Genomic DNA, 56,400 nt, shown 5'->3' on the forward strand with positions numbered 1-56,400 from the left:
AAGGTAGCGTCAGGCATGTCGAGGTCTTCCAGATGGATAGCGTGAGAACTTCCATCATCGGGAGACCTCGACGTCTATCGCCGGACCGACGCGCTCACTCGTTCTACACCCTCAACTGGGAAGAGCCGGGAAAGCTCTGAAGAAATCCCACCGGGTGCTGGTCGAGGACGGCCAGCCACATCCGGACCGGCGAGCGACCGTCGAGCCGATCGGCCAGCACGTGGCGGGCATCCTCGATGCCCGCGAAGACCCGCGGGAACCAACGCAGCACATGTGGTTCGTTGCGCCAGCTCACCAGAATCGGAAGATCGGACTCGACGAACGAACGAAACTGCCACATCGACGTCTCACTCGATGTCGTCGGCGGCCTCGTCCAGGGCCTCGCGTACCACCGCGAAGGCGACCGACGAGCTATAACCCTTACGCGCCAGAAGACCCGCGAGACGCCGCATCTGCACCGTCCGGTCAAGGCCCCGCAAGCTCGGCAATCGGCGCTCGACCAACTGGCGTGCCGCCTGGTGCTCACCGTCGGTATCGACCTCATCGTCCAGTACCGTTCGGGCGAGCTCGTCGTCGATACCCTGACGGCGCAGCTCGACAGCGAGGGCCGGCCGGGCGAGACCTTTGACCCGTTGACGCGATTCGACCCACGTCCGCGCGAAGCGCTCATCGTCGACGAGACCGACGGTCTCGAGCCGATCGAGCACCGCGGTGGCGACCTCCTCGGGAACCGCCTTCTTGGCCATCACTGTCGCCAAGTCCGCCCGGCTGCGGTCGCGATCGGTCAACCGATCGAGCGCGACCGTCCGGGCGAACTCCTCCAGTTCGGTGCCGGTCAGCCCCTCGGCCGTCCGGCGCGCCATCAGAAGTCTGCGGCCGACAGATCGCCGTCCTCGACGGGCTCGTCGACCTGAGCGCCGATGCCGAGGTTCTCCTTGATGCGCTTCTCCAGCTCATTGGCCAGGTCCGGGTTGTCGCGCAGGAAGTTACGCGAGTTCTCCTTGCCCTGCCCGAGCTGGTCGCCCTCATAGGTGTACCAGGCACCCGCCTTGCGCACGAAGCCCGCGTCGACGCCGAGGTCGATGAGGCTGCCCTCGCGGCTGATCCCCTGGCCGTACATGATGTCGAACTCGGCCTGCTTGAAGGGCGGCGCCATCTTGTTCTTGACGACCTTGACGCGCGTGCGGTTACCGACCATGTCAGTGCCGTCCTTGAGCGTCTCGATACGGCGCACGTCCATACGCACCGACGCGTAGAACTTGAGCGCCTTGCCGCCGGTGGTGGTCTCGGGTGAACCGAACATGACGCCGATCTTCTCGCGCAGCTGGTTGATGAAGATCGCCGTGGTACCCGAGCCGTTGATGGCACCCGTCATCTTGCGCAGCGCCTGGCTCATCAGCCGAGCCTGCAGACCCACGTGGCTGTCGCCCATCTCACCGTCGATCTCCGCTCGCGGTACGAGCGCGGCCACCGAGTCGATGACGATGATGTCCAGGGCGCCAGAGCGGATGAGCATATCGGCGATCTCGAGCGCCTGCTCCCCCGAGTCGGGCTGCGAGATCAGCAGGGCATCGGTGTCGACGCCGAGCTTACGGGCATAGTCCGGATCCAGCGCGTGCTCGGCATCGATGAACGCCGCGACACCGCCCGCTCGCTGAGCATTGGCGACAGCGTGTAGGGCGACCGTGGTCTTACCCGAGGACTCCGGGCCGTAGACCTCCACGATCCGGCCACGCGGCAGACCACCGATGCCGAGGGCGACGTCGAGCGCGACGGCACCGGTCGGGATCACCTCGATGGGTGCCTTGGTGCGGTCGCCCAGGCGCATGACCGCACCATTGCCGTACGAGCGAGAGATCTGGGCGATCGCGTTGTCGAGAGCCTTGTCCTTGTCGCCTTCGGCGCCGACGGGGGCCTTGGACGCGGTGTTCTTGGCCATGAGGCGGGTCCTGTTCTGTGTCGTGGGTGGCGGGCCATCTTCGACGGTAGAAGAACCCACTGACATTCGTGAGCCTCGTCGACTCGTCTGTGGATGACGGTTCTTCCTCGTCCAGCCTGTGGATCAAAGTCTAGGCGAACACGTGTTCGATCGCGCGCGACACGCCGTCAGGCCACGAAGACGCAGAAGGGATGCCCCTGGGGATCGGCGTAGACGCGCAGCGGCTCCTCGGGATCGTCACTCCGGTCGAGCAGAAGCTCGGCCCGCAAGGCGAGCAGACGATCGTGCTCGGCGTCGAGTTCAGCGACATCTTCGACCGTCAGGTCGAGGTGGATCTGCTGCGGAACCGTGCCATCCGGCCACGTGGCGCGCGTCAGCTGCTCAACCCGCTGGAAGGCGAGCCCGGGGCCGCCGTCCGGATGACGAAGGACCAGCCACTCGGGCCGTGGACCGGAGTCCGCGTCACCGGAGCGGTAACGCCAGCCGAGCACCTGGCGCCAGAACTCCGCGAGGCCCCGCGGGTCCATCGTGTCCAGGACCGTCTGTCGCAGTCGCAACGCGACTCACCGCTCCGAGGCCGGCAGCTCGAGGACGGCATGGACGGCGCGCCAGACGCGCTGCGGCGGCACCCCGGCATCGAGGGCCTCGTCGACGGTGCGGTCGCCCAACGCGGCGATCGACTGCTGTGAGGCCCAGGAGGCCGAGTACGCGCTGCCGAGGTGCTGGTCCATCCGCGCCCAGAACTCGCTGTGGCGCATCAGGCGGCCGAGACCTCGACCTTGCTCGGAGCGATGCTGGAGACCGTGGCCAGCTCGGCGGCCTCCTCGACCTCCATCAGGGAGCTGACGTCCAGCAGGACCTTGCTGAGCGGCACGTCCAGGGCGGTGGCCAAAGCGGCGAGCAGCTCCGAACTGGGCTCCTTCTGGCCGCGTTCGACCTCCGAGATATAGCCCAGACTCACCCGTGCTCGCGCCGAGACATCGCGCAGTGTGAGGCCCTGCGCCAGCCGGCGCGCGCGGAGCACTTCGCCGACGAGCTGTCGCATCGTGGTCATGGGCTCCTCCTGACGTGGTCTTCGCCTGTGGTCAACGCGGACCGGAACCCGCTTGTTCCCTCAGCCTAGCGCCCAGCAGTGACAGCGCCGCGTCCACCGCCCCGGAACGGACCTGTTTCCGATCGCCGGAGAGATGGAGCTCCTCGGCGATCGCGACATCATCGGGCCCCGCCACGGCTACGAAGACCGTGCCTTGTGCACGACCCTCGGAGGGCCCGGGACCTGCCACGCCGGTCGTGCTCACGCCCCAGTCGGCGTCGAACTCGCGACGGGCCCCCGCGGCGAGAGCGGTCGCGACCTCCGCGCACACCGTGCCGCGCTCCGCGATCAGCTCGGGGGGAACACCGAGCAGGGCGGACTTCATCTCCGGCTGATAGGCGACGATCCCTCCGCGGACGACCTCCGACGCGCCGGGAGGATCGACCAGCGCGGCGCACACCAGGCCACCGGTCAGGGACTCGGCAGTGGCGACGTGCTGGCCGGCGGCGGTCAGCGACGCGACGATCTCCTCGGCCTTCACCGTGCCGGCGTCCTGGAGAGCCGACGTGCCTCGACGACGTACTGCACACCGGTAACGACCGTGACGACCACCGTGGCGGCCATCACACCGTGCGTCACCCACCGGAGCAGATCCGAGACGAGGTTGTCCCAGAGCTCGAAGGGCAGCAGATATCCAGCGATGGCGAAGGCCTGCAGGACGGTCTTGAGCTTGCCGCCACGGCTCGCGGGCATCACCACGCCCCGTCGGACCATGAAGAACCTCATGACGGTGATACCCCACTCGCGCACGAGCATGAGGATTGTGACCGTCCAGAACAGCCAGTGGTCGAAGATGATCGCCAGCCCGACGAAGGCCATGCCGGTGAGGGCCTTGTCGGCGATCGGGTCGGCGATCTTGCCGAAATCGGTGATCAGACCGTGCTTGCGCGCCAGATCGCCGTCGATCTTGTCGGTCGCCATCAGCAGGACGAAGGCGACCCACGACCAGACGCGCAGCCACTCGTCCTGCCCGCCGTCGATGAGCAGCAGCCAGCCGAACAGCGGGACGCCGAGGATCCGGATCACCGTCAACACGTTCGCGATGTTGAGGTTGCTCGGAGCAGCGTCCTTCTCGGTCATGGTGTTCAGTATGGAGTACGCCGGAAGCCCTCAACCGGCCCGCCCTCGGACTCCCCCACCGATCTAGGGCACGGCGCGGTGGTTAGGCGTCCATTCCCCGCTGGCCGCGGTGGGACAGCGTCCATCTGATCCTCGGGGAAGGACGCTCACCCACCGCTCGCCGTCGAGGATGGACGCCTACTCACCGCCCAGGGGGCTCAGCCGGCCTGGATGCTGGCGAGCATGTCGGGGAGGTCATCGGGCTTGACGAGCACGTCACGGGCCTTCGAGCCCTCGCTCGGCCCGACCACACCGCGGCTCTCCAGGATGTCCATCAGACGACCCGCCTTGGCGAAGCCCACACGCAGCTTGCGCTGCAGCATCGAGGTGGAGCCGAACTGCGTGTTGACCACCAGCTCGACCGCCTGCAGCACGAGATCCATGTCGTCGCCGATGTCATCGTCGAGCTCCCGCTTGGCCTGCTGCGGAGCCGTGACATCCTCGCGATACGAGGGTTTCAGCTGTTCCTTGCAGTGCTCGACCAGCGTCTGGATCTCACTCTCGTTGATCCAGGCCCCCTGCATGCGCATCGCCTTGTTAGCGCCCATCGGCAGGAACAGGCCATCGCCCTGGCCGACGAGCTTCTCGGCTCCTGGCTGGTCGAGGATGACCCGGCTGTCGGCCAGCGAGCTCGTGGCGAATGCCAGCCGGCTCGGGACATTGGCCTTGATCAGGCCGGTCACGACGTCCACGCTGGGGCGCTGGGTGGCCAGCACGAGGTGGATGCCCGCGGCACGCGCCAGCTGGGTGATGCGCACGATCGCGTCCTCGACGTCGCGGGGGGCGACCATCATGAGGTCCGCGAGCTCGTCGACCACGACGAGGAGGTACGGGTAGGGCGCGAGCACCCGCTCACTGCCCGGCGGCGGCTGCAGCTTGCCCGATGAGACGGCCTTGTTGAAGTCGTCGATGTGCCGGTAGCCGAAGGCCGCGAGATCGTCGTATCGCAGATCCATCTCCCGGACGACCCATTGCAGGGCCTCGGCCGCCTTCTTCGGATTGGTGATGATCGGCGTGATGAGATGCGGGATGCCCTCATAGGCCGTCAGCTCGACGCGCTTGGGGTCGACGAGGATCATCCGGACCTCGTCGGGCGTCGCCCGCATCAGCAGCGAGCTGATCATCGAGTTGACGAAGCTCGACTTACCCGAGCCGGTGGCACCCGCGACCAGCATGTGGGGCATCTTGGCGAGATTCGCCAGCACGAAGCCGCCCTCGACGTCCTTGCCGAGACCGATGACCATCGGGTGGTGGTCGCCGCGTGCCTTGCTCGACCGGAGGACATCGCCGAGCGAGACCATCTCCTTGTCGACATTCGGGATCTCGATGCCGATCGCCGACTTGCCCGGGATGGGGCTGAGGATACGCACCTCATTGGAGGCCACGGCGTACGAGATGTTCTTGCTGAGGGCGGTGACCTTCTCGACTTTGACGGCCGGGCCGAGCTCGACCTCGTAGCGGGTGACCGTCGGTCCGCGCGTGTACCCGGTGACGGTGGCGTCGATCTTGAACTGCTCGAGCACCTCGGTGAGCCGGTCGACCACGGCATCGGACGCCGAGGTGCGCGCCTTGGGCGGCGTGCCCTCGCGGAGGGCACCCGGGTCGGGCAGGGTGTAGACGATGTCGCCCGAGAGCGCCAGCTGCTCGGCACGGACCGGGATCGGCTCGATCGGCTTGCTCGACGCCGGCGCGGGCGGTGCGGCGGGCTCCTCCTCCATCGCCGACAGCGGAGCGGGCTCGGGCACGTCGATATCGTGTCCGGCCGCGATATCGACCGCGTCAGGCTCCCCCGGCCCTTCGACGAGGGGATTGTCGAAGGGCTCGTCGGCGGCGTCGAAGGTCGTGCGGGGGTGGCGCTTGCGCGCCGGGGTGGTCGGCGCCGGCTCAGGATCGGCCTCGTCGGCGTCCCGATGGCGCCCCAGCAGACGGTCGCGTCCGGCCCGCAACCGCCCCGGTACCGCGTACAGCGGCGTGCCCGTCACCACGAGCACCCCGAAGATCGTCAGCAGCACCAGCAGCGGCGCGACCACGAAGGGACTCTTGAGCAGGTCGATGAGGATCGCCGAGAACAGGAAGCCGATGGCGCCACCGGCCTCCCCCATGCTGCCCGCGCCGTCGCCCGGGCGCGGGACGTCATGTGCGAGGTGCACGAGTCCGAGAACACCGCCGCAGATCGCGCTCCAGCCGATCACCTGCCGGCCGACGGGGCCGTTGCGGTCGGGGTGGCGCAACGTACGCCAGGCGATGACCACCAGGACGATGGGGATCGCCCAGGCGAGCAGGCCGACTGTGCCCGTAGCCGCCTGGCGGACTCCCCTGCCCACAGCGCCCGAGACATCCCACCACACCGCCGCGGCGGTCACGATCGCGATCGCGAGAATCGCGAATCCGACGCCGTCGCGGCGCTGCGCTGGGTCCAGCTCCTTGGCGCCCGTGCCGACGCTGCGCGCGACAGCCCCGGTGGCGCCGGAGATGCCGGACCAGACCGCCCGTACTCCACGCCCCACCGCCTGCACCGCGGTGCCCGCGGGGCTGGGGCCGGAACGCGCAGCGGACTTGGGCGCAGGCTTGCGCGCCTGCGGCTTCTTCGCCGCAGGCTTCTTACGGGCCTGGCCTCCGGACGGTCGCTTCTGCGACGGGGAAGACGTTCGGGTCGCCATGTTCCAAGGCTAAACCACGACTCGAGGGTTGCCCGGTTCCGACACTCCCCTCCCCCTGGCCCACGGCTCCGGATATGGCCGGTGATCCCACCGTGACCTGTCGTCGACGGTCCCCGGCCGCCGGCACGAGGCGTGCGCGGGCGAGCGGTGCCTGGGCGAGCGGTGCGTGGTCAACCATCGATATCCCCCGGACACGCCGAGGGGGCGCACGTGGAGGTTGATCGGTCACCGATATCGAGGGTGGGCGGATCCCGGTGCCTGGCCAACCACGGACCTCCGCCGGACACAGCAGGCGGCGCACGTGGTGGTCGACCACACACCGCCCACGAGCAGGGGTGGCATCAGCAGACCGCCCCTGACCGACGTGGGTCACCGGCCCATCGCGAGCGATGATCCGCGCGCGGTGGCACGGGCGAGCACGAGCGAGATCACCCCGGGCTCGCCGGCACCGGCGCTGAGAAGCGGTGCCGTCACCACATCGGCTCCCAACCGGCCGATGCGGCTCGTCGCCTGCGACATCGTCAACGCGTAGATCGAGACGACGACGCGCCGCTGATACGCCCGGGCGATGTCGATCGCCTCTGCCAGCTCCGGCCCGCTCATGTCACCGGCGACATGCACCCGACCGCCCCAGACCGCGCTGAGCAGTCGCGCTGCCTTCGCGATGTCGTGCCGGGCGCGCACCGAACCCGCGGGACCGGCCGCGAGCACGATCGAATCGCCCGGCCGCGCTCCCGCCTCGATCAGCCTCCGCACCCCGAGCTCGGCGAGCAACCAGTCCGGTCCGATCGGCGCCGCCACCGTGACACCCGGCAGCGCCGAGGCGAGATGCCGGAGCCGCGCCTCCACCTCGTCGTCATGCCAGAGCGTCAACGGCACCACGACCCGCCGGCCAGGAAGCTGCGCCACGACCTCGGCGACGTCCGGGTGCTGGGTGCCGACGAAGGCGTCGACGACATCGAACTCCCGCGTCTCGCGCCGAACACCCTGCACCACGGATGCAAGCGCGGCGCGCCCCGCATGCGTCTCGACGCCCTGCGCGCACACCACCAAGGTGGCCTTCGTCATCTCTCATCCCCGATCGGCGCGGCCCGGGTGGCCGCCTCCCGACCAGGGTGACGAGCGGCTGTTTCGCTGAGGTTAAGCGTGGTGACGGAACCGGTTACGAACCGAGAACCGCCGGCTCAGGCCTCGACGACGATCGGCACGATCATCGGTCGGCGACGGAGCGTGCGTCCGGCGTACGAGCCGAGGATCCGGCGCATGACCTGCTGCAATTGCCGCGAGTCGCGCGTACCGTCGCCGAGCGCCTCCTCGAGGGCCGCGACGAGTTTCGGGCGGACGCCGTCGAACACCGTGTCGTCCTCGGCCAGGCCGCGTGCGTGGATATCGGGGCCCGTGATGATCTTGCCGTTCGTGGAATCGATCACGACGACGGCCGAGACGAAGCCCTCCTCGCCGAGCACCCGGCGGTCCTTCAGCTCCGAATCGGTGAGGTCACCGACGGAGGAGCCGTCGACGTAGACGTAGCCGCAGTCCACGGCCCCGACGATCCGCGCGTGCCCGTCGATGAGATCGACCACGTAGCCATCCTCGGCGAGGATCACATTCGGCACGCCGGTGGCCTCGGCCAGCGCCGCATTGGCGTGCAGATGGCGGATCTCACCGTGTACCGGCATGACATTCTGCGGCCGGACGATGTTGTAGCAGTAGAGCAGCTCACCGGCCGAGGCGTGACCGGAGACGTGCACCAGCGCGTTGCCCTTGTGCACGACGTGCGCGCCGAGCTTGGTGAGGCCGTCGATCACGCGGTACACGGCATTCTCATTGCCGGGAATCAGCGACGAGGCCAGCAGCACCGTGTCGCCGGGCTCCAGGCTCACCTGCTGGTGGCTGCGATTGGCGATGCGGGACAACGCGGCCATCGGCTCCCCCTGCGAGCCGGTCGACATGAGCACCATCTTCTCCGGCGGTGCCGCGTCGACCTTGTCCACCACGACGCCGTCCGGGACGTGCAGATAGCCCAGCTCGCGCGCGATCTGCATGTTGCGCACCATCGACCGGCCGACATAGGCGACCTTGCGTCCATGCTTGGCTGCGGCATCGAGCACCTGCTGCACGCGGTGCACGTGGGACGCGAAGGACGCGACGATGATCCGCTTGGTGCTGCGGGCGAACACCGCGTCGATCGCCGGGGTGATCTGGCGCTCGGCGGTCGTGAAACCCGGGACGTCCGAGTTGGTCGAGTCGGTGAGGAAGAGGTCGACCCCCGACTCACCGAGCCGCGCGAAGGCCCGCAGGTCGGTGATGCGCCCGTCGAGCGGCAACTGGTCCATCTTGAAGTCGCCCGTATGCAGGGCCACGCCCGCCGGCGTCTTGATCGCCACGGCGAGGGCATCGGGGATGGAGTGGTTGACCGCGACGAACTCACACTCGAAAGGCCCGAAGGAGAGCACGTCTCCCTCCGAGACGATGTGCTTGGGCACCTGCTTGAGGCGGTGCTCCTTCAGCTTGGGCTCGAGGAGGGCCAGCGTGAGCTTCGAGCCGATCACCGGGATATCGCCGCGTTCGCGCAACAGATACGGGACCCCGCCGATATGGTCCTCGTGCCCGTGAGTCAGCACAATGCCGACGACATCGTCGAGACGGTCGCGGATGGGCCCGAAGTCGGGCAGGATCAGGTCGACCCCCGGATGCTGCTCCTCGGGGAAGAGCACACCGCAGTCGACGATCAGCAGCTTGCCGCCGAACTCGAAGACAGTCATGTTGCGCCCGATCTCGCCCAGGCCGCCGAGCGCGATGACGCGCAAGGCGTGCGGAGCGAGCGCCGGAGGCGGGCCAAGCTCGGTGTGCATGTGACTCATCGATTCACCTGCCCGAGGCCTCGGGGCACGTACAGTGCGCGGCTCGTCTCCATGTCCGTCATACGGTTCCTCACGTATCAGTCGAGCAGGCCCACGGCGGCCAGACCTTCGCGCACCATCGCGATCTCCGACTCCTCGATCGGCGGCAACGGGGGCCGCACCGCGAGAGAGTCGAGGACACCGCGCAGGTGCAGCGCGATCTTGGCCGTCATGGCGCCCTGCGTGTGGGTCATCATCGCCCGTACCAAGGGCACGAGCTCAAGGTTGAGGCGACGCGCCTCGGCAAGATCACCGGCATCGACGGCCTCGACCATCCGGCGATAGCGGCCGGCCGCCGCGTGACCGACGACGCTCACCACCCCCGCCGCGCCGATGCTGAGCCAGGCGAGGTTCAACGAGTCGTCGCCGGAGTAGAGGGCGAGACCGGTGTTGGCGAGCAGCCACGCACCGCGTTCGAGGTCCGCCACGGCGTCCTTGACGGCGACGACCTCGTCGAGGCGGTCGAGGGTCAGGTAAGTGTCCTCGGCGATCGTCATGCCGGTCCGGCCGGGGATGTCGTAGAGCATGATCGGCGTGCCGTCACCGGCCGCTGCCACCGCTTCGACGTGCAGCACGAAGCCGTGCTGCGGCGGCTTGGAGTAGTACGGCGTCACCAGCAGCAGCCCGTGGGCACCGGCGCGAGCCGCCTGCTCGGCGAGCTCGACCGAATGGCGGGTGTCGTTGGTTCCGACACCCGCGATGACGGTCGCCCGGTCACCGACGGCATCGAGGATGGCACGCAACAGCTCGCCATCCTCGGCCACGGTCGTGGTCGGCGACTCGCCTGTGGTGCCGGAGACCACGATCCCGTCGTTGCCGAGATCGACCAGATGCGAGGCCACCTTCTGTGCCGCGTCCAGGTCGAGCTTGCCGTCGGCCGAGAAGGGCGTGACCATGGCGGTCAGCACACGGCCGAACGGAGCGGACGACGAGGCGAGCGGCGAAGTCATGCTCCGAGGCTACCGCTTGGACCGCCGCCGGGTCTGTGCAGGATCACCCGAGCAGGATCGCCAGTTGGCGCGACTGCGCGACGAGGTTGCCATCGCTGTCCCACAGCTCGCAGTCCTCCTCGTGGTAGCCACCGCTCACGTGCCGGGTGAACAGCCGGGTCGCGATCCAGCCGGGAGCCGGGAGGCGTCGCAGATGCACCGTCAACTGCACGGTCATCGATCCGTTCTCGCCGATCTCCATGACGGCTGGGGCGAACGAGTCACACAGCAGCGCGAGGGCCGGGAAGTCGATCTCCCGTCCTCCCCGCAGTCGTTGCCACAGCGTCACCGTCGGGTCCCCCGAGGGCGCACCGGTGGCCCACCCCGGCGCCGTCGGGAGCCGGTACTCGACCTGGCCGAAGATGCCGTCGGGAGGCATCCCCTCGGCGATCGGGTCCAGGCACGAGTCCGGCTCGGGCAGGATCGGCGCCTCTGCGAAGTCCTCGCGCCGCGCCCCGTCCCCGTGCACGCCGAAGTTGACGACCGCCTGCGCAACCTGGGCGCCCTCCTGGTCGAGGCGTGCCGTCGCCGTCTGCACGCGCCGGCCCGAGCGCAACACCTCGGTGTCCAGCTCGGCCTCTCCCACCGCCGGCGATCGCAGATAGCTGATCTCGGCGACGAGCGGGTCACCCGCCTCGGGTACCTCATCGGCCACGCCGCGCAGCATGGCGGCGAGGAGGTACCCGCCGTTCGGCTTCCCCAGCGGCGTGTTCCATCGGTCGGTCAGCGTGAGCACCCGACGCCCGGCTCCGACCGGGCGCGACGTGGTGTCCTCGAGATACGTGTCGTCGTTCACGCCGTCATCATGCCCGATCGCTCTGACGCTACGCCGTGGTGCTTCTCGTCCGTTCCGATGCGCGCAGCGCGGTAGTGAGGACGATGGCCGCGACGATGCCCACAAGCGGCGGGATCGCGATCTCCCAATGATCGGAGGCCCAGGCCAGAGCGCTGGCGACGGCGTAGACACCGAGATTCCTGACGTCGAACCGCGGCAGCGCGGCACCCGGAGGCATCTGCGAGCGGCGCCAGCGCGCCAGATAATCGCCGATGATGACGCCGCCCAGCGGCGGGATGAAGATACCCAGCAGCACCAGGTACTGCACGAGGTGCTGGTGCATGCCACCGAGCGCGAGCAGCGTGCCGATGATCGATCCACCGATGATGAACGGGATCTTGCGGGGGCGCTCGAAGAGCTCGGCTCCCGCGACGCCGAAGGCGTAGGCAGTATCCGCATTCGACTTCCACAGGTTGCCGAAGAGCAGGAACAGTCCCCAGCCGACCAGGCCGAGCTGGTAGAGGACGAGGACGAAGTCACCCTCGCCGAAGGTGATCGCGCCGATCGCGCCGAAGAGGATCATCAGTCCGTTGCCGAGCAGGAAGGCGATGAGGCAAGCCCACATCGCCTGCGAGCCGCTGCGGGCGAAACGCGTCCAGTTCGGTGCCTGCGTGCCGGCCGAGACGAAGGTGCCGACCACGGTCGTGATCGCCACAGCGGCCGTCATCGAGGTGCTCGGCTCGATGCCGAGGAAGGCGTTCCAGCCGCCGACCTCGTCCAGTGATCGGAACACCACCCAGAACGCGAGGACGAGGATCAGCGGTGTTGCCACCAGCGAGACCCAGTACATGCCCCGGTAGCCGTAGCAGGCAGTGAGGCACATCAGCACGCTGGAGGCGATCATGACCGCGGCCTTCGCCGCGAAGGACTCCCAGTCCATCGCCTGTGCGGTGAGCTCGCCGACCGTCCCGATGATGACGCCGTACCAGCCGATCTGAGTGCCTCCGAGGAGGATCGAGGCGAGCTTGGATCCGCGGGTGCCCAGGCTGTAGCGCGCCATGACCACCGTGGTGAGGCCCGTCCTCGCGCCGATCCAGCCGAGCAGCACGACGTAGGTGCCGAGGATGACCGAGCCGAGGGCGATCATGAGCAAGAGGTCACCGAAGCTGAAGGCGATACCCAGCTCGGCGCCCGCCAGCATCGTCGGCGTGAACACGGTGAAGCCCAGGAGCACGACCGCCAGCGAGAAGAAGGTCTTGCGTGCGTGCCGGGGAACGGGGGTGACGGGGTAATCCGGGTCGACGGCCCCTCCGTCGACCGGCTCGGCGCTCTGGCTCATGACGCGACCTCCCCTGTCTGGACCGAGATGTGCTCCGTAGTCATCGACCGAGATCGGGCTCCGTTGACCAATCTGGAGCACATCTCGGTACTACGCGGGATCATGCTTCCTCCCCGATGTCCTCGGCCCACAGCTCCGGACGTTCGGCGAGCATCTTCTCCATCAGCGCCCGGCATCCCGGGTCGTCGGCGACGACGATCTCCTTGCCGAAGGAGCGCAACCAGTCCTCGCTGGCCTGGAAATTCCGGTTCTCGCCGATCACGATGCGAGGGATCTCGTACATGACGGCCGTCCCGGCGCACATGTAACAAGGCGACAAGGTCGTGTAGAGCACACTCTCGCGGTAGACGCGCGCGGGAAGCCGCCCGGCGTTCTCGATACAGTCGGTCTCGCCGTGGCGGATCGCACTGTCCATCTGGAAACGCCGGTTGCGGCCCACCGCGAGCACCTCGCCATCGCGGACCAGCACCGACCCGATCGGGACCCCTCCTTCGTCCCAGCCGATCTGGGCTTGCTCGATCGCCAGATCGAGGAAGCGACGGTCGTCATCGGTCAAGGTCATGGGAACGCTCCTTCAGAGGACAATGAGATCTAGCTCACTCCATCAGTCGCTTCCTCGACGGTCAAAGGACACTATGTCGGGTTCAAGGCCTACTCTGTTGGACATCACGTCCAGGAGGACCCATGTACGCTTCCCTCGCCGAGGTGCTGCGACTGCCCTCGTTCCGGGCTGCCGGAACGAGGGTGCTGACCGGCGACCCGGACGCCATCGACATCCGCTGGGTGCACTCATCCGAGGTCTACGAGATGAGCGGTCTGCTCGCCGGGGGCGAGCTTCTGCTGACGACCGGTCTGGGATTACACGGCGCCAATGCCGAGCAACTGGACGAGTACGTCACCTCGCTGGCCCGCGCGGGGTGCGCAGCACTCGCCCTCGAGCTCGGCCGTTCGTTCCTCGATCCGCCGGAGGCCATGGTCGACGCGGCCCGTCGCGCCGGGCTGGCGTTCCTGGTCTTCCCTCGGATCGTTCCATTCGTGCGGATGGTCGAGGATTTCCACGAGCTCGCCGTCCGCGCCCGGCTCGGTGCCGCCGAGGAGGACGCCGGGTGGGCGGGGCTGCTCGACCTCGTCGTCGAGGGTGCCGGCCCTCAGGCGGTGCTCGATCAACTGGCCCGGATCGCGGGGTGCGCCGCGGAGCTGCTCGATCCCGACGGCCATGTCGTGGAGCAGAGCCGCATCAGCACCGTGCGTCTGTACGACGGCGCGGGTGCCACCGCGCAGTTGCGGAGTCGCCACCGGATCCTCGGGACCGTGCGGTTGCTGTGCGGAACTCCTGACGCTCGCCTGAACCGGCTCGCCGACCGCGCGGCCACCGCACTCACCCTCGAGCTCGCCCGGCACCGCGAGGCCGGGTGGCGGCCGACTCTGTCCCAAGCCCTCGTCAGTGATCTGAACGCCGGGGCTCTCCTGTCCCACGACGAGATCGCCCGCCGCCTGGAGGACGCCGGCCTGGTCACGACGGGACGGCGCATCACGGCCATCGCCGCCGATCCTCACGGCGATCCCGGCGCCTGTCTCAGCCGAGTCGAGGCGGCGTGGCCGGCGCTCGTGGGACCGCTCGTGGCGGGCACCCTCGGCCATCTCGTCGTGGTCCTGCTCATCACCGGCCCCAGCACGACCCCACGGCGTCTGCGCGAGCTCCTCCGCGAAGGCCATCAGTCGCTCGGGACCAGCGGTGTCGACGTCACCATCGGAGCGGCCATGCCGTGCGACCGATTGACGGACCTTCCGGCGGCGCTCCACACGGCCCGCGATGTCGTGCGCCTCGCCGATGCCCGCGCGGGCGACACCCGGGTGCTGCTGGCACGCGATGTCGGGGTTCAGCGGCTCGTGGCCGGAGGACTGAGCGCCGATCGCATCGACGCCCTGGTGGCCGAGCAGCTCGGACCACTGCTCGCCTCAGACCGTCACAGCCAGGGATCGCTGGTGAGCACACTCGACGCGTATCTCGCGCTGGGGCGCTCCAAGACGCTCGCGGCACAGCGCCTCGGCATCCGCCGCCAGTCCCTCTACGCCCGACTGGAGAGGATCGAACGATCGCTGGGCATCTCCCTGGAGGACGCCGAGTCCGTGCTCGGCCTGCACGTGGCCCTGGTGGCGTGGCGGCTGCGCACCGGAATCGATCCGGCCGTGGGCGTCAGCCCCGGGGGCGCTCGTATGTGACGATCTCGTAGCCGTCGTACTGCTCACGCGCGACCGGCCGCCACGGGCCGTCGATCGGGGCGAACCACGCATCGCCCTCAGGTGCCTGGGCGACATGCGTGACGACGAGACGGTCGACGACACCGGCCTCGCGAGCGGCGGCGTAGACCTGGGCGCCACCGATGATGAACGCGTCGTGGTCGAGCTCGTGGGCGACGCGCAGCGCGGCATCCAGGTCGTGGACGACGCGGACGTCCGCGTGGCCCGGATCCCAGGACTGGTCGCGGGTCAGCACGATCGACGTACGCCCCGGCAGCGGGCGGCCGATCGAGTCGTACGTGGCGCGGCCCATGACCAGAGGATGGCCCCAGGTCAGCTCCTTGAACTGGACTTGATCGCCCGTCCGCGGCCACGGCATCTGACCATCGCGGCCGATCACTCCGTTCGCGCCGATCGCCACCACCAGCGTGGTGCGAGGCAGGTGCTCATCGCTCATACCGCGACGGGAGCCTTGATCGCCGGGTGCGGATCGTAGCCGACCACGTTGACGGACTCGATGGCGAAGTCCTCGATCGAGCGGACCGAGGGGTCGAGCTCGAGTCGCGGCAACGGACGCGGCTCGCGCGTGAGCTGCTCACGCGCTTGGTCGAGGTGATTGAGGTACAGGTGGGCGTCGCCGAGGGTGTGCACGAAGTCGCCGACCTCCAGACCGGTGACCTGGGCGACCATGTGTGTGAGCAGGGCGTAGGAGGCGATATTGAACGGCACGCCGAGGAAGACGTCGCCCGAGCGCTGATAGAGCTGGCACGAGAGCTTGCCGTCGGCCACATAGAACTGGAAGAAGGCGTGGCACGGAGCCAAGGCCATCTCGTCCAGGTCGGCGACATTCCAGGCGCTGACCAGGTGACGCCGCGAGTCCGGATCGCGACGCAGGTTCTCGATCACCCGGGCCAGCTGGTCGATGTGGCGGCCGTCGGGAGCCGGCCACGAGCGCCATTGGCGACCGTAGACGGGACCGAGGTCGCCGTTCTCGTCCGCCCACTCGTCCCAGATCGAGATCCGGTTCTCGTGGAGATAGCGCACATTGGTGTCACCGGAGATGAACCAGATCAGCTCCCCCACGATCGAGCGCAGATGGACCTTCTTGGTGGTGACCAGGGGAAAGCCCTCGGAGAGGTCGAATCGCAGCTGATGCCCGAACACGCTGAGGGTGCCGGTACCGGTGCGATCGGACTTCTCGGTGCCGTCGTCGAGGATGCGCTGAACGAGATCGAGGTAGGCCCGCATGGCGTTCAGCCTACCGCTCGGCGGCGACATTCCGACGGCCTCGCCGCGTGCCGTGGGATACTGGCGCGCATCCGTCGAGGAGGGGAACCCATGGACGAGCGCCACACCCAGCAGGTCCGGCAACTGCGCGGCCTCGTCATCACCCAGCTGGTCACCACCACGGCATTGTCGGCCATCCTCGCGTTCGCCCTCGGCGGCACAGGAGCATCGTTCCCTCCCCTCTGGGCGGTCGGCGGACTGGCTGCCGTCCTCGTCGCCGCCGTCGTCGACGTCGAGAGGTCGTGGACCCGGATCCCGCCGCTCTCACCCGGCCTGGACGCCGACGCCGCGCTGGACGCCTCACTCGCCCACTACCAGCGCCACCTCGCACGTGCTCTGTTCGTGCTCGAGATCCCGCTGCTGCTCGCGATCCTCTATGCCTTCGTGATGCCGTACGGCGGCTGGACGGTGATCGTCGTCGCCATCGCGACCGTCGTGGCCATCGCTGTCGAAACCTGGCCGACGGTGCGCAACACGACCAGAGTGGCCACGGCCCTGGAGGCGGAGGGCACCCCGTCGGGACTCGTCGAAGCCTTCGACTCGTGATCATGAGCCGGTTCGCCGTGTGACAGACTCGGGAACATGACCGAGCCCACGCCATCGGGTCGCGACGCGCTACGCACCCTGCTGATGTCTCTGCTGACCGCCCCGGTCTTCATCGTCATCGCGGTCTTCCTCATCGTCGGGGGCATCGGCGACCACGAGCTCCCGCCGGTCTGGCTCACGGTGGGCCTGTTGGCTCTCGTCGCGGCGGCGGTAGGACTCGCGCGCTTCCTGGGCGACCAGCTTCCGGCCATCGCGATCGGGACGGCCCGTGACGAGGCCATGGCGCGGGCCCTGAACGCGTTCCGCGCCAATGTGATGGTGCGGTACGCCGTCTTGGAGGCACCCGTGCTGATCGGCGTCGTCGTGAGCTTCCTCGTCGACCACGGGGCCTGGCCGCTGCTCATCGCGGGCGTGCCGAGCATCATCGCGATGTTCGCGCTGCTCTGGCCCTCCGAGGCCTCCTTCGAGAGAGCGGAGCGCCGCCTGGACCGCGACGGCGGACGCTCCTATCTGCGCGAGGCGTCGTGAGCGGGTCGCGGGCATGACGACCGCTGATGTCAGCGCCAGGCTCGCCTGGCCCGACGACGTCGAGGCGATCGCCTCCCTCCAGGCCGAGTCGTGGCGGGAGAGCTTCGCCGACGTGCTGGGCGACCAGCTGGACGCCCTGCGTCCCCACGACCTCGCCGAACGCTGGCGACAGACCATCGCGGCTCCACGCGACGCACGACAGCGCGTTCTCGTGGCACTCGAGCGGGCGACGATCCGCGGCTTCGCGCTCGTCCACCCCTGCCATGACGAGGACTCCGACCCGGTAGCCGACGGCGAGATCGGCGAGTTCGTGATCGACGCCCGTCACCGCGGGGCAGGCCATGGTTCGCGGTTGCTCCAGGCCTGCGCCGACACCTTGCGCGCCGATCGATTCACGCGCGCGGTCTGGTGGCTGAGCTCGACCGACGATGCCACCCGAGCGTTCGCGACAGCTGCGGGATGGGCTCCCGACGGCGCGCACCGTGAGCTGGCGGCCGAGACCGGCGCGACACTTCGACAGGTCAGGCTGCACACGGGGCTGGCGTGACCGCTGCCTCATCCGACCGCGCGATCATCACCGACTCGCTGGGAGTGGGTCTTGCCACCGGTGCCTACGGCATCTCCTTCGGTGCCCTCGCCACCGCCGCCGGCCTGAGCGTCTGGCAGGCCTGCGCGATGTCGCTGCTCATGTTCACCGGTGCCTCGCAGTTCGCCTTCGTCGGCGTCATCGCCTCGGGCGGATCACCGTTCGCCGGTGCCGTCACCTCGGTGCTGCTCGGAGGCCGGAACCTGTTCTACGGTCTGAGCCTCGCCCGCCTGCTCGATCTGCGGGGCTGGCGACGTCCTCTCGCCGCTCACGTCGTGATCGACGAATCGACCGCGATGGCGGTCACACGGGCGACACCGCATCAGGCTCGCGTCGCCTTCTACTGGACCGGCGGCGGGATCTTCGTCCTGTGGAATCTGTTCACCTTCATCGGTGCGCTGGCCGGCACGGCCATCGGCGACCCGCGCGACTTCGGGCTCGACGCCGCTGTGGGTGGGGCCTTCCTCGCACTGCTGTGGCCGCGGCTCGACTCGGCGCTCACCCGCCTCGTCGCACTGCTCGGCGCCGCGGTCGCGCTAGGGCTGGTGCCGCTCTCCCCCGCCGGCGTTCCGATCATCGTCGGCGGCGGCATCGCGCTCCTCGCGGGTCTGCTGCTGCAGAGCCGGTTCGGCGGGCGCGATGACTGAGCTGTGGATCGGGCTCCTGCTCACCGCGGCGGGCTGTTACGCGCTCAAGCTCGCCGGGTTGTCGCTTCCCGCCCGCGTCCTCGACCACCCGATGACCGTGCGAGCCGCCGCCCTGATCCCAGTCGCGCTGCTCGGCGCTCTGGTCGCGGTGCAGGTGGTCGGCGATGGCAGCGTGCTGACTCTGGACGCGCGGCTGGCAGCGCTGGGGGTGGCAGCGCTGCTGCTGTGGTGGCGGATGCCCTTCCTCGTGGTGGTCGGCGCGGCAGCCGCGAGCGCCGCCCTCCTCCGCCTCCTGGCCTGATCCCCTCCCACCATCTGGACGCCACGGCCCTCCGGGCCCGACTTTTGTCCACTTGTGGCCCGTTCTACTCGTGAGTAACGGGCCACAATCGGCCACATCTGGGCCCGGCAGGTCAGGTGGGGTCGTCACCGACGCGGATGAGGAGCTTGCCGAAGTTGCGGCCCGTCAGGAGACCGCGGAAGGCCTCGGGAGCCTGATCGAGACCCTCGACGATGTCCTCGCGATACCGCACCCGACCATCGCCGACCCATGCGGTCATATCGCGGACGAAATCCTCATGGTGGCTCTCGATGAACTCGTCCTGGATGAAACCGCGAATCGTCAGCCGGTCGACCAGGATCCGATGCAGGAAGTCCGGGGCCAGCCGATCGGCGTCCGCGAGTCCGTCGACCGCGTTGTAGCCCGAGATCACCCCGCACACCGGCATCCGCGCGAAGGGATTGAACCGGTCGATCACGGCATTGGTCACCCGGCCGCCGACGTTCTCGAAGTACACGTCGATACCGTCCGGGGTCGCCCCCGCCAACCGCTCGACGAAATCAGGAGCCCGGTGATCAACGGCGGCATCGAAACCGAAGTCGTCGATCAGCGCCGCGCACTTCTCGGGACCTCCGGCGATGCCGACCGCCCGCGCGCCCTTGACCCGCGCGATCTGTCCGACCGCCGAACCGACCGGCCCGGTCGCCGCCGCGACGACGACCGTGTCCCCCTCCTGCGGATGTCCGATCCCCAGCAAGCCGCCGTACGCGGTGAAGCCGGGCATGCCGAGCACACCGAGCGCCGTCGTGATCGGCGCGGCCGACGGATCGAGCTTGCGGGTGTGCTTGCCCTGCACGACCGCGTGGGTCTGCCATCCGGTGAAGGCAAGCACGATATCGCCGACAGCACGACGGTCGGAGGCCGACTCCACGACCTCGCAGACCGTCTGCCCGAGCATCACATCGCCGATGTCCAAGGGCTGTGCATAGGACTTGGCATCGCTCATCCGCCCCCGCATATAGGGATCCAGTGACAGATAGATCGTGCGCAATAGGACCTGCCCCTCCTGCAGCTCCGGGAGGTCGCGGGTGGTGAACTCGTAGTCGTCGTCGACCGGCTCTCCGATCGGACGTCGGGCGAGGCGGATCTGGCGTGTCTGCATGACGTGCTCCTGAATCAATCGGTGAGGCCGAGAACGGTGTCCAGGCCGACGGTGACACCCGGCCGAGCGGTGACACCGCGCAGGGCGGCCACTACACCGGGCATGAAGCTCTCGCGGGTGGACGAATCGTGGCGGATGCCGAAGATCTCTCCCGGATCGCCGAAAAGAACCTCCTGGGAGGCGATGAAACCGCGCGCGCGGACCGCGTGCACCGGGATTCCGTCGACCTTCGCGCCCCGTGCGCCATCGGGATCGCTGGTGGTGGCATCGGGCAGCGGCGCCGAGCCGGCCTCCCGGCGAGCAGCGCCGATCATCTCCGCGGTCCGCACTGCCGTGCCCGAGGGGGCGTCCACCTTGTCGGGGTGGTGCATCTCGATGATCTCGACGGACTCGAAGAAGGGTGCCGCGACGGCCGCGAAACGCATCATGAGCACCGCGCCGATCGAGAAATTCGGCACCACGAGGATGCCGATTCCCTCGTGATCCGCAGCGAGTTCACGCAGCCGCGCAATCTTCTCATCGTCGAAGCCGGAGGTGCCGATGACCACGTGGATACCCCGCTCGACACACCAGATCACCTGGTCCATCGCGACATCGGGGGTAGTGAACACCAGCGCGGCCTCGGCTCCGGACTCCGTGAGCGCCTCGATGGCGTCGTCCTTGTCCACCGCGGCGACGAGGTCCAGGTCGTCGGCGGCCTCGATCGCCTCCACCGATGTCGATCCCATGCGTCCGCGGGCGCCCAGCACAGCCACTCGTGTCATGCCTCGATCGTAGGAGTGAGCGAGTCGAGAAGGTCCGGCGGGTGCGCGCACCATCGTCGAGCGGTAGGCCATCAACCTCATCAGCTCCGCAAAAGGTTGACGAGGCACCTTCACGGTCCCGGAAAGGTTGAGGGCGTACCGCCCCTGCCTCCGTGACGTTGATGGCACACCGCCCGACAGACGCAGCTACCGCCAGATACGGCGGCGCCCCGAGCAGCGAGTGCTCGGGGCGCCGTCGTGGAGCCGGATCAGGCCTCGGCCGGAGCCTCCTCGGCTGCCTCGGTCTTCTCGACGACCGGGATCAGCGAGAGCTTGCCGCGATCGCCGACCTCGGCGATCTCGACCTGGATCTTCTGGCCGACCGAGACGACGTCCTCGACGTTGTTGACCCGCTGACCGTCGTTGAGGTCGCGCAGCTTGCTGATGTGCAGCAGCCCGTCCTTGCCCGGCAGCAGCGAGATGAACGCCCCGAAGTCGACCGTCTTGACGACCGTGCCGAGGTAGCGCTCGCCGACCTCGGGCATCGTCGGGTTGGCGATCGCGTTGATGGCGCTCTTGGCCGCCTCCGCCGCATCGCCACCCTCGGCGCCGATGAACACGGTGCCGTCGTCGTCGATCGAGATCTTGGCGCCCGTGTCGTCCTGGATCTGGTTGATCATCTTGCCCTTGGGGCCGATGACCTCGCCGATCTTGTCGACCGGCACCTTGATCGTGATGATGCGCGGCGCGTACGGGCTCATCTCGTCGGGCTCGCTGATCGCCTCGGCCATCACATCGAGGATGGTGAAGCGGGCCTCGCGGGCCTGCGTCAGGGCACCGGCGAGGACATCGGCGGGGATGCCGTCGAGCTTGGTGTCCAGCTGCAGGGCGGTGACGAACTCGCGCGTACCGGCGACCTTGAAGTCCATGTCGCCGAAGGCATCCTCAGCACCCAGGATGTCGGTGAGCGTGACGTACTGCGTCTGCCCATCGACCTCACCGGAGATGAGGCCCATCGCGATGCCCGCGACCGGGGCGCGCAGCGGCACACCCGCGTTCAGCAGGCCGAGGGTCGACGCGCACACCGAGCCCATCGAGGTCGAGCCATTGGAGCTGAGGGCCTCGGAGACCTGACGGATCGCGTAGGGGAACTCCTCGCGCGTCGGCAGCACCGGCATCAGAGCACGTCCGGCAAGCGCGCCGTGACCGATCTCACGACGCTTGGGCGAACCCACCCGGCCGGTCTCACCGGTCGAGAACGGCGGGAAGTTGTAGTTGTGCATGTAACGCCGCGTCGTCTCGGGCGAGAGCGTGTCGAGCTTCTGCTCGAGGTCGAGCATGTTGAGCGTGGTGACACCGAGGATCTGCGTCTCGCCACGCTGGAAGAGGGCAGAGCCGTGCACCCGCGGGATGACGCCGACCTCGGCGCTCAGCTCGCGGATATCGGCCAGTCCGCGGCCGTCGATACGGACCTTGTCGCGCAGCACACGTTCACGCACGAGCGACTTGGTGAGCGTACGCAGCGAGGCACCCAGCTCCTTCTCACGGCCCTCGAAACGGCCGGCGAGCTGCTCGACGACCTTGGCCTTGATCTCAGACTCACGCGCCTCGCGGTCGGCCTTGCTGACGATCGTCAGCGCCTCACGCAGGTCATCGCTGGCAATCTCGGCGACTGCCTCGTAGGCGTCGTCCTCGTGGTCGAGGAAGACCGGGAACTCCCGGACCTCCTTGGCCGCGGCATTCGCGAGCTCGGCCTGGGCCTCGCACAGCTGGCGGATGAAGGGCTTGGCTGCCTCGATGCCGCCCGCGACGATCTCCTCGGTCGGTGCCTGGACTCCGCCCTGCACGAGCTCCCAGGTGGCCTCGGTGGACTCCGCCTCGACCATCATGATCGCGACATCGTCGCCGGCGACACGGCCGGCGATGACCATGTCGAAGACCGCGTTCTCGAGCTGGCTGTGCGTCGGGAAGGCCACCCACTGGCCGTCGATCAGCGCGACGCGCGTGGCGCCGACGGGGCCGTTGAACGGCAGACCGGAGATCTGCGTCGACGCCGAGGCGGCGTTGATCGCCAGCACGTCATAGGGCGTGTCCGGGTTGAGGGCCATCACCGTGATGACGACCTGGACCTCGTTGCGCAGGCCCTTCTTGAAGGTCGGGCGCAGCGGACGGTCGATGAGCCGACAGGTGAGGATGGCGTCCTCGCTGGGACGGCCCTCGCGACGGAAGAACGAACCGGGGATGCGTCCCGCGGCGTACATGCGCTCCTCGACGTCGACTGTGAGCGGGAAGAAATCGAAGTGGTCCTTGGGCTGCTTGCCCGCCGTGGTGGCGCTCAGCAGCATGGTGTCGTCGTCGAGATAGGCGGCGACCGAACCGGCGGCCTGACGAGCCAGCAGGCCCGTCTCGAACCGCACGTTGCGGGTACCGAAGGAGCCGTTGTCGATGACGGTCTCGACTGAATGGACAGTCTGATCGGACATGAGAGTCCTCTCCGCAGGCGAAGCCTGCTGTCAGGACGAGGCGGCCTGACAGGGCCATGTGGCCGATCGCCGGTCTTCGATCGAGGCCCTCGGAACCCTCAGGCTCCGCGGGCCACTACCGAGGACCGAGCGTGACGGGCCGACCTCGTCGGTGGTGTTCAGTTGTGCGAAAGCGGCCGCCCCGGAGTAGGGACGGCCGCATCAGCGGGTCAGCGGCGCAGGCCGAGACGATCGATCAGCGAGCGGTAGCGCTCGATGTCGTTGTTCTGCAGGTAGTTGAGCAGACGACGACGCTGACCGACGAGCAGCAGCAGACCACGACGGCTGTGGTGATCGTGCTTGTGCTCCTTGAGATGCTCGGTGAGCTGCGCGATGCGCTTGCTGAGCAGCGCGACCTGAACCTCAGGAGAGCCGGTGTCGCCCTCGCTCAGCGCGTACTGCTTGATGATCTCGTCCTTGGGCAGGTCTGCGACGGTGGGCGCAGCAGTCTTCTTCGACACTGTTCTCCTCTGGGTTCACTCGTTGCACGGCGCGCCCGGGCCTGTTCACCGGGGCACTGGAATCCGTGGCCGTTCTGACGGCATCAGCCAGGATACCAGCGCGTGCCGACGGGACGTTAATCGAGGACGCGGCGGGTCGCCGTGACATCGGCCTCCATCTGGAGCACGAGGGCGTCGACGGAGTCGAAGGCCACCATCGCTCGCAGACGCTCCACGAGCTCGACGCGCACGGCCTCGCCGTAGAGCTCCAGGTCGTCCCGATCGAGCACGTAGGACTCCACGCGCCGGCCGGCGACCCCCTCGAAGGTCGGGTTGGTGCCGATGGAGATCGCCGCGGGCAGCCGCTCTCCCCCGGCGCGCACGAGCCGGCCGGCGTAGACACCGTCGGGCGGAACCGCGTACGACTCGTCGACCGGTACGTTCGCGGTCGGGAAGCCCAGCTCGCGCCCCCGCTGGTCGCCCCTGCTCACGATGCCGCTGACTTCGTGCGGACGGCCGAGGATCGAGGCCGCCGTCGGCAGATCGCCCTCCGCGATCGCCTGACGTGCGCGCGTGGACGAGAACACCTGGCCGTCACCGGCGAGAGACCAGCCGTCGACGCTGAACCCGGCGTGTCGCCCTGCTTCCCGCAGGGTGCCGACCGTGCCCGCGGCGCGCCGCCCGAAGCGGAAGTTCTCCCCGACGATCAGCTCCTGGCAGTGCGTCTGGTCGACGATGACGCGGTCGATGAACTCCTGGGGGCTCCAGGCGGACATCTCGGCCGAGAATGCCAGTACCCGGACCTCCTCGGCGCCGTGGTCGCGCAGTAATCGGACGCGTCGCTCCAGCGTCGTCAGCCGGGCGGGTGCCTTGTCCGGTGCGAGCACAGCGACCGGATGGGGATCGAAGGTGATGGCGACCGGGGTGGCGCCGCTTGCCGCGGCTCGCGCGTGCACGGCCGATACGACCTCTTGGTGGCCTCGATGAACGCCGTCGAAAACACCGATCGTCACCACGCTCGGTCCGCCGATCGGGTCGGTCGAGGCCCCATCGGTCGCTTTCCAGATCGCCACCAGGCCACTGTAGTCACGCACCCCGGCACTCCCCGGCCCGGGTTGTACAGGTCAGAGCAGAGGTTTGAGCGGCTTGAGCACCCACTCGTAGAGACGGCCCACGGTCGCGCGACGGTGCCATGCCTCGGCCGTGAGACGCTCGGCCTTGGCGGCATCCTCGGCGAACACCGAACGCATACCGCGGGCGAAGCCCCCGTCGATGATCTCGATGTTGATCTCGTAATTGCCCGTGAGGCTCAGACGGTCGATATTCGCCGTGCCGATCGTGCTCCACTCGCCGTCGATCGTGGCGGTCTTCGCGTGCACCATGTGATCGGAATAGCGCCAGATCTCGACGCCGGCGTCCAGCAGCCGGTTGAAGTATCCACGGGCCAAGAAGTCGGCGATGACATGGTTCGACACCTTGGGCAGCAGGATGCGCACCTGCACGCCCCGCCGCGAGGCGTCGATGAGCCCATCGAGGATGTCGGTGTCGGGGATGAAATAGGCCGTCGTCAGCTCGATGGTCTTCTGCGCCCGATCGATGGCCTCCAGATACATACCGCGGATCGGGAAGATCAACTGGCGCGGGACATTGCGATGGGCACGGATCTCCGGATCCCACGTCGGCCGGCTGACCTGCTCGATACGCTCCTTCGGACGGTGGATGTTCCAGAAGTCGACGAAGGCGTTCTCCAGATCCCACACGGCGGTGCCGCTGAGCGCCAGATGCGTGTCGCGCCACTCATCCTCGTAGAGCTGACCGACGTTGTAACCGCCGACGAAGCCGATGGCATCGTCGACCACGAGGATCTTGCGGTGGTCACGTCCGTAGTTGCGGGGGTTCCAGAACCGCAGGCCCGATGCCAGCACGGGATACCGCATGACGCGGACCGAGGGACCGAAGCGGAAGAAGCTCGGCTTGACGACGAGGTTCGCGAAGCCGTCGTAGATCACGTAGACCTCGACGCCGCGGTCCGCCGCGTCGTTGATCGCTTGCTTGAAGCGGCGTCCCATCGCATCGTCCTTGACGATGTAGGACTCGAACAACACGCGCCGGCGGGCCTGCTCGATCGCGGCGAGCATGTCCTCGTACAGCGGGGCACCGCTCACATAGACATTCGCCTCATTGGACTCCCCCACGCCGAAGGTCCTCGGCTCGACCCGTGGCAACGGCTGGGTGCCCTTGCCACGGAGGAGCTTGCGCACCTTGGTCGCCGTCATGAGCGACGCCACCGCGGCGACCTGGACCACGAGGAAGCCGAACAGGAAACGGCGCAGTACCTGACGAGGGGAAAGCGTCGACCAGGTCATGTCGGTCAGCCTATCTGTGCTCAGACGAACCGGCCCGGTCGGCCTGAGAGTGACGCTGCCAGGGCCCGCGACTCAGACGAACACGGCCACGGCGCGCGCAGCCGCACCGCGCTGCTCGTACAGCGCCAGGAAACGGCCGTCCGCCCCGAACAGCGCCGTCGGCGGTCCGATGGACGGTAGGCGGATGTCCTCCAGCGCCCGGCCGTGCTGGGCGAGACGGCTCTGGTCCTCGTCGAGGACCAGGATCTCGAAGGCGGCTCGCGCAGCATCGTCCAGCCCGACGATCTCCCACCGCTCCGCCAGCTGGTCCAGCGTGCGCGCCCGGTCGATCCCGAACCCGCCGACGCGCGTGCGGCGCAGCATCGTCAGATGCCCGCCGACGCCGAGCGCGTCGCCGAGATCGCGGGCCAAGGCCCGGACGTAGGTGCCGCTGGAGCACGCCACGCGCACGTCGACATCGATCGTGCGCTCCGCCTGCCGAACACCCGTGACCTCGAAGGTCGAGACGGTCACCGGACGCGCGGGGATCTCGACCTCCTCGCCGGCCCGCACACGTGCGTAGGAACGTCGTCCGTCGATCTTGATGGCGGAGACCTTCGAGGGCACCTGCTCGATCTCGCCGGTGAGCGGTCGCATCGCCGCCTCGATCTCGTCGCGGACGAGCCCCGAGGCGTCCGCGGTCGTGACGACCTCCCCCTCGGCGTCATCGGTGACGGTCGACTCCCCCAGCCGGATGGTCGCCAGGTACTCCTTGTCCGCGAGCTGCAGATGACCGAGCAGACGCGTGGCACGGCCGATGCCGAGCACGAGCACGCCGGTGGCCATGGGATCGAGGGTCCCGGCGTGTCCGACCTTGCGGGTCTGGGCGAGCCGCCGCATCCGGCCGACCACATCGTGCGATGTCCAGCCCGCGGGCTTGTCGACGATCGCCAAGCCCCCGCGTGCGCTGGACTGCGTCACTCGTCCTCGTCGTCGTGGGTCTTGTACGGATCGGCGTCGCCGGCGTACTGGGCCCCGGCCGCCCGTGCGGCGACCTCGGCATCGGACTCCCTGGCTCGCGCCAGGAGCTCCTCGATCTCGCGCGCCTGCTCCGGCACGGCGTCGAGGAAGAACTCGATCGTCGGCGTGTGGCGCAGCCCGAGCTGCTTGCCGACCTCCGAGCGGATCAGGCCCGTCGCGCTCGTGAGCGCCGCTGCCGTCCCGTCGCGCTCGGCCTCGTCGCCCATGACGGTGTAGAACACCGAGGCGTGCTGGCCGTCGCCGGTCAGCCGGACATCGGTGATGGTGATGAACCCGATGCGCGGATCCTTGATCCGTCGCTCGAGCAGCCCGGCGACGATCGTCTTGATCCGGTCGGCGATCTTCGCATTGCGTGGACTGGGCATGGTGGTCTCTCTTCTCTCACTCTCCCCGTGAGTGTGACGTTTGGACGGCGAAATCGGAGGATTCACCGTCCAAACGTCACACTCAGCGAGTCGCGAACCTCAGTCGCGGGGCTTCTCGCGGAGCTCGAAGCTCTCGACGATGTCGCCGATCTTGATATCGCCGTAGTTCCGCAACACCAAGCCGCACTCGAAGCCCTCGCGGACCTCGCTGACATCGTCCTTCTCGCGCCGCAGGCTCGACAGGTCGAGGTTGTCGGCGACGACATTGCCGTCGCGCAGCAACCGCGCCTTGGCATTGCGCCGGATCGTGCCGCCGACCACCATGCAGCCGGCGATATTGCCGATCTTGGACGAGCGGAAGATCTCGCGGATCTCCGCCTGACCGAGCTGGTGCTCCTCGTAGATCGGCTTGAGCATGCCCTTGAGTGCGGCCTCGATCTCTTCGATCGCCTGGTAGATGACCGAGTAGTACTTGATCTGGACGCCCTCACGGTCGGCCATCTCGGTCGCCTTGCCCTGCGCACGGACGTTGTAGCCGACGATCACCGCATTCGACGCGGTGGCCAGGTTCACATTGGCCTCAGTGATCGCACCGACACCGCGGTCGATGACCCGCAGGTCGACCTCGTCACCGACATCGATCTGGCTGAGCGAGTCCTCCAAGGCCTCGACCGAACCGGAGCTGTCGCCCTTGAGGATGAGCAGCAGCTCGGTGGTCTCGCCCTTCTCGACCTCGCGCATGAGGTCCTCGAGGGTACGACGGCCGCTGCGCTTGGCCAGCGCCGCGTTGCGCTCGCGGGCCTCACGCTTCTCAGCGATCTGACGAGCGATGCGATCGTCGTCGACGGCCATGAAGTTGTCCCCGGCTCCGGGAACCGCCGTCAGACCGAGCACCAGCGCCGGCCGCGAGGGCGGCGCCTCCTCGATGCTGTCGCCGAACTCGTCGAGCAGGGCACGCACACGGCCGAAGGCCGAGCCCGCGACGATCGTGTCGCCCACGCGCAGCGTGCCGCGCTGAACGATCACGGTCGCGACGGGGCCGCGACCACGGTCGAGGTGCGCCTCGATCGCGAGACCCTCGGCGTTCTGATCGGGATTCGCTCGCAGATCCAGCGACGCATCGGCCGTCAGCACGATGGCTTCCAGCAGCTGCTCGAGGCCCGTGCCGGACTTGGCCGAGACGTCGACGAACATCGTGTCGCCGCCGTACTCCTCGGGCACGAGTCCGTACTCGGTGAGCTGGCCGCGCGCCTTGCTCGGATCGGCATCGGGCTTGTCGACCTTGTTGACCGCCACGACGATCGGCACACCGGCCGCCTGGGCGTGGTTGAGCGCCTCGACCGTCTGCGGCATGACGCCGTCATCGGCCGCGACGACCAGCACCGCGATGTCCGTCGCCTGCGCACCACGGGCACGCATGGCGGTGAACGCCTCGTGACCGGGGGTGTCGATGAAGGTGATCGGACGCTCGGTGTCGTCGACCTCGGTCGTGACCTGGTAGGCGCCGATCGACTGCGTGATGCCGCCGGCCTCCTTGGCCACCACATTCGCGTTACGCAGGGCGTCGAGCAGCTTGGTCTTGCCGTGGTCGACGTGACCCATGACGGTGACGACCGGGGGCCGCGGCGCCATGTCGGCGTCGTTGCCCTCGTCCTCACCGAACTCCAGTGAGAAGGACTCCAGCAGCTCGCGGTCCTCGTCCTCGGGCGACACGACCTCGACGTTGTAGTTCAGCTCCTCACCGAGGATCTGCAGCGTCTCGTCGTTGACCGACTGGGTCGCGGTGACCATCTCACCGAGGTGGAACAGCACCTGCACCAGCGACGCGGCGTCGACGCCGATCTTCTCGGCGAAGTCGGTCAGCGAGGCACCGCGCGCGACGCGGACCGTCTCGCCGTTGCCCTTGCGGACCCGCACACCGCCGATCGCCGGCGCCTGCATCTGGTCGAATTCCTGGCGCTTGGCGCGCTTGCTCTTGCGTCCACGACGCGGCGGACCACCGGCGCGCCCGAAGGCACCCTGCGTGCCACCGCGGCCACCGGGACCACGACCGCGCCCGGGAGGACCGGAGAAGCCACCACCGCCGCCGGGACGGGGAGCTCCTCCGCCGCCACCGCCGGGACGATTTCCGGCACCGGGACGACCTCCGCCGGGTCGACCGCCGGGACGGCCGCCCTGACGTGCGTCAGGCCCGCCGACGGCCGAGCGCTTGGGCATCATCGCGGGGTTGGGACGCGGCATGCCGCCCGGACGCGGCGCACCGGCACCGTCGCCCTGACCCTGTCCCTGACCACGTCCGGCCGGCGGACGCGGCGGGCGATCCTGCTGCATGCCCTGCTTGGACGAGAACGGATTGTTGCCGGGGCGAGCGTTTCCCGAGCGGGGGCCGGGGCGCGGCCCACCGGGCTTGGGACCACCCGGACGGGGCCCGGGTGCCGGGGCATTGGACGCGGGAGCGTCAGCCTCGGGCGGCTTGGGTGCCGCCGGGCCGGGCTTCGGCGCGGCAGGACCCGGCTTGGGCGCCGCGGGGCCGGGCTTCGGCGCGGCCGGACCGGGCTTGGGCGCGGCAGGCGCATTGCTCTCGCTCGCGACACTCTCGGTCGCGACGCTCTCCTGCTGAGGCGGGGCGCTCGGCGCAGCCGACTCGGCGGGAGCCGGGGTGCTCGCGGGGGCGTCCTTCTTCGGCGCGGCCTTCTTGGCCCCGCCCTTCTTGGCGCCCATCTCGCGCAGCTTGTCGCCGTGCTCGTCGTTGAGGCGACGCACGACCGGCGCCTCGACGGTCGACGAGGCGGACTTCACGTATTCGCCCATGTCCTTGAGGGTGGACAGGACGACCTTACTGGGGACTCCGAACTCGCGTGCGAGCTCGTGGACTCTGACAGCCACTCTTCTCCTTCAGGGGGTCCAGCCCTGAAGGGGGCCGGACCTAGTTGACGTACAGGCTCATTGCGAGGTACTCATCGAGTGCTCATGAGCGTGTGCTCCGTTTTCGGTCGGGAGGCGTCCGGTCGGACGCCTCGTGGTCAGGTGCTCCGGTCACCAGGGTTCACGATCAGCGATCGCAGCGCTTCGATCTGCGGGTGGCCTTCACGACGAAGGGCCCGACCGAAAGCGCGGCGACGGACCGCGAGCTCCAGGCACTCGGACGACGGATGCAAGTGTGCACCGCGCCCGGGCAACATGCCATCGGTGTCCGGGACGACCGAGAAACTACCATCGCTCGCGCCCGGCCGTGCGACGACACGCACCAGAGTGGACTTGTCCGCACGCTCACGACAACCGATGCACGTGCGGATCACCGACGACAAGTCTAGCCGTTGGTCGAAACGTCCGTGGCAGCGGCTTGCCCCGTCGGCTCGGTATCGGGTCGGATGTCGATCCGCCAACCGGTCAACTTGGCGGCCAGCCGGGCGTTCTGTCCCTCGCGTCCGATCGCGAGCGAGAGCTGGAAGTCCGGCACGACGACCCGGGCCGCCTTCGCTGCGGCGTCCAGGATCGTGACGCTGGTGACACGCGAGGGCGAGAGCGCCTGCGCGATGAACTCGGCGGGATCGTCGCTGTAGTCCACGATGTCGATCTTCTCGCCGTGCAGCTCGCTCATCACATTGCGCACGCGCTGTCCCATCGGGCCGATACACGCTCCCTTGGCGTTGACGCCCGAGACCGTGGGCCGGACCGCCACCTTCGTGCGGTGCCCCGCCTCCCGGGCGATGGCCGCGATCTCCACCGAGCCGTCGGAGATCTCCGGGGACTCCAGCGCGAACAGGAGCTTGACAAGATTGGGGTGCGTGCGCGATACCTTGACCCTCGGTCCGCGAGGCGAGCGCTCCACCTCGTACACATAGGCCTTGATCCGCTCACCGTGGGAATAACGCTCCTCGGGGACGCGCTCGGTCGCCGGCATGACCGCCTCGATGGATCCGAGATCGATCATGACGTCACCGGGGCGACGCCCCTGCTGGATCACACCGGACACCACGTCACCGACGCGGCCGGAGAACTCCCCGTACGTGGCCTCGTCCTCGAGATCGCGGAGCCGCTGCATGATGAGCTGGCGCGCGACGGTGGCAGCGAACCTGCCGAAGTCCTCGGGCGTGTGGTCGAACTCCTCGCTGAAACGCTGCACGGGAGCTTCGTCCTCGCGATCTGCGGGCGCGTCGGTGAGGCGTTCCTTCGCCCAGACCGTGACATGGCCGCTCGTGCGGTCGAGCTCGACGCGGGCGTGATGGTGGGCATCGGCGGTCTTGTGATACGCCGAGAGCAGCGCGGTCTCGATCGCCTCGACCACGACCTCGAGCGAGATCCCCTTCTCTCGCTCCAGCAGTCGCAGGGCGCTCATGTCGATGTCCATCAGACGTCCTTCCGATTGAGTTCGATCTCGATGACGGCGCGCTCGATATCGCCGTAAGCGTAACGAGTGGGCACGCCACCGCGCAGCAGATCGACGCCGGACTCGTCGCTGTCGCCGATGCGAGCGGTGACGGTGGCGCCGTCGGTCGTCGTCACGTGGACGAGCCGGTCGTGGTTGCGTCGCCAGTGCCGGGGGGCGGTCAGGGGGCGGTCGGCGCCACGCGAGGTCACCTCGAGTGTGTACGGGGCCTGGCCCATCGCGTCGGTGGCGTCCAGGGCCGCCGACACCGCCCGGGTGGCCTGAGCGATCGCATCGATGCCGACGCCACCGTCACGGTCGACGGCGATCACCAGGCGCCGGTGCTTGCCCTGGCCGACGACCTCGACCGACTCCAGGTCGAGCCCGAGATCGGCGACCACCGGCGCGACGACCCTCTCAAGCTCGCTCATACGGTCCCTCCCCCCGCGATGGCCGCGGCGGTGGGCTCGGAGGCGCCGCTTCCCTCGATCGACTCGCTTCGCTCGGTCATGCCGGAGACGCCCCTATTCAGTTCGATGGCCACGACGGTCCTACGTGGCACCATCGTAGCGGTCCCGGACGGTCCACTAGGCTGCGACCGTGACCAGCCGACGTGTGCTCTTGGGAGGCGGAATCGCCGCCGGTGCCGTCGTGGCCCTCGGGGCCACCGGCCGCCTCGATGACGTGGTGCGCGGCGTCGGCGTCAAGCCTCGTCCGCGGCCGGTCCACGCCGACGTCAGCTTGGTGCGCGCCGTCCTCGTCGATCAGCAGCGGGTGCTCTCGATCGCGCGGGGAACCTCAGGTGCCGAGGACGTCGCCGAGGTGCTCGAACAACACATCGTCCAGCTCGGAGGGACGCCCAGTGGCGCGACCGAGGCGGGAGCCCTGTCGACCGCGCTCGGCGAGGCGGCGGATCATCGTGCCGCCGACGCACTCGCCGCGACGTCACCCGATGTCGTGCGGGTGCTGGCCTCGATGGCTGCCGGTCTCGACCAGCTCTCAGCGACCTGGGAGGGTGCCTGATGAACGAGGCGGAGGCCTTGCGCTGGCGTGTCTGGCTGGAGCTCGAGATGGAAGCGGTCTGGCTCTATCCCGTGATCGCCGCGCGCTTCGATGCGCTGCGCGCGGCCGCCACCGCGGCGTACGAGGCGCACAGCGATCTTCGCGATGCCCTCGTGTCGGTGCTGGCCGATGCCGATATCGAACCTCCCGGCCCCCTCGTCAGCTACGAGGTCGGCGAGCTCGGCTCGCCCGAGGACGCGCAGGACGTCGCCGCGCGGCTCGAACAGCGGCTGTGCGCCTCGATCGCCGCTCTGACCGGCGAGGTCGACGGCGAGGAGCGCGAGCGAGTGGTGCGCGAGCTGCGCACCACCGCTGTGCGGGCCGTCTCGTGGGGCGCGTCCCCCGAACCCTTCCCCGGCCTCGACTGAACCGTCCTGCGTCCCGTCCCAGATCTGGCCAGTTGTGGCCCGTTCACGTACCGGAAAACGGGCCACAAACGGCCAGATCCTCGGCCCTGGCATCGACACATCCGATGGGTGAGACGATCTCGCCTACCGGACAACGGTCTCCGGCCCCTCGACTTCTGGCCAGTTGTGGCCCGTTCCAGGTGCTCGAAACGGGCCACAACTGGCCAGATCTGGGACCGGAGGTCTCAGGGAGGGAGGGTCAGGCAAGGGTGGCGACGAGGTCGGCCAGGGGTACGTCGCGACGGTCGCCGGTGGCGCGGTCCTTGACCTCGACGACACCGTCGGCCAGACCCTTGCCCACGACGACGATGGTCGGTATGCCGATCAGCTCGGCGTCCTTGAACTTGACCCCGGGCGAGACCTTGGGGCGATCGTCGTAGAGGACCTCCACGCCCGCGGCCTCCAACCGCGCCACGAGATCGGCCGCCGCCTCGAACTGGGCCGGGTCCTTGCCCGCCACCACCAGGTGGACGTCGAAGGGCGCGATGGCCGCGGGCCAGACGATCCCCTTGTCGTCATAGGAGTTCTCGATCACGGCAGCTACGGCACGTGAGACACCGAAGCCGTACGACCCCATCGCCACCGTGACCAGTTTGCCGTTCTCGTCGAGGACCTTCAGGCCCAGCGCCTCGGCATACTTGCGGCCGAGCTGGAAGACGTGGCCCATCTCGATGCCGCGGGCCAGCTCCAGGGGTCCGCTGCCGTCCGGAGCCGGATCCCCCGCCTTGACCTCGGCGGCTTCGATCGTGCCGTCCGCGGTGAAGTCGCGACCGGCGACCAGATCGATCACATGCGAGCCGGGCATGTTCGCACCGGTGACCCAGCGGGTCCCCTCGACGACCCGGGGGTCGACGAGGTAGCGGATACCCGTGGCTCCCTCGGCGCCGAGGACGCCCGGCCCGATGTAGCCCTTCACCAGATCGGGGTAGCGCTCGAAGTCGGCATCGCCGAAGGGCTCGATATCGGCTGGAGCGACCTGGCTTTCCAGTCGCTTCATGTCAACCTCGCGATCGCCGGGGATGCCGATCGCGAGCGGCTCGGAGGCGCCGTCGGGATATCGCAGCATGACCAGCACGTTCTTGAGCGTGTCGGCCGCCGTCCAGGCACGGTCGTCACGAGGGAACCGCTCGTTCAAGTGATCGACGAGGGTCTCGATGGTCGGGGTGTCAGGGGTGACCTCCGCGTGGGCGGCCGGCGCGTCGTCGTAGGGCTGCGGGGCAGGGACCACGGTCGTCACCGCCTCGACATTCGCGGCGTACCCGCCCGGAGATCGCACGAAGGTGTCCTCCCCCGTGTCGGCGACCACCAGGAACTCCTCACTCGCCGACCCGCCCATCGCGCCGGAGTCGGCGTGCACGACCGCGTACTCGAAGCCGAGCCGGTCGAAGATACGGACGTAAGCGGCCCGGTGCGCCTGGTACGACCGCTCCAGGCCGGCATCGTCGATATCGAAGGAGTACGAGTCCTTCATGATGAACTCGCGTCCACGCAGGATGCCCGCGCGGGGACGGGCTTCGTCGCGATACTTGGTCTGGATCTGATAGAGGCTCAGCGGCAGGTCCTTGTACGAGGAGTACAGGTCCTTGACCAGCAGGGTGAACATCTCCTCATGTGTCGGGCCGAGGAGCAGGTCGGTCCCACGTCGATCCTGGAGACGGAACAGATTGGGTCCGTATTCGGTCCACCGATTCGACGCCTCATAGGGTTCGCGCGGCAGGAGTGCCGGGAAGCGCACCTCCTGCGCGCCGATCGCCTCCATCTCCTCGCGCACGATCGCCTCGACCTTCGCGAGCACGCGCAGGCCGAGCGGCAGCCAGGAGTAGATGCCCGGCGCGACACGACGCACGTAGCCGGCGCGGACGAGGAGCTTGTGGCTCGGGACCTCGGCGTCGGCGGGGTCGTCGCGGAGCGTGCGGACGAAGAGCCGTGACATGCGCATGGCACGAGGGTAGCGACCGCGCCGCCCGCTCCCCCGACCGCATCGCGCCCCGGAGCGGTGACCTACGCACCTCTCGCCACGTGCAGCGGTGCGTCCGGCACCTCTCACCTCCTCGGAGGGGTGCGTAGGTCACCGCCCGATGACGGGAGGGGTGCGCAACCCACCGCCCGATGACGGGAGGGGTGCGTAGGTCACCGCTCGAGGAGGTCAGGAACGGGCGCGAAGCGCGGCGCGGATGAGCGGCCACTGCAGTGGGAGTCGCGCGACCGTCCCGACCTTGAACGCGGTAGAGGCCCGTGGGCTGCGGACGACATCGACGGCCATCTGCACGTTGGCCGGGAAGACCGCCGCCAGCAGGCCGGCCGCCGCCAGGCCGCCGAACCGGCGCGTCCGCGGCAGGGCCAGCAGACCCGCGCACACCAGCTCCGCGGCTCCCGATGCGTAGACCAGCTCGGTCTTCGCGGGCAACACCTCGGGCACGATCCGCGCGAACGGCTCCGGCTTCACGAAGTGCACGACACCGGCGCCCGCCAGCAGGGCGACGAGACCCATCGTGTCCTTGCGCATGCTCGTTCCTCTCACATCAGGACGGTGGCGAAGGTCGACACCTGGCGGAATCCGACGCGTTCGTAAAGGCGCCGGGCGGGAGTGTTGTAGTCGTTGACGTACAGCGTGACAGCCGGGGCGAAGCTGCGTCGCGCGCGGTAGACCACTCCGGCGAGGGCACGCTCGGAGACCCCCTCGCCTCGTCGGCGAGGCGTGACCCACACCCCCTGCAACTGGCAGGCGGCGTGGGTGTGCGCGCCGACCTCGGTCTTGAACACGACCTGGTCGCCTTCGATGATCGCGTAGGCGCATCCCTCCGCGATGAGCTGCGCCACCCGCGCACGGTAGCCTCCGCGATCGCCGATGGTCGGGTCCACGCCGACCTCCTCGGTGAACATCGCGACGCTGGCGGGAAAGAGGACATCGAGCTCGTCGACCGCGACCGGCCGCACGCGATCGTCCGCCGCCAACGGGCTGTCGCCGTCGAGCACGAGAAAGGGCTGGTCGAGCCGCTCGGAACGCGCCTCGCCCCAGGTGGGCCGCAGGCGCCTCCAGAGGGGCACGACGACCTCGGCCGGCCCGACGAGCGAGCGAGAACGCGCGTCGCGCCGGACGAGCCGCTCGGCGAAGGCCTCCACAGCCTCCTCGGTGGCCTCCACCGGCACGACATTGGCACCGACGTGACAGGCCGACACGAGGCGCTCGCGCTCGAAGTACCCCCAGATCTGAGCCCCGAGCCAGCGCTGATCGATGCCGGCGGACGCGACCCGGTGACGCACGAACACATTGGCCAAGGGGTCGCGATCCAGCAGCCCGAGCAGGTCGGGAAGGTCGTGGCGCGACAGAGAACGGACGTAGGATGCGCCCGCAGCCACCTCGGTCATGGCTCGGAGCCTAGCCGAGTCGCGACAACGGCGCGCGAAGGTGTCAGCTCACCGTGACGGCGGCCGCGGCGCCGTCCTCGGGCTCCATGCCCTCGGCGATACGCATGGCCTCCTCGATGAGGGTCTCGACGATCTTGCTCTCCGGCACGGTCTTGATGACCTCGCCCTTGACGAAGATCTGGCCCTTGCCGTTGCCGGAGGCGACGCCGAGATCGGCTTCTCGCGCCTCGCCCGGACCGTTGACGACACAGCCCATGACAGCCACGCGCAGCGGCACCTCGAGTCCGTCGAGACCGGCGGTGACCTCGTCGGCGAGCTTGTAGACGTCGACCTGGGCTCGTCCGCACGACGGGCACGAGACGATCTCCAGCCGGCGCGGCCGCAGGTTCAGGGACTCCAGGATCTGCAGTCCGACCTTGACCTCCTCGACCGGGGGTGCGGACAACGAGACGCGGATGGTGTCGCCGATGCCCTTGCTGAGCAGCGCGCCGAACGCCGTCGCGCTCTTGATCGTGCCCTGGAAGGCCGGACCGGCCTCGGTGACGCCCAGATGCAGCGGCCAGTCGCCCCGTTCGGCGAGCAGCTCATAGGCCTTGACCATGACGACCGGGTCGTTGTGCTTGACCGAGATCTTGAAGTCGTGGAAGTCGTGCTCCTCGAACAGCGAGGCCTCCCACACCGCGGACTCGACGAGGGCCTCGGGCGTGGCCTTGCCGTACTTCTCCAGCAAGCGCTTGTCGAGGGACCCGGCGTTCACACCGATGCGCAGGGAGACACCGGCATCGGAGGCGGCTTTGGCGATGGCGCCGACCTGATCATCGAACTTGCGGATGTTGCCCGGGTTGACGCGCACGGCGGCACACCCGGCGTCGATCGCCGCGAACACGTACTTGGGCTGGAAGTGGATATCGGCGATGACCGGGATCTGCGACTTGCGAGCGATCGCGGGCAGCGCCTCGGCATCGTCCTGGCTCGGGCACGCCACGCGGACGATGTCGCAGCCGGCGGCCGTGAGCTCGGCGATCTGCTGGAGCGTCGAGTTGACATCGGAGGTCAGCGTGGTGGTCATCGACTGCACCGAGATCGGGGCGTCGCCGCCCACTTCGACGGTGCCGACGTTGATCTTGCGCGACGCTCGGCGGGGGGCGAGCACGGGCGCGGGAGCCTCGGGCATGCCCAGGGAGACGGGAGTACTCGTCATGACAGCCTCACCGGATTGACGATGTCAGCGAAGATCAGGACCACACCCATGATGATAAGGAGCGAGCCAACCGCGTAGGCCACGGGCAGCATCTTGGCGACGTCCACATAGCCCGGATCGGGGCGTCCGCGCAGGCGCGCCCAGCCCCTGCGGATCGCCTCCCACAGGGCACCGGCGATGTGTCCGCCGTCGAGCGGGAGCAGCGGGATCAGGTTGAACAGCCAGAGGAAGAGATTGAGCCCGGCGAGCAGCATGATGAGCCGTTGCGCGGCGACCGCGAGGGTCGGCTGGTCGGTGGTGACGAGTTCGCCCGCCACCCGGCTGGCACCGACGATACTGATCGGCGTGTCCTGGCCTCGTTCGGCGCCGAAGGCGGCCTGGACGACATCGACCATGCGCACCGGCAGGTTGACTACGGCACGCGCCGTCAGGCCGATGACGCGACCGGTCTCCTCGATGACGAAGCCCGGCCCCTGTCGCTCGACCGTCTGCAGAGGGACCACGCCGAGGAAGCCGACATCCTCCACCTTGCCCGGATCGTCGAGCGCGGCCCGGGCCAGCACCGATGTGCGGACGGAGACCGTGCTCTCGGTGCCGTCTCGCAGGAAGCCGATCTGCGCCTCCTGGTCGCCATTGGCCCGGATGCTGGTGCTCAGTTGGTCCCATGAGGTGATCGGCTCGCCGTTGAACGAGGTGATCTCGTCTCCCGGCTCGAAGCCGGCGAGCTTGGCTGGGGTGACCGGGTCCTGGTCGGTGCACGCCCGGCCCGCCTCGGCGTCCGTGATGGCACAGTCGGAGACCTGCGCCACCGTGGTGGTGGGAACGGCCACCCCGAAGCCCATGAAGGAGATCGAGAACAGCACCACGGCGATGAGCAGGTTGACCGTGGGACCGCCCGCCATCACGATGACCTTCTGCCACCACGGCCGCCGGTAGAACAGGCGGTCCTGGTCCTCGACGGTGACGGTCTCGTACTCCAGCTCCCGGGCGTCGCGGGCCAGCTGGGTGAACAGGCCCGTGTTGGAGGTACGGGCGTGGTCGGGGTCGCCCTTCTCCGGCGGGAGCATGCCGACGAGCTTGACGTATCCGCCGAGCGGGACGGCCTTGAGGCCGTACTCGGTCTCCCCTCGCCTGAAGGACCAGACGGTGCGGCCGAAGCCGACGAAGAACTGGGTGACCTTCACGCCGAACTTCTTGGCGGGCCACATGTGACCCAGCTCGTGCAGGGCGATGGAGGCGGCCACTCCGAGGAGGAACACCACCACGCCGAGCGTGAAGATCACTGCGGTCATCGTCGTCGCTCCACCAGGTCCGTCGCTCGCTCGCGGGCTGCCGCATCAGCGGCGAGCACACGCTCGAGCGTCACATCGTCGTGGGCCGTGTCCGGATCGGACAGATGCTCCCCGAGCACCTCGCCCACAGTGTCAACGATGCCGAGGAAGTCCAAGTGCCCGGCGACGAAGGCATCGACGCAGACCTCGTTGGCCGCGTTGAGGACCGCGGGCGCGGTGCGACCGAACTCGCCGGCGCGGCGAGCCAGCGAGACGGCGGGGAAGGCCTCCTCGTCGAGCGGGAAGAACTCCCAGGAGACCGGCTGTGTCCAGTCACACGGTGCAGCCGCTCCCGGCAGCCGCTCGGGCCAGGCCAGTCCCAACGCGATCGGCAGGCGCATGTCCGGAGGCGAGGCCTGCACCATCGTCGATCCGTCGACGAACTCCACCATCGAGTGGACCACCGAGGACGGGTGCACCACGACATCGATGCGATCGAAGCCGATGTCGAAGAGCAGATGCGCCTCGATGACCTCGAGTCCCTTGTTGACCAGGGTCGCGGAGTTGATCGTGATGACGGGTCCCATATCCCAGGTGGGGTGGGCCATCGCCTGCTCGGGCGTGACGTCGGCCAGCTCGGCACGGCTGCGGCCACGGAAGGGGCCGCCGCTGGCCGTCACCAGCAGACGTCGGACGTCCTCGATCCGCTCTCCCCGCAAGGCCTGGGCGAGCGCTGAGTGCTCGGAGTCGACCGGTACCAGCTGACCGGGCGCGGCGAGATCCTTGACCAGCGGACCGCCGATGATGAGCGATTCCTTGTTGGCCAGTGCGAGCGTGCGCCCGGCCTCGAGCGCCGCGAGCGTAGGGCGCAGCCCCACCGCACCGGTCATGCCGTTGAGGACGACCTCGCACTCCGAGCGGGCGGCCTCGGTGGCGGCATCCGGGCCCACGAGCAGCCGCGGGATCCGTAGGTCCCCCGACGACCAGCCACGGCGCTGGGCCTCGGCGTAGAGAGCGAGCTGCACGTCCTCGGCAGCGCTCCCCCGGGCGACGGCGACCAGCGGCACGTCGAAGGCGAGCGCCTGGCGCGCCAGCAGCGCCGGATCGCTGCCCCCCGCGGCGAGCGCGACGACCTCGAAGCGATCGCGATTCTCCGCGATGACCTCGAGTGCCTGGGTGCCGATGGAGCCGGTGGAACCGAGAAGGGCGACACGCGTTCGACGCATGCCGCCCATTCTCGCACCCGCACCCGACTACTTGACCTCGGTGCGCAGCCACCTCCAGATGCCGAAGGCGAGGGGGACCCCCACCCAGAGCAGAGACGAGGTGGCCAGCTGTGCCCATTCCTCACCGGACATGCCGCCGGAGTCCAGCAGCGGCTCCTGCGCCGAGGCGAAGTCGATCCACGGGACGATGTCGGCGAACCAGTCCAGGAAGGCTCCCGCGACATTGAGCACCGTCGGCACCACGAACATGTAGACGAAGTACGTCACGATCGCGGCCGGGGTGTTCATCAGCAGCAGGGCGATGCCGAAGCCCAGCAGCGTCGCGATCGCGTTGCCGATGAAGATATTGCGCAGCATCTGCGCGCTGAGGTTCCAGTCCACCTCGATCCCGCGCAGGCCACCGGCGAGGGCGGTGCCGAGCAGCGCGATCAGTACCGAGATGACCAGGACGCCGAGCACCACGAGCGCCGAGGCGACCAGTTTGGCGAGCACGACCCGACCGCGGCGCGGCTCCAGGCTGAAGGTCACGAGGGCCGTTCGCTGTCCCCATTCCTGGGTGACGAGCAGGATCGGGATGATGGCCACGAAGATGCCGAGCAGCGAGTTCTGCACGAGGGCCATGTCGTTGAGATCCTGCGCCGCTCCCGCGGGGACCAGGAAGGTCTGGATCAGCATCGCCGCGAAGGCGAGGATCAGGATCGAGATCGTGAACCAGCGGCCGGCTCGGGTGTCGAAGGACTTGCGGAACTCGACGAGGCTCAACCGCGCGAACGGGATGCCGGGACGCTGAGTGTCGATGGTGACGGCTGGCTGGGTCATGACTGGACTCCCGTCGTGGGCTGCTCGCGCTGGGTGTCCGACGTGAGCGAGAGGAACATGTCTTCGAGGCCGGCGCCGTCGGCCCGGCGGAGTTCGGCGAGTGCCACCTGGGCGGCCGCCGCGGCGCGTCCGACCTCGTCGGCGGATGCATCCGTCTGCAGTCCGTCCTCACCGACGACGACGGCGATTCCGGCGGCATCGAGAGCCGAGCGGAGCTGCTCGGTGTGCTCCGGCACCGCCTTGACATAGGTGCCGGCCGCGTGCAGGAGCTCCTCCTTGGTGCCCTCGGCGACGATCCGCCCTCGCCCGATGACGATGAGCTCGTCGGCGATGATCTCGACCTCGTGCAGGAGGTGCGAGGAGAGGAGCACGGTGCCGCCGCGATCGGCGTAGGTACGCAGCAGCGTGCGCATCCAGTGGATGCCAGCCGGGTCCAGGCCGTTGGCGGGCTCGTCGAGGATGAGGATCTTGGGGTCCCCGAGCAGGGCGTGGGCGATGCCCAGGCGCTGCCGCATGCCGAGGGAGTAGTCGCGCAGCCGTCGCTTGGACTCCGAGGCGCTGAGGCTCACCAGCTCCAGCATCTCGTCGACCCGCGAGGAGGGCAGGCCCATCGTGCGCGCACCGACGGTCAGGACCTCGCGGCCGGTACGTCCTCCGTGCTGAGCCGAGGCATCCAACAGCACGCCCACCTGGGTCCCGGGGTTGGGGATGTCGTGATAGCGGACGCCACCGATCGTCGTGCTCCCCGAGTCGGCAGGGGTCAGTCCGGCGATGATGCGCATCGTCGTGGACTTGCCGGCCCCGTTCGGGCCGAGGAAGCCGGTGACCTGTCCTGGTCGGCACACGAAGGAGACGTCGTCCACGGCGCGGTACTGCCCGTAGGTCTTCGTCAGGTTCTCAACCGTGATCATGGCTCCATCCTGTCCGAATCTCCCGGCGAGCACATCGCACCAACGGTCTACGACTTCTGGCCGAGAGTCGTAGAGGGTCCAGACGATCGGAACCGTAGGCTGAGAAGGTGCCCCCACGACCAGCTCCTGCTCCTCTGACCCTGCGGGGCGAGGCCTGGCGTTACGCCCTGGTGATCGCGATCAGCGCCGTCGTCATCATCGCGCAGGTCGCCGACCCGACCTTCCCGCTGTCGACCTGGTCGCTGCCCCTGGATGTCGCCGTCGGGGTGGCGTCCCTGGTGCTGCTGCACTGGCGCCGCCGGTTCCCGGTGACGATCGCCCTGCTGATCGCCCTCGGCTCGGTCTTCTTCTTGAGTTTGAGCGGTCCGTCGATGCTCGCCCTCGTCTCGGTGGCCACCCGCCGCCGGTGGCGCGAGATCATCCCCGTGGGTGTCGGCATGATCGTGGCCGGCATGGCCCTCAGCATCGTCAGCGACATGACCGAGACCCGTGCCGAGGCCCTGCTGGACCTGGCGCTCAACACCGCCTTCACCGCTCTCGCGATCGCCTGGGGCATGTACGTCGGCTCACGACGCGAGCTGATGCGGACGCTCGTGGAACGTGCCGAGACCGCCGAGTCCGAGCAGGCGGCTCGTGTGGCACAAGCGCGCACCGCCGAGCGTGCCCGTATCGCCCGGGAGATGCACGACGTGCTGGCGCACCGGATCTCGATGGTCTCGCTGCACGCCGGCGCGCTCGCCTTCCGCGACGACCTTCCCCCGGCCGATGTGCGGCATAGCGCGGAGATCATCCAGGCCAGCTCCCATCAGGCGCTCATCGAACTGCGGCAGGTGCTCGGAGTCCTTCGCGACGAGACGACCGATGACACGACCGAGCGCCCCCAGCCCGCGGCCCGCGACATCCCCGAGCTCCTCGATGAGGCCCGGGCGAGCGGCATGCATATCGCGGAGCGATGTGAGGCCGATCTGCCCTCCGTGCCCGACTCGATCGGCAGGACCTCGTACCGCATCGTGCAGGAGTCGTTGACCAATGCCAGCAAGCACGCCCCGGACACGACCGTCACCGTCACCCTCGTCGGCGCACCCGGCGATGCGTTGAGCGTCACGGTCAGCAATCCCCTCCCCATCGGGTCGCCGGCGGTCTCGGCCACGCCGGGTGCCGGTCTGGGACTCGTGGGACTGGCCGAGCGAGTACGCCTCGCCGGCGGGACGCTGGAGCACAGCATCACCGCCGGTCAGCGCTTCGAGGTCGTCGCCCGGCTACCGTGGCCCGCATGATGCCACGCGAGCGCCGGGCAGCACTCTCGTCGACGACGATCCCGCACGTCTTCGTACAGGGGGGCCTATGAGCGAGCACATCCGTGTCCTCCTGGTCGACGATGATCCGCTGGTGCGCACCGGCCTGGCGATGGTGCTCGGCGGCGCACCCGATCTCGAGGTGGTCGGCGAGGCGGGCGACGGCAGCGAGGCACTACGCTGCCTGGACGCGACCCCGGTCGATGTCGTGCTCATGGACATCCGGATGCCGGTGATGGACGGTCTCACGGCGACCGAGCGGATCCTGCAGCGGCCGTCGACACCCCACATCATCGTGCTGACGACCTTCGACACCGACGACCATGTGGTGCGCGCGCTCGCGGCGGGAGCCAGTGGCTTCCTGCTGAAGGACACTCCGCCGCCGCGGATCGTCGACGCGGTCCGCACGGTCGCGGCCGGCGATCCGATCCTCTCGCCCAGCGTCACCGGCCAGCTCATCCGCCATGTCGCGTCCAACGGCACCACCGCGGCCGAGCGCGCGGCGGTCGAGGCGCTGACCGAGCGGGAGCGGGAGGTGGCGCTGGCGGTGGCGCGGGGCGCATCGAATGCCGACATCGCCAAGGAGCTGTTCATGAGCGTCGCGACCGTGAAGGTGCACCTCGGTCATGTGTTCGCCAAGCTCGGTGTGAGCAATCGGGTGCAGGTGGCGATCCGCATGCACGACGCCGGCCTCAGCTGACCCACTCCCGCCCGGGGCGGTGAGCTATCACCCACCCGCGGGCGTCCCGCGCGACGGCGGTGAGCTATCACCCACCCGCGGAGCGAAGGTGGGTGATCATCCACCGACGAGCAGGCGAGCGCGATCGCGGCGCGCCGGCAACCACCGATCCGCGCTGACCAGACCTCCACGGCCGATCGGAGCCTGAGCCCGACGGAGGATGTGTTTCGGTGGTTGCTATAGCCGCCACCGAAGCACATTCTCCCTCGGCATCGGCCACCCACCGCCCGTAGCGCCGGCCGACCGTGCAGCGGCTCAGGCGAGGGGGCGTCCGCCGATGAGGGGCTCGAGCAGATCGCCGTAGTGTTCCAGCAGGCGATCGGCGTAACCCTCGGCATCACGTGCGGGCGCGGTCGCCGGATCGACACGACCGGCCCGCAGCACCAGGTCGTAGTCGAAGCTCTCGTCCGGCGTCGTCACGGTGAGCGGCTCGCCGCCGATGCGATACCGGGCCCCGGAGTCCGGCTCGGCGCCCAGCCGCACTACCGCGAGCACCGAGACGACTCGTGGCCGTTCCACGGTGACGGCGATATCCAGCGGAGTGCCGGCGACGACGCCCAATTCGCGCAGTCCACCCGCGAGCGAGGCCGATTCGTGGAGCAGCTGCGCGAAGGACCAGCTCCCCTCGGCGGTGACGAGGGCGGGATCGTCGGCCCGTCCGTCGACCACGTGACGGTCGAGTGCTCGGAAGGCGAGGCTGTGCATCAGCGTCCCTCGAAGACGGGGGCGCGCTTCTCGGTACGGGCTAACGCCGCCTCACGCACGTCCTCACTCGCCCAGACACGGGCGAACTCGGTCTCGATGCGCTCGTCGTCCGCGCGCGAACCGTTGAGGACCAGCTTGTTGTACGCGACGGTCAGCGGCGCGAGCTCGGCGATCTCCTGCGCCCACGCGACCGCATCGTCGAGGGTACCGGTGCGATCGGCGAGGCCGCAGGACAGCGCTTCATCCCGCTCGATCGTCTCGGCGGCGAGCATCATCCGGCGGGCCGGGCCCATGCCGGCGAGCTTGCCCAGGGTCCGGATCGTCCAGGCGTCGACCGCCATGCCGTTCTTCGCGGTCGGCACGGCGAAGCGCGCGGTGTCGTCGGCGACCCGCAGATCGCAGGCGATCGCGAGCTGGGTGCCCGCGCCGATGGCAGGCCCGTTGACGGCAGCGATGATCGGCACCGGCAGGCGGGTCAGGCCGTGCAACATGCCGTAGAGCGCCTCGATGAACTCATCGCCGTAGACCCCCGTGAGGTCGGCACCGGCACAGAAGGCCGTCCCCTCCCCCGTCACCACGAGCACGCGAGCGCCACCCTCGACCGCGGCCCGCGCGGCTGCGTCGAGCTCGTGACACAGGTCCAGGTTCAGGGCATTGCGCCGCTCGGGGCGCTGGAGCGTCAGCACGGTGACGCGTTCGTGCGTCGTGACCTCGATCATCGTCATGCCCACACCGTAGCGAGCGGCGACATGTCCACGGCGAGGGCCTCGGTCCCGGTGTGACGCTCACCGGCGGCGAGGAAGCCGGAAGCGTTCAGTCTGCACGAGTCACCCGGTAACCAGGTTCGCGGGCCGCATGCGCGATCGCGATCATCTCGATCACTGTGTCAAGTGCCCGGTCAAACTCGTCACCGAGCCCAGGACGTTCGTCATTGAGGTGCATCACCTCCGCGATGAGCTCCGAACGGGCCGCCGGATGGAACCCCGGGTCGAGCTTCACTCGTCTCGAGCGGCCCGATTCGCGGCCAAGTCGGCCTTGACCTGCGACATCGGAACGGTGTCGATGCGACCGCTCACCAGCTCGTCCACCCGAATCGCGATCTCATCGTCCCATGCGGAATAGGACGGTAGACCACCTTCGTGGCGTCGAACCGCAAGCTCGCGCACCAGTTCATCCTGCACGTCCTCGTGCAAGCCGAGAACCGCGTCGAGGACTTCGGCCGGAACGGTCGTACCTGATATTACCCCTCTGCCGACAGAAAGGGCCGGCTCCAGCGCATGTGCCCGATCTCCCTCCAGCTCTCAGGCGTCGGCGGCGGCGAGCTGTCCGCAGGCACCGTCGATATCGGAGCCGCGGGTGTCTCGCACTGTAGTGGGGATGCCCTTGGCAACCAGCCGACGCACGAACTCACGCTCATCCTCGGGCCGCGAGGCGGTCCACTTCGAGCCCGGCGTGGGGTTGAGCGGGATGAGGTTGACGTGCACCCAGCCCCAGTCGCCATAGGAGTTGAGGACATCGGCGAGCATGTCGGCTCGCCAGGCCTGGTCGTTGATGTCGCGCATCATCGCGTACTCGATGGAGACCCGGCGCTTGGTGACCTTGGCGTATTCCCACGCGGCGTCGACGACCTCGGCGACCGAGAAGCGGGTGTTGATCGGGACGAGCTCGTTGCGCAGCTCGTCATCGGGCGCGTGCAGGGAGAGCGCGAGCGTGACCGGGATGCCCTCGGTGGCCAGCTGCTTCATCCGCGGCACCAGGCCCACCGTGCTGACGGTGATATTGCGCGCGGAGAGTCCGAGCCCATCCGGCGCCGGAGCGACCATGCGGCGAACCGCGCCGATGACCGCCTTGTAGTTCGCCATCGGCTCACCCATGCCCATGAAGACGACATTGGACAGTCGCCCCGGGCCCCCGGGCACGAGGCCGTTCGCCATCGCCGCGGCACCGTCGACGACCTGATCGATGATCTCGGCGGTGCTCATATTGCGCTGCAATCCGCCCTGGCCCGTGGCGCAGAACGGACATGCCATGCCACAGCCGGCCTGGCTGGACACGCAGATGGTGGCACGATCCGGGTACCGCATGAGCACCGACTCGACCAGTGACCCGTCGAACAGGCGCCAGAGGGTCTTGCGGGTGGTTCCGCCGTCGGCCTCCATCACCCGGACCTGGTCGAGCAGATCGGGCAGCAAGGCCCCGGCGATCCGGTCGCGACTGGCTGCGGGGAGATCCGTCATCTTGGCCGAGTCTCGTTCGAGGCGGGAGAAGTAGTGGTGGGCGACCTGCTTGACGCGGAACGCCGGCTCCCCCAGATCGTCGGCGGCGGCCTTGCGTTCGGCGGCATCGAGGTCGGCGAGGTGACGGGGCGGCTTGCCACGGCCCTTCGGCGGCGTCAGCACGAGCGGCAGCGCACGGGTCGGCTCGGTCATGTCCCCAGTGTCCCAGACGGGACCAGGTGCGGACGAATCCTGACGAGCGGTCGTCGCCGGCGCTAGGGGCGGTAGAGCATCAACCCTTCCGCACCCTAGGCGGTACGTCGTCAACCTCATCCTGAGCCGGTGAGGTTGACAACGTACCTCCACCCGCGAGGTGAGGTTGACGACGTACCGCCACCGGGAAGGCGAGGTTGACGAGCTACCCCGCGGCGATCGCGCGCTGACGGCCGATGAGGGAGGCCACGAACTCCAGCTTGTCGAGCACCCCCGGCGCGAGGACGAAGGGATACAGCGGCTCCTTGCCCATGGATTGATTGATCTGGTTCAGCGCCGTGCTGAGCGGGATCCAGACGCCCGTCACGAGGTCGCGGAAGACCGTGAACGCCGAGGGATCGACCGTGACGAGGCCGTAGGCGCTGGCCGTGTCGACCGAGTCGGTGATGTGTAGCACGTGCGCGAAGGTCTCGGCGAAGTCCTCGAAGGGATGCATCGTCGCGTAGGCGCTGATGTAGCGCTCGGGCCAGTCCTCCGGGGGGCCCTGCGCGTAGTGCCGGTCGATCTCCGCCTGGTAGTCGGCGCGCTCGTCCCCGAACAGCTCTCGATAGCGGGCACGCAACTCGTCGTCGTCGATCAGGATGGGCTCGTAGTAGTGCCCGATCTCGTGGCGGAAGTGTCCGAGCATCGTCCGGTACGGCTCATCGAGCTGCTCCCGCAGTCGCTCGCGGTAGGCATCGTTCCCCTCGGCCAGGTCGATCGTGATGACACCGTCAGCGTGACCGATCGTGACCTCCTCATTCGTGCTGGATAGCAGATCGAAGGCCAGTCCGTTCTCGGGATCGGCCTGGCGAGGGATGATCGGGAGTCCCAGATCGTCGAGCTCCACGATGAGACGCCGCTTGGCCTGCTCGGCGATCCCGAAGGCGCTGAGCCCCGCGAGATCGGCGTCATTGGGCCGGGTGCGCGTCAGCGAACAGCTGAAGCACAGGCCCTCCGGGTCCTCCGTGAGCCACGTGCAACCGGACAATCCCAGGTTGGCGCAACGGGTCCACCGCAGTCCCGACGCATCGGTGTAGGTGCCGTCGTCGGCGCTGAGCGGGACGATGGCACGTTCGGCTCGCGAGAAGCCGAGCTGACTACCGCAGGTGACGCAGACGGAGTTCTCGAAATACAGGGCGCTGTCGCAGACCCGACAGGTGAAGGCACGCACAGGGCCCAGTCTGGTGGGGCGCTGCCCGCTCCGCACGCCGCAGGCGGGCTCAGACGGCCTGGACGTCCACGTACACGCTCAGTTCGGAGGAGAACGCCGTGGTGAACACGGTGCCCTTGACCGGCGGGACGTCACCGTAGTCCCGTCCCCAGGCCACGGTGACGTAACGATCGTCGACACGGGTGTCGTTGGTGGGATCGACCGCCAGCCAGTGATCGTCTCCCAGCCACACGGCCGCCCACGCATGAGAGGCGTCCGCGCCGACGAGGCGGTCCCTGCCCGGTGGGGGTGTCGTGGCGAGGTAGCCGCTCACATAACGCGCCGCCAGCCCGTGTGAACGCAGACAGGAGAGGAGCAGATGGGTGAAGTCCTGGCATACTCCGGCCTGCGCGGCGAACACCTCGTCGACCGTCGAGGTCACCGATGTCACGCCGGGACGGTAGGCAAAGTCCGCGTGGATGCGGTGGACGAGCTCGCTCACCGCCTCCCCGACCGGCCGCTCTGGCGACAACGTGGCCGCGGCGTACTCGCGTGCTGAGTCGGGGTGCTCCACCAGCGGCGACTCGAGCGCGAAGTCGACCGCGCGCCAGGCCCGGGGTTCGGCGCTGCCGAGCGGGCGGCACGTCTCCCACGCACGGTCCAGCAGGGCTCGAGGGAACTCCACCGTCGCGACGTCGACCACACTGTGCGCGTCGACCACCAGCTCGGTGTGCGGCGAGGTGACGTGGAAGTAGCGAACCTCGTTGCCGTAGTAGTCCGATGAGATCCCCAGATCCTCGGGCTCAGGCAGTACCGCCACGGTCGCATCGGCGACCTCCTGACCGGGCATTCGGCGTGGCATCACCCACGCCACGCCGTAGCTGCTGGTCACGAGGGCGTCATAGGAGTAGGAGGTCCGATGCTGCACCTGGTAGCGGGTCACGGCTCGATCACCAGCGGAAGCTCGATCGGCCGCTGCCGCGGACCGGAGGCGAGATGGACGTTCTCGATGGCCTCCGACAGCGACCACAGCTGGCTCTGCACCGTGACCAGCAGCTCACGCAAGCGCGGCCGGTACTCCCCCTCGATCACCACGAGGTGCGCCAGATCGGTGTCGCTCAACAGGGCCAGCAGATCGTCGACGAGACGTTCGGGCCGAGTCGATCCCGAGGACGCCGGCAGCGCCGACAGATGCTGCTGGATCCGCTCGAGGGAGAAACGCAGCGAGCGTGGGTTCTCCGCGTCGAGTACCAGCAGGTCAACGACATTGGCCACGCGTACGTAACCGCGGTAACGGCGCCGATGCGTCACAGCGCTCTCGGTGACCTGAAGCACCGCGTCGAACACCTCGCGATCGATCTCGGGCCCGCGTCGACGGCCCAGAGCCGGCTCCAACAGCTGCGTCAGCTGTGACGCGCGTTCGATCGTGCGGCCGATCTCATGGACACGCCACGCCGCATCTCGCACCATGTTCTCGCTCACCCCGTTCAGGGCGAGCACCCCGGTCAGCATCGTCTCGGCGTCCTCTCCGAGGTGCGTGTCGCTCGCCCTCTCGCGCGAGGCGTCGAGGGCGCGAGCGAGGGCGCCGGTCACCCGGAACAGATCGGGTGAGACCTGATCGCGCAGGCTCTGCGCGATCAGAGTCAGCTGCTCGACGGACTGGGCCACCGAGCCGGGACGGCCCGCATCGCTCAGCGCGGTGCGCAGATCATCGGCGTCGACGAGGGCATCGGATGCCGACATGAGCCGGCGCAAGGCCGCTCGCAGCACGGCCAGTGCCTCGCCCCCCGGCGAGCCGGGTCGGTGATGGAAGTCGATCGCCAGTGCGTGGCAGGGCAGCCAGAGCCGCAACGTGTCCTCGATCCGGACGACATAGCGGCCCATCCAGTACATGTCTCCGCGCGCTCGCGGCGGCAGCGTCGCGGGCGTCCGGAGCGCGGTGACGGGCATGAGCTCGGACAATCCCTGGTCGGGATCGGCCGGATCCTGTTTCACGACCCAGACATCCTTGCTCACCTGCTGCTCCCCCACCGCGCTGCGCGCGGTGGCCAGGCCGCCGGCCATCGGTCGGTAGGAGGCGCCGTGCCGCATCGTGAAGGTCCGCCACCGCACCGTGTGCGGTGTCAGCCGATCACCCTCCAGCGCCGGCATGGACGAGGCGTGCAGGGCATCCTGCCCGACCCACCGCCAGGGCTCGGTCTCGATGCGCCGACGCAGCTCCTCCGCATCCGAGGGGACGCCCCTTCCGTCGAGTGTGGTCATCCGCAGCTCGCTCATCCGGTCGATGAGCAGATCGCGGCCACCCGGGGCGCCGCCCCAGTGAGTGCCGACCGACGAGAGCCGCAACGGCTCGCCGAGCAACTCCTCGCACAGGTCCGGCAGGAAGGGCATCAGCCCGGGGTTCTCCGCAACCCCGGCGCCCAGGGAGTTGACCAGACGGACGTTGCCGCGGCGAACGGCCTCTGACAACCCTGGCACGCCCAGGCGCGAGTCTCCCCGCAGCTCGAGGGGGTCGCTCCAGGCCGCGTCGACGCGGCGCACGACCACGTCGACACGTTGCAGTCCGTCCAGGGAACGCAACCACAGACATCCCGATGACACGGTCAGGTCAGCGGCCTCGACGAGCGGGAAGCCCATGCTTGCCGCGATGGAGGCCTGGTCGTAGACCGTCTCGGACATCGGCCCCGGTGAGAGCACCACCGCGCGCGGCGACTCGATGCCGTCCGGCGCGGCCTGCAGGATCGCCGAACGCAGTGCCTGGAAGAACGGTGCGAGCCGATGGGCGGCGGCCTCGCGGTGCAACTGGGGCAGGACCCGAGAGAGGACCCGCCGGTTCTCCATCGCGAAACCGATACCGGACGGCGCCTGCACGCGGTCGGCCGTCACGAGCCATTCACCGGTCTCGGCCCTCGAGAGATCGGCCGCGGTGATCGTCACCGGCGCCGGATCGTTCTGGCCGGGCCGGGCCAGCGACCGCACGAAGCCGCGATGGGCGAACGCGATCTCCGGCGGCAGTAGACCCTGGCTCAGCACCGTGCGTTCGGCGTACAGGTCGGCGACGATGGCATTCAACAGCTCCGCGCGCTGGGCGAGCCCCTTCTCCAGGTCCGCCCACTCGGCGGCATCGACCACCAGCGGGACCGGATCGAGCCGCCACTGGTGCTGTCGCTGTCCCGGCGGAGCGTAGACGACGCCGTCATCGGAGAGCATGCGCTCGATCTCCGCATCGACGCGTCGCAGGTCGACGAGATCCGGCTCGTGCCCGGCGAGCAATCGCCGCCAGGCCGCGCGGGGCGCACCGTCCTGGGCCACCAGCTCGTCGTAGCCGCTCGATGCCGAGTCGAGGGCGAGCAGGGACAGAGCTCCGCGCGTGGCGACATAATCGCGCAGGCCGTTCATCCGGCGCATCCGTCGCCGGCGTCTGCCCCGTCCACGCCGTCCACCGTCATCTGCTCACAGCGGCTCTCAGGCCACCGGAACGAGCAGGTAGAGCACCAGATAGGCCACCGGCGCGACGGCGACCAGCGAGTCGAGCCGGTCCATCAGGCCACCGTGCCCAGGCAGGATATTGCCCATGTCCTTGATCCCGATATCGCGCTTGATGAGCGACTCGCACAGGTCGCCCACGGTCGCCATGACGACCGCCGCGGCGCCGAGCAGCACGCCGACCCAGACCTCGCCGTCGAGACCGTAGACGACGACCAGGGTCGAGAGCACGACTCCGGTGATCATCGAACCGGCGAAGCCCTCCCAGGACTTCTTCGGGGAGATCGTGGGAGCCATGGGGTGCTTGCCGAACAGCACGCCGGCGGCGTACCCGCCGATATCGGAGGCGATCGTGGCGACGACGAAGGCGACGATCCGCCAGGCTCCGTCCGGATTGTCCAGCATGCGCACGACGAAGGAGCCCATGAGGAACAGATAGGCGAGACAGAAGACGCCCGCCGTGCTGTCGCGCACGAAGCCCTCGGCACCGCGCGGCAGCCGGACCACCAGTGTCGCCAGGACCGAGAGGGCCATGACGGCCGCGGCGGTCTCCATGTCGTCGAAATAGGCGACCCCGAGCATGACGAGCCCGCCCACGAGCACCGGCAGGACGGGCACGGTGATCCGCGCGGCCCGCAGCGCCTTGCTCAGCTCAAGCAGAGCCACGGTCAAGGCGAGTGCGACGACGAGGACGAACAGGTCCTTGACGAAGAACAACGATGCCACGACGACGGCGCCGAGGCTGACCCCGACGCCGATTGCCGCTGGCAGATTGCGCCCAGCCCGGCTGGGCTTGGGCTGAGGAGAGTCAGACGTCAAGGAGCTCTGCTTCCTTGGCCTTGAGCGCCTCGTCGATCTGATCGACGTACTTCTTGGTGAGACCGTCGAGACGCTTCTCCGCGCCGGTGTTGTCGTCCTTGCTGATGTCGGAGTCCTTCTCGGCCTTGTCGAAGGCCTGCTTGGCCCCGCGGCGGACGGCGCGGACGGCGACGCGTCCCTCCTCGGCCTTGGACTTGGCGAGCTTGATGTACTCCTTGCGACGCTCCTCGGTGAGCTCGGGCAGCGTCACCCGCAGCACCTTGCCGTCATCGGTGGGGTTGACGCCCAGGTCGGAGTCGCGGATCGCCTTCTCGATGGCGCTCTTGGCTCCCTGGTCGTAGGGACTGATGATGACGGTGCGCGCCTCGGGCACCTGGAATCCGGCGAGCTGCTGCAACGGCGTGGGCGTGCCGTAGTACTCGGCGGTGATCTGCGAGAACATCGCCGGATGGGCGCGCCCGGTGCGGATCGCGGCGAACTCCTCGCGCGTGTGCTCGACGGCCTTGGTCATCTTGGACTCGGCGTCGCGCAGGGTCTGGTCGATCACGTCATTACTCCTTGGTCGGTCCGGCGGGGATCAGCCCGCGTGGACGAGTGTTCCGATCTTCTCACCGCGCAGTGCTCGCGCGATGGTGCCCTCGCCGTGCATGCCGAAGACCAGCATCGGCAGACGGTTCTCCATGCACAGGGCGAAGGCGGCCGCGTCGACGACCTTGAGGCTGCGCTGGAGTGCTTCGTCGAAGGTGACGTGGTCGAACTTGCGGGCTTCGGGGGTGGTGCGCGGATCGGCATCGTAGACGCCGTCGACACCGTTCTTGCTCATGAGCACCGCGTCGGCCTTGATCTCGAGGGCGCGCTGTGCAGAGACGGTGTCGGTGGAGAAGTACGGCATACCGGCGCCGGCACCGAAGATGACGACGCGTCCCTTCTCCAGGTGCCGGATCGCGCGGCGCGGGATGTACGGCTCGGCGACCTGCGCCATGTGGATGGCGCTCTGCACCCTGGTCTCGATACCGGTCTTCTCGATGAAGTCCTGCAATGCGAGGGCGTTCATGACCGTGCCGAGCATGCCGATGTAGTCGGCGCGCGACCGCTCCATGCCCCGCTGACTGAGCTCGGCGCCACGGAAGAAGTTGCCACCGCCGACGACGATCGCGACCTCGACGCCTTCGGCCACTGCCTCGGCCACCTGGCCGGCGATACCGCCGACGACATCGGGGTCGATACCGATGCCTCCGCCACCGAAGGCCTCACCGGAGAGCTTGAGGAGAACGCGTCGCGACATGATCACGAGCCTATCGGATGGCACCGACGCGACCGCCCGCGCTGTGGAGGCTGCCGCGCGGGCGCGGCATCGATCGTGATGCGCGGAGGTCGCTAGAGACGCCTCGCCTCATCAGCCGTACTAGTAGGCGATGCCGAAGACCCACGCCGCCAGCGTCATGGTCGTCAGCGTGATCGCCACGATGCCGAACATGTTCAGCCAGAAGCCGCCCTTGATCATCTGCCCGATGGTCACATAGCCCGAGCCGAAGGCGATGGCATTCGGCGGGGTCGCGACGGGCAGCATGAAAGCGCAGGTCGCGGCCAGCGCCACCGGTATGGCCAAGAGCAGCGGATCGAGCCCGAGTCCGAGTGCCACCCCACCGGCGACCGGTAGGAACGTGGCGGCCGTCGCGGTATTCGATGTCAGCTCGGTCAGGCCGAGCACACCGGCCGCGACGATCGCCACCAATAGCAGGACCGGCACAGCGCCGAGCGCCTCCACCGATTCGCCGATCCACTCCGTCAGACCGCTCTCGGTGAACTGCGCGGAGAGGGCGAGGCCACCGCCGAAGAGCAGCAGGACGCCCCATGGCAACTCGACCGCCGCATCCCAGTCGAGCAGCCTCACCCCCGGGGACGCACCCCCCGGAAGGAGGAAAAGCAGGACCGCGACGATCATGGCGATCCCCGCGTCGCTGACCGGCGGATCGTCGAAGACCAGCGGAACCGAGACCCAGCTGACGGCGGCGAGCACGAACACGGCGAGCACGCGCCACTCCCCCTGGGACATCGGACCCAGCTTGTCCAGCTCATCGCTCAACATCTCCCGGCCGCCGGGGATCTCATCGATCTCGGGCTTGAACAGCACCTGGGTCAGCAACCACCAGCAGAACACCAGGAACACCACTGCGAGCGGCAGACCCACGAGCATCCACTGGCCGAACCCGATCTGCACGTCGTGGGCGGAGTCCATATAGCCGACCAGCAGGGTATTCGGCGGAGTGCCGATGATGGTCGCCAGAGAACCGAGCGATGCCGCATAAGCGATGCCGAGCATCAGCGCGGTGCCGAAATTGGATCGAACCACGGCATCCTTGACTTCCTGGGAGTCCGCGTTCTCAAGATTCGCCACCAAAACCAGCACCGAGATGCCGATCGGCAGCATCATGACCGCAGTGGCGGTGTTCGATACCCACATGCTGATGAAGCCGGTCGCCAGCATAAAGCCGGCCACGACCATCGAGGGTCTGGTCCCCATCGCGCGCACCGTGAGCAGCGCGATCCGTCGATGCAGATTCCACCTCTGCATCGCCAGAGCCAGCATGAATCCGCCCATGAACAGGAAGATGATGTTGTTGCCATAGGAGGCACCGACGTCGTCGACTCCGACATCATCGACCAGCACCGGGAAGATCACCAGAGGAAGCAGGGCGGTCGCCGGGATCGGGATGGCCTCTGTCATCCACCAGACCGCCATCAGAGCCGCAGTGGCGGCGGTGACGCGCGCCGCCACCGCGAGATCGCCGGGCATCACCAGGAAGATCACCCCGGCCAGGACGAGTCCGCCGACGATCCCTCCCCAGCGCAACCGCCGACGCGACTCAGTTATCGCTTCAGCCCGCGACCCTGGCGATTCCTCCTGTTCGGCGCTCGCAGACGGCTTCTGCTCGGTTCGACCTGCGCTGTCGCCCATGGCGGCCCCTCCCTGTGCTGGTGATCACACCACCGTAGGGGCGATCCACGTGGCTCGCAGCGCCGCGGTCATGACGCACGATGTGCCTCCGTGGTCGCGATGGCCATCGCTCGAGCGGGTCCTCCGGCACCCGTACCCGAGCGGTGCACCAGCGTCCATTCCCGGCAGCAGACGGACGCTCACCCACCGCCGGCTCTCGAGAACGGACGCGTGCTCACCGCCCCGGGCGGGATTCGAGGGGGTCCACAACGCAGCGGCCCCCGCAGGAACGTTCCTGCGGGGGCCGCTGTCGCGGAGGTGGAGGCGTCAGCCGCCGACCTCGATGTGCGCGAAGCGCTTGATGGCCACGCCGGCCTCGTCGAGGACCTGCTTGACCGACTTCTTGTTGTCGGTCACCGAGGGCTGGTCGAGCAGCACGGTCTCCTTGAAGAAGCCGTTGACGCGTCCCTCGATGATCTTGGGCAGCGCCTGCTCGGGCTTGCCCTCCTCGCGGGCGGTGGCCTCGGCGATCTCGCGCTCCTTCTCCACGATCTCGGACGGCACCTCCTCGCGGGTGAGGTAACGCGGACGCATCGCGGCGATCTGCATGGC

Annotated in this window: 58 protein-coding genes (1 of these 58 only partly in view); 10 read left to right on the plus strand and 48 right to left on the minus strand. The window is 68.6% G+C overall.

Annotated elements, in window-relative coordinates; translation table 11 throughout:
* Window positions 1-103: 103 nt before the first annotated feature.
* The 15 genes from FNM00_RS02810 to FNM00_RS02880 form a co-directional block, all read right to left on the minus strand.
* Window positions 104-340, minus strand: a complete 237-nt coding sequence (locus FNM00_RS02810; protein WP_143911504.1) for a GNAT family N-acetyltransferase — start codon at window positions 338-340, stop codon at window positions 104-106.
* Between the two features lie 7 nt (window positions 341-347).
* Complete coding sequence (locus FNM00_RS02815; protein ID WP_143911505.1) at window positions 348-863, minus strand: regulatory protein RecX; 516 nt, start codon at window positions 861-863, stop codon at window positions 348-350.
* Window positions 863-1,939, minus strand: a complete 1,077-nt coding sequence (gene recA / locus FNM00_RS02820) for a recombinase RecA (protein ID WP_143911506.1) — start codon at window positions 1,937-1,939, stop codon at window positions 863-865. Before recA ends, FNM00_RS02815 begins: the two co-directional genes overlap by 1 nt.
* Window positions 1,940-2,106: 167 nt before the next feature.
* On the minus strand, window positions 2,107-2,496 hold the full coding sequence (locus FNM00_RS02825) for a VOC family protein (protein ID WP_246065042.1): 390 nt from the start codon (window positions 2,494-2,496) through the stop codon (window positions 2,107-2,109).
* A gap of 6 nt (window positions 2,497-2,502) precedes the next feature.
* Window positions 2,503-2,697 (minus strand): DUF3046 domain-containing protein, encoded by a 195-nt coding sequence (locus FNM00_RS02830; RefSeq protein ID WP_143911507.1) that lies wholly within the window; start codon window positions 2,695-2,697, stop codon window positions 2,503-2,505.
* A complete protein-coding gene (locus tag FNM00_RS02835) occupies window positions 2,697-2,993 on the minus strand; it encodes a helix-turn-helix domain-containing protein (protein WP_143911508.1) in 297 nt (98 codons plus the stop codon). The genes FNM00_RS02830 and FNM00_RS02835 overlap by 1 nt, the downstream gene beginning before the upstream one ends.
* A 31-nt stretch (window positions 2,994-3,024) precedes the next feature.
* Complete coding sequence (locus FNM00_RS02840; RefSeq protein WP_143911509.1) at window positions 3,025-3,513, minus strand: CinA family protein; 489 nt, start codon at window positions 3,511-3,513, stop codon at window positions 3,025-3,027.
* Window positions 3,510-4,112, minus strand: coding sequence for a CDP-alcohol phosphatidyltransferase family protein (locus tag FNM00_RS02845; protein WP_143911510.1), 603 nt, complete (start codon window positions 4,110-4,112; stop codon window positions 3,510-3,512). The genes FNM00_RS02840 and FNM00_RS02845 overlap by 4 nt, the downstream gene beginning before the upstream one ends.
* Before the next feature lie 197 nt (window positions 4,113-4,309).
* Window positions 4,310-6,811, minus strand: a complete 2,502-nt coding sequence (locus FNM00_RS02850) for an FtsK/SpoIIIE family DNA translocase (protein ID WP_185972942.1) — start codon at window positions 6,809-6,811, stop codon at window positions 4,310-4,312.
* A 369-nt stretch (window positions 6,812-7,180) separates the two neighbouring features.
* A complete protein-coding gene (locus FNM00_RS02855; RefSeq protein WP_143911511.1) occupies window positions 7,181-7,879 on the minus strand; it encodes a sirohydrochlorin chelatase in 699 nt (232 codons plus the stop codon).
* A gap of 116 nt (window positions 7,880-7,995) precedes the next feature.
* Window positions 7,996-9,675, minus strand: coding sequence for a ribonuclease J (locus FNM00_RS02860; RefSeq protein WP_143911512.1), 1,680 nt, complete (start codon window positions 9,673-9,675; stop codon window positions 7,996-7,998).
* 77 nt (window positions 9,676-9,752) lie between these two features.
* Window positions 9,753-10,664, minus strand: coding sequence for a 4-hydroxy-tetrahydrodipicolinate synthase (dapA, locus tag FNM00_RS02865; protein WP_143911513.1), 912 nt, complete (start codon window positions 10,662-10,664; stop codon window positions 9,753-9,755).
* A 43-nt stretch (window positions 10,665-10,707) separates the two neighbouring features.
* Window positions 10,708-11,499, minus strand: coding sequence for a thioesterase family protein (locus tag FNM00_RS02870; RefSeq protein ID WP_185972943.1), 792 nt, complete (start codon window positions 11,497-11,499; stop codon window positions 10,708-10,710).
* 28 nt (window positions 11,500-11,527) lie between these two features.
* Window positions 11,528-12,817: a cytosine permease gene (codB, locus tag FNM00_RS02875; RefSeq protein WP_143911515.1), complete on the minus strand. Its 1,290-nt coding sequence runs from the start codon at window positions 12,815-12,817 to the stop codon at window positions 11,528-11,530.
* Between the two features lie 100 nt (window positions 12,818-12,917).
* The gene (locus FNM00_RS02880) at window positions 12,918-13,379 is read right to left on the minus strand and encodes a nucleoside deaminase (RefSeq protein ID WP_143911516.1); all 462 of its coding nucleotides are present in this window, start codon (window positions 13,377-13,379) and stop codon (window positions 12,918-12,920) included.
* A gap of 122 nt (window positions 13,380-13,501) precedes the next feature.
* Here FNM00_RS02880 and FNM00_RS02885 point away from each other — a divergent pair, with 122 nt between their 5' ends.
* Window positions 13,502-15,040, plus strand: coding sequence for a helix-turn-helix domain-containing protein (locus FNM00_RS02885; RefSeq protein ID WP_143911517.1), 1,539 nt, complete (start codon window positions 13,502-13,504; stop codon window positions 15,038-15,040).
* On the opposite strand, the gene FNM00_RS02890 is transcribed toward FNM00_RS02885, so the two are convergent.
* On the minus strand, window positions 15,015-15,515 hold the full coding sequence (locus tag FNM00_RS02890) for a dihydrofolate reductase (protein WP_143911518.1): 501 nt from the start codon (window positions 15,513-15,515) through the stop codon (window positions 15,015-15,017). The genes FNM00_RS02885 and FNM00_RS02890 overlap by 26 nt on opposite strands.
* On the minus strand, window positions 15,512-16,306 hold the full coding sequence (locus tag FNM00_RS02895) for a thymidylate synthase (RefSeq protein ID WP_143911519.1): 795 nt from the start codon (window positions 16,304-16,306) through the stop codon (window positions 15,512-15,514). The genes FNM00_RS02890 and FNM00_RS02895 overlap by 4 nt, the downstream gene beginning before the upstream one ends.
* A gap of 90 nt (window positions 16,307-16,396) precedes the next feature.
* On the opposite strand from FNM00_RS02895, the gene FNM00_RS02900 reads away from it, so the two are divergent.
* From FNM00_RS02900 to FNM00_RS02920, 5 genes are read left to right on the plus strand one after another with little or no spacing between them, the layout of a single operon-like run.
* Window positions 16,397-16,891 (plus strand): hypothetical protein, encoded by a 495-nt coding sequence (locus tag FNM00_RS02900; RefSeq protein ID WP_143911520.1) that lies wholly within the window; start codon window positions 16,397-16,399, stop codon window positions 16,889-16,891.
* A 36-nt stretch (window positions 16,892-16,927) separates the two neighbouring features.
* A complete protein-coding gene (locus FNM00_RS02905; protein ID WP_143911521.1) occupies window positions 16,928-17,419 on the plus strand; it encodes a hypothetical protein in 492 nt (163 codons plus the stop codon).
* Between the two features lie 13 nt (window positions 17,420-17,432).
* Complete coding sequence (locus FNM00_RS02910) at window positions 17,433-17,966, plus strand: GNAT family N-acetyltransferase (RefSeq protein WP_143911522.1); 534 nt, start codon at window positions 17,433-17,435, stop codon at window positions 17,964-17,966.
* Window positions 17,963-18,652, plus strand: coding sequence for an AzlC family ABC transporter permease (locus FNM00_RS02915; RefSeq protein ID WP_143911523.1), 690 nt, complete (start codon window positions 17,963-17,965; stop codon window positions 18,650-18,652). The genes FNM00_RS02910 and FNM00_RS02915 overlap by 4 nt, the downstream gene beginning before the upstream one ends.
* Window positions 18,645-18,953 (plus strand): AzlD domain-containing protein, encoded by a 309-nt coding sequence (locus FNM00_RS02920; protein ID WP_143911524.1) that lies wholly within the window; start codon window positions 18,645-18,647, stop codon window positions 18,951-18,953. The genes FNM00_RS02915 and FNM00_RS02920 overlap by 8 nt, the downstream gene beginning before the upstream one ends.
* A 112-nt stretch (window positions 18,954-19,065) precedes the next feature.
* Here FNM00_RS02920 and FNM00_RS02925 read toward each other — a convergent pair whose 3' ends face one another.
* The 12 genes from FNM00_RS02925 to rimP all read right to left on the minus strand — a co-directional run bounded on the left by FNM00_RS02925 (window position 19,066) and on the right by rimP (window position 32,350).
* Window positions 19,066-20,094 carry an NADP-dependent oxidoreductase gene (locus tag FNM00_RS02925; protein WP_143911525.1) on the minus strand — a complete coding sequence of 343 codons (1,029 nt, stop codon included), beginning with the start codon at window positions 20,092-20,094 and terminating at the stop codon, window positions 19,066-19,068.
* Between the two features lie 14 nt (window positions 20,095-20,108).
* Window positions 20,109-20,858, minus strand: coding sequence for a 4-hydroxy-tetrahydrodipicolinate reductase (gene dapB, locus FNM00_RS02930; protein ID WP_143911526.1), 750 nt, complete (start codon window positions 20,856-20,858; stop codon window positions 20,109-20,111).
* A 248-nt stretch (window positions 20,859-21,106) separates the two neighbouring features.
* Window positions 21,107-23,320, minus strand: a complete 2,214-nt coding sequence (locus FNM00_RS02935) for a polyribonucleotide nucleotidyltransferase (protein WP_143911527.1) — start codon at window positions 23,318-23,320, stop codon at window positions 21,107-21,109.
* Window positions 23,321-23,529: 209 nt separating this feature from the next.
* Window positions 23,530-23,784 carry a 30S ribosomal protein S15 gene (gene rpsO / locus FNM00_RS02940; protein ID WP_143912047.1) on the minus strand — a complete coding sequence of 85 codons (255 nt, stop codon included), beginning with the start codon at window positions 23,782-23,784 and terminating at the stop codon, window positions 23,530-23,532.
* Window positions 23,785-23,936: 152 nt separating this feature from the next.
* The gene (locus FNM00_RS02945) at window positions 23,937-24,872 is read right to left on the minus strand and encodes a bifunctional riboflavin kinase/FAD synthetase (RefSeq protein WP_246065043.1); all 936 of its coding nucleotides are present in this window, start codon (window positions 24,870-24,872) and stop codon (window positions 23,937-23,939) included.
* A 51-nt stretch (window positions 24,873-24,923) separates the two neighbouring features.
* A complete protein-coding gene (locus tag FNM00_RS02950; protein WP_221933559.1) occupies window positions 24,924-26,165 on the minus strand; it encodes a phospholipase D-like domain-containing protein in 1,242 nt (413 codons plus the stop codon).
* Between the two features lie 72 nt (window positions 26,166-26,237).
* Window positions 26,238-27,125 (minus strand): tRNA pseudouridine(55) synthase TruB, encoded by an 888-nt coding sequence (truB, locus tag FNM00_RS02955; protein WP_143911528.1) that lies wholly within the window; start codon window positions 27,123-27,125, stop codon window positions 26,238-26,240.
* A complete protein-coding gene (gene rbfA, locus FNM00_RS02960; protein ID WP_143911529.1) occupies window positions 27,122-27,550 on the minus strand; it encodes a 30S ribosome-binding factor RbfA in 429 nt (142 codons plus the stop codon). Before rbfA ends, truB begins: the two co-directional genes overlap by 4 nt.
* Window positions 27,551-27,649: 99 nt before the next feature.
* Entirely contained in the window at window positions 27,650-30,436 is a 2,787-nt protein-coding gene (gene infB / locus FNM00_RS02965) for a translation initiation factor IF-2 (protein WP_143911530.1), read from the minus strand.
* A 137-nt stretch (window positions 30,437-30,573) separates the two neighbouring features.
* Window positions 30,574-30,849, minus strand: a complete 276-nt coding sequence (locus tag FNM00_RS02970) for a YlxR family protein (protein ID WP_281281071.1) — start codon at window positions 30,847-30,849, stop codon at window positions 30,574-30,576.
* An 11-nt stretch (window positions 30,850-30,860) separates the two neighbouring features.
* On the minus strand, window positions 30,861-31,901 hold the full coding sequence (gene nusA, locus FNM00_RS02975) for a transcription termination factor NusA (RefSeq protein WP_143911531.1): 1,041 nt from the start codon (window positions 31,899-31,901) through the stop codon (window positions 30,861-30,863).
* Window positions 31,901-32,350 (minus strand): ribosome maturation factor RimP, encoded by a 450-nt coding sequence (gene rimP, locus FNM00_RS02980; RefSeq protein WP_143911532.1) that lies wholly within the window; start codon window positions 32,348-32,350, stop codon window positions 31,901-31,903. Before rimP ends, nusA begins: the two co-directional genes overlap by 1 nt.
* A gap of 169 nt (window positions 32,351-32,519) precedes the next feature.
* On the opposite strand from rimP, the gene FNM00_RS02985 reads away from it, so the two are divergent.
* Together FNM00_RS02985 and FNM00_RS02990 are read left to right on the plus strand one after the other, a co-directional pair.
* Entirely contained in the window at window positions 32,520-32,942 is a 423-nt protein-coding gene (locus FNM00_RS02985; RefSeq protein ID WP_143911533.1) for a hypothetical protein, read from the plus strand.
* The gene (locus FNM00_RS02990) at window positions 32,942-33,349 is read left to right on the plus strand and encodes a DUF4439 domain-containing protein (RefSeq protein ID WP_143911534.1); all 408 of its coding nucleotides are present in this window, start codon (window positions 32,942-32,944) and stop codon (window positions 33,347-33,349) included. Before FNM00_RS02985 ends, FNM00_RS02990 begins: the two co-directional genes overlap by 1 nt.
* Before the next feature lie 238 nt (window positions 33,350-33,587).
* Here FNM00_RS02990 and FNM00_RS02995 read toward each other — a convergent pair whose 3' ends face one another.
* The 8 genes from FNM00_RS02995 to FNM00_RS03030 all read right to left on the minus strand — a co-directional run bounded on the left by FNM00_RS02995 (window position 33,588) and on the right by FNM00_RS03030 (window position 42,185).
* Window positions 33,588-35,321 carry a proline--tRNA ligase gene (locus tag FNM00_RS02995; RefSeq protein WP_221933588.1) on the minus strand — a complete coding sequence of 578 codons (1,734 nt, stop codon included), beginning with the start codon at window positions 35,319-35,321 and terminating at the stop codon, window positions 33,588-33,590.
* A 213-nt stretch (window positions 35,322-35,534) separates the two neighbouring features.
* The gene (locus tag FNM00_RS03000) at window positions 35,535-35,894 is read right to left on the minus strand and encodes a DoxX family protein (RefSeq protein WP_143911536.1); all 360 of its coding nucleotides are present in this window, start codon (window positions 35,892-35,894) and stop codon (window positions 35,535-35,537) included.
* Between the two features lie 11 nt (window positions 35,895-35,905).
* Complete coding sequence (locus FNM00_RS03005) at window positions 35,906-36,757, minus strand: GNAT family N-acetyltransferase (RefSeq protein WP_143911537.1); 852 nt, start codon at window positions 36,755-36,757, stop codon at window positions 35,906-35,908.
* 43 nt (window positions 36,758-36,800) lie between these two features.
* Window positions 36,801-37,958, minus strand: a complete 1,158-nt coding sequence (gene ispG / locus FNM00_RS03010) for a flavodoxin-dependent (E)-4-hydroxy-3-methylbut-2-enyl-diphosphate synthase (RefSeq protein WP_143911538.1) — start codon at window positions 37,956-37,958, stop codon at window positions 36,801-36,803.
* On the minus strand, window positions 37,955-39,250 hold the full coding sequence (locus FNM00_RS03015; protein WP_143911539.1) for a M50 family metallopeptidase: 1,296 nt from the start codon (window positions 39,248-39,250) through the stop codon (window positions 37,955-37,957). The genes ispG and FNM00_RS03015 overlap by 4 nt, the downstream gene beginning before the upstream one ends.
* Complete coding sequence (gene dxr, locus FNM00_RS18970; protein WP_221933561.1) at window positions 39,247-40,455, minus strand: 1-deoxy-D-xylulose-5-phosphate reductoisomerase; 1,209 nt, start codon at window positions 40,453-40,455, stop codon at window positions 39,247-39,249. The genes FNM00_RS03015 and dxr overlap by 4 nt, the downstream gene beginning before the upstream one ends.
* A 27-nt stretch (window positions 40,456-40,482) precedes the next feature.
* On the minus strand, window positions 40,483-41,274 hold the full coding sequence (locus tag FNM00_RS03025; protein WP_143911540.1) for an ABC-2 transporter permease: 792 nt from the start codon (window positions 41,272-41,274) through the stop codon (window positions 40,483-40,485).
* Entirely contained in the window at window positions 41,271-42,185 is a 915-nt protein-coding gene (locus FNM00_RS03030; RefSeq protein ID WP_143911541.1) for an ATP-binding cassette domain-containing protein, read from the minus strand. Before FNM00_RS03030 ends, FNM00_RS03025 begins: the two co-directional genes overlap by 4 nt.
* Window positions 42,186-42,292: 107 nt before the next feature.
* Here FNM00_RS03030 and FNM00_RS03035 point away from each other — a divergent pair, with 107 nt between their 5' ends.
* Together FNM00_RS03035 and FNM00_RS03040 are read left to right on the plus strand one after the other, a co-directional pair.
* Entirely contained in the window at window positions 42,293-43,462 is a 1,170-nt protein-coding gene (locus tag FNM00_RS03035; protein WP_143911542.1) for a sensor histidine kinase, read from the plus strand.
* Window positions 43,463-43,529: 67 nt separating this feature from the next.
* Window positions 43,530-44,180 (plus strand): response regulator, encoded by a 651-nt coding sequence (locus FNM00_RS03040; protein WP_143911543.1) that lies wholly within the window; start codon window positions 43,530-43,532, stop codon window positions 44,178-44,180.
* A 294-nt stretch (window positions 44,181-44,474) separates the two neighbouring features.
* Here the strand turns inward: FNM00_RS03040 and FNM00_RS03045 are convergent, their stop codons facing one another.
* The 11 genes from FNM00_RS03045 to tsf all read right to left on the minus strand — a co-directional run.
* Entirely contained in the window at window positions 44,475-44,924 is a 450-nt protein-coding gene (locus FNM00_RS03045) for an acyl-CoA synthetase (RefSeq protein WP_143911544.1), read from the minus strand.
* Window positions 44,924-45,649, minus strand: a complete 726-nt coding sequence (locus FNM00_RS03050; protein WP_221933562.1) for an enoyl-CoA hydratase — start codon at window positions 45,647-45,649, stop codon at window positions 44,924-44,926. Before FNM00_RS03050 ends, FNM00_RS03045 begins: the two co-directional genes overlap by 1 nt.
* 576 nt (window positions 45,650-46,225) lie before the next feature.
* Window positions 46,226-47,353 (minus strand): dual-specificity RNA methyltransferase RlmN, encoded by a 1,128-nt coding sequence (gene rlmN, locus FNM00_RS03055; RefSeq protein WP_143911545.1) that lies wholly within the window; start codon window positions 47,351-47,353, stop codon window positions 46,226-46,228.
* A 205-nt stretch (window positions 47,354-47,558) separates the two neighbouring features.
* Window positions 47,559-48,566, minus strand: a complete 1,008-nt coding sequence (locus tag FNM00_RS03060) for a zinc-binding metallopeptidase family protein (RefSeq protein ID WP_143911546.1) — start codon at window positions 48,564-48,566, stop codon at window positions 47,559-47,561.
* Between the two features lie 49 nt (window positions 48,567-48,615).
* Window positions 48,616-49,488: a transglutaminase family protein gene (locus tag FNM00_RS03065; protein ID WP_143911547.1), complete on the minus strand. Its 873-nt coding sequence runs from the start codon at window positions 49,486-49,488 to the stop codon at window positions 48,616-48,618.
* Window positions 49,485-51,944: a circularly permuted type 2 ATP-grasp protein gene (locus tag FNM00_RS03070; protein ID WP_143911548.1), complete on the minus strand. Its 2,460-nt coding sequence runs from the start codon at window positions 51,942-51,944 to the stop codon at window positions 49,485-49,487. The genes FNM00_RS03065 and FNM00_RS03070 overlap by 4 nt, the downstream gene beginning before the upstream one ends.
* Window positions 51,945-52,010: 66 nt before the next feature.
* Window positions 52,011-52,850 carry a phosphatidate cytidylyltransferase gene (locus FNM00_RS03075; protein WP_221933563.1) on the minus strand — a complete coding sequence of 280 codons (840 nt, stop codon included), beginning with the start codon at window positions 52,848-52,850 and terminating at the stop codon, window positions 52,011-52,013.
* Window positions 52,840-53,361 (minus strand): ribosome recycling factor, encoded by a 522-nt coding sequence (gene frr / locus FNM00_RS03080; RefSeq protein ID WP_240190674.1) that lies wholly within the window; start codon window positions 53,359-53,361, stop codon window positions 52,840-52,842. The genes FNM00_RS03075 and frr overlap by 11 nt, the downstream gene beginning before the upstream one ends.
* Before the next feature lie 66 nt (window positions 53,362-53,427).
* The gene (gene pyrH, locus FNM00_RS03085; RefSeq protein ID WP_143911551.1) at window positions 53,428-54,135 is read right to left on the minus strand and encodes a UMP kinase; all 708 of its coding nucleotides are present in this window, start codon (window positions 54,133-54,135) and stop codon (window positions 53,428-53,430) included.
* A 120-nt stretch (window positions 54,136-54,255) separates the two neighbouring features.
* Entirely contained in the window at window positions 54,256-55,704 is a 1,449-nt protein-coding gene (locus tag FNM00_RS03090) for an SLC13 family permease (RefSeq protein WP_221933565.1), read from the minus strand.
* Window positions 55,705-56,115: 411 nt separating this feature from the next.
* Window positions 56,116-56,400: the 3' portion of a translation elongation factor Ts gene (gene tsf / locus FNM00_RS03095; protein ID WP_143911553.1), read on the minus strand. It continues 531 nt past the right edge of the window; 285 of the gene's 816 nt are visible here — the last part of the coding sequence; its start codon lies off the right edge, out of view; it ends in the stop codon at window positions 56,116-56,118.

The organism is Aeromicrobium piscarium, from assembly GCF_007421815.1.
Lineage (GTDB): Bacteria > Actinomycetota > Actinomycetes > Propionibacteriales > Nocardioidaceae > Aeromicrobium > Aeromicrobium piscarium.

Excerpts from the sequence above, each read along its gene's own strand:
- dxr (WP_221933561.1), bottom strand. The coding sequence starts at position 40,455 with ATGCGTCGAACGCGTGTCGCCCTTCTCGGTTCCACCGGCTCCATCGGC.
- FNM00_RS03030 (WP_143911541.1), bottom strand. The coding sequence starts at position 42,185 with ATGATCACGGTTGAGAACCTGACGAAGACCTACGGGCAGTACCGCGCC.
- FNM00_RS02905 (WP_143911521.1), top strand. The coding sequence starts at position 16,928 with ATGACCGAGCCCACGCCATCGGGTCGCGACGCGCTACGCACCCTGCTG.
- frr (WP_240190674.1), bottom strand. The coding sequence starts at position 53,361 with ATGACCAAGGCCGTCGAGCACACGCGCGAGGAGTTCGCCGCGATCCGC.
- rimP (WP_143911532.1), bottom strand. The coding sequence starts at position 32,350 with ATGAGCGAGCTTGAGAGGGTCGTCGCGCCGGTGGTCGCCGATCTCGGG.
- FNM00_RS02845 (WP_143911510.1), bottom strand. The coding sequence starts at position 4,112 with ATGACCGAGAAGGACGCTGCTCCGAGCAACCTCAACATCGCGAACGTG.
- FNM00_RS03015 (WP_143911539.1), bottom strand. The coding sequence starts at position 39,250 with ATGACCGCAGTGATCTTCACGCTCGGCGTGGTGGTGTTCCTCCTCGGA.
- FNM00_RS03040 (WP_143911543.1), top strand. The coding sequence starts at position 43,530 with ATGAGCGAGCACATCCGTGTCCTCCTGGTCGACGATGATCCGCTGGTG.
- FNM00_RS03000 (WP_143911536.1), bottom strand. The coding sequence starts at position 35,894 with ATGCGCAAGGACACGATGGGTCTCGTCGCCCTGCTGGCGGGCGCCGGT.
- dapB (WP_143911526.1), bottom strand. The coding sequence starts at position 20,858 with ATGACACGAGTGGCTGTGCTGGGCGCCCGCGGACGCATGGGATCGACA.
- FNM00_RS03005 (WP_143911537.1), bottom strand. The coding sequence starts at position 36,757 with ATGACCGAGGTGGCTGCGGGCGCATCCTACGTCCGTTCTCTGTCGCGC.
- FNM00_RS02835 (WP_143911508.1), bottom strand. The coding sequence starts at position 2,993 with ATGACCACGATGCGACAGCTCGTCGGCGAAGTGCTCCGCGCGCGCCGG.
- FNM00_RS02880 (WP_143911516.1), bottom strand. The coding sequence starts at position 13,379 with ATGACCTTGACCGATGACGACCGTCGCTTCCTCGATCTGGCGATCGAG.
- FNM00_RS03070 (WP_143911548.1), bottom strand. The coding sequence starts at position 51,944 with ATGAACGGCCTGCGCGATTATGTCGCCACGCGCGGAGCTCTGTCCCTG.
- FNM00_RS02920 (WP_143911524.1), top strand. The coding sequence starts at position 18,645 with ATGACTGAGCTGTGGATCGGGCTCCTGCTCACCGCGGCGGGCTGTTAC.
- FNM00_RS02885 (WP_143911517.1), top strand. The coding sequence starts at position 13,502 with ATGTACGCTTCCCTCGCCGAGGTGCTGCGACTGCCCTCGTTCCGGGCT.
- dapA (WP_143911513.1), bottom strand. The coding sequence starts at position 10,664 with ATGACTTCGCCGCTCGCCTCGTCGTCCGCTCCGTTCGGCCGTGTGCTG.
- FNM00_RS02935 (WP_143911527.1), bottom strand. The coding sequence starts at position 23,320 with ATGTCCGATCAGACTGTCCATTCAGTCGAGACCGTCATCGACAACGGC.
- FNM00_RS02900 (WP_143911520.1), top strand. The coding sequence starts at position 16,397 with ATGGACGAGCGCCACACCCAGCAGGTCCGGCAACTGCGCGGCCTCGTC.
- recA (WP_143911506.1), bottom strand. The coding sequence starts at position 1,939 with ATGGCCAAGAACACCGCGTCCAAGGCCCCCGTCGGCGCCGAAGGCGAC.
- rlmN (WP_143911545.1), bottom strand. The coding sequence starts at position 47,353 with ATGACCGAGCCGACCCGTGCGCTGCCGCTCGTGCTGACGCCGCCGAAG.
- nusA (WP_143911531.1), bottom strand. The coding sequence starts at position 31,901 with ATGGACATCGACATGAGCGCCCTGCGACTGCTGGAGCGAGAGAAGGGG.
- ispG (WP_143911538.1), bottom strand. The coding sequence starts at position 37,958 with ATGACGAGTACTCCCGTCTCCCTGGGCATGCCCGAGGCTCCCGCGCCC.
- FNM00_RS03045 (WP_143911544.1), bottom strand. The coding sequence starts at position 44,924 with ATGCACAGCCTCGCCTTCCGAGCACTCGACCGTCACGTGGTCGACGGA.
- pyrH (WP_143911551.1), bottom strand. The coding sequence starts at position 54,135 with ATGTCGCGACGCGTTCTCCTCAAGCTCTCCGGTGAGGCCTTCGGTGGC.
- FNM00_RS02990 (WP_143911534.1), top strand. The coding sequence starts at position 32,942 with ATGAACGAGGCGGAGGCCTTGCGCTGGCGTGTCTGGCTGGAGCTCGAG.
- FNM00_RS03050 (WP_221933562.1), bottom strand. The coding sequence starts at position 45,649 with ATGACGATGATCGAGGTCACGACGCACGAACGCGTCACCGTGCTGACG.
- FNM00_RS02895 (WP_143911519.1), bottom strand. The coding sequence starts at position 16,306 with ATGCGGGCCTACCTCGATCTCGTTCAGCGCATCCTCGACGACGGCACC.
- FNM00_RS02910 (WP_143911522.1), top strand. The coding sequence starts at position 17,433 with ATGACGACCGCTGATGTCAGCGCCAGGCTCGCCTGGCCCGACGACGTC.
- FNM00_RS02855 (WP_143911511.1), bottom strand. The coding sequence starts at position 7,879 with ATGACGAAGGCCACCTTGGTGGTGTGCGCGCAGGGCGTCGAGACGCAT.
- FNM00_RS02890 (WP_143911518.1), bottom strand. The coding sequence starts at position 15,515 with ATGAGCGATGAGCACCTGCCTCGCACCACGCTGGTGGTGGCGATCGGC.
- FNM00_RS02850 (WP_185972942.1), bottom strand. The coding sequence starts at position 6,811 with ATGGCGACCCGAACGTCTTCCCCGTCGCAGAAGCGACCGTCCGGAGGC.
- rbfA (WP_143911529.1), bottom strand. The coding sequence starts at position 27,550 with ATGCCCAGTCCACGCAATGCGAAGATCGCCGACCGGATCAAGACGATC.
- codB (WP_143911515.1), bottom strand. The coding sequence starts at position 12,817 with ATGAGCCAGAGCGCCGAGCCGGTCGACGGAGGGGCCGTCGACCCGGAT.
- FNM00_RS02950 (WP_221933559.1), bottom strand. The coding sequence starts at position 26,165 with ATGACCTGGTCGACGCTTTCCCCTCGTCAGGTACTGCGCCGTTTCCTG.
- FNM00_RS03025 (WP_143911540.1), bottom strand. The coding sequence starts at position 41,274 with ATGACCCAGCCAGCCGTCACCATCGACACTCAGCGTCCCGGCATCCCG.
- FNM00_RS02815 (WP_143911505.1), bottom strand. The coding sequence starts at position 863 with ATGGCGCGCCGGACGGCCGAGGGGCTGACCGGCACCGAACTGGAGGAG.
- FNM00_RS02860 (WP_143911512.1), bottom strand. The coding sequence starts at position 9,675 with ATGAGTCACATGCACACCGAGCTTGGCCCGCCTCCGGCGCTCGCTCCG.
- FNM00_RS02995 (WP_221933588.1), bottom strand. The coding sequence starts at position 35,321 with ATGTCACGGCTCTTCGTCCGCACGCTCCGCGACGACCCCGCCGACGCC.
- FNM00_RS02830 (WP_143911507.1), bottom strand. The coding sequence starts at position 2,697 with ATGCGCCACAGCGAGTTCTGGGCGCGGATGGACCAGCACCTCGGCAGC.
- FNM00_RS02925 (WP_143911525.1), bottom strand. The coding sequence starts at position 20,094 with ATGCAGACACGCCAGATCCGCCTCGCCCGACGTCCGATCGGAGAGCCG.
- FNM00_RS02810 (WP_143911504.1), bottom strand. The coding sequence starts at position 340 with ATGTGGCAGTTTCGTTCGTTCGTCGAGTCCGATCTTCCGATTCTGGTG.